The organism is Azospirillum oleiclasticum, assembly GCF_013423485.1.
GTDB lineage: Bacteria > Pseudomonadota > Alphaproteobacteria > Azospirillales > Azospirillaceae > Azospirillum > Azospirillum oleiclasticum.
The window spans coordinates 111,626-157,803 of the sequence record NZ_JABFFR010000032.1 but is presented as its reverse complement, the minus strand read 5'-3'; the positions used below and the strand labels follow the sequence as shown (position 1 = coordinate 157,803).

The 46,178-nt window shown below is 69.5% G+C and carries 52 protein-coding genes and 1 pseudogene (1 of these 53 cut by a window edge); 30 read left to right on the top strand and 23 right to left on the bottom strand.

Translation table 11 applies throughout. From position 1 onward, the window contains the following. Positions 1-546 (top strand): annotated as a pseudogene (locus tag HL658_RS27630) (hypothetical protein); the annotation flags it as partial. 55 nt (positions 547-601) lie between these two features. On the opposite strand, the gene aroB reads toward HL658_RS27630, so the two are convergent. Beyond that, positions 602-1,720: a 3-dehydroquinate synthase gene (aroB, locus tag HL658_RS27625; RefSeq protein WP_180285587.1), complete on the bottom strand. Its 1,119-nt coding sequence runs from the start codon at positions 1,718-1,720 to the stop codon at positions 602-604. Further along, a complete protein-coding gene (locus tag HL658_RS27620) occupies positions 1,720-2,331 on the bottom strand; it encodes a shikimate kinase (RefSeq protein ID WP_180285586.1) in 612 nt (203 codons plus the stop codon). Before HL658_RS27620 ends, aroB begins: the two co-directional genes overlap by 1 nt. A 271-nt stretch (positions 2,332-2,602) precedes the next feature. On the opposite strand from HL658_RS27620, the gene HL658_RS27615 reads away from it, so the two are divergent. From HL658_RS27615 to HL658_RS27580, 8 genes are all read left to right on the top strand, one after another. Next, positions 2,603-2,743, top strand: a complete 141-nt coding sequence (locus tag HL658_RS27615; protein ID WP_180285585.1) for a hypothetical protein — start codon at positions 2,603-2,605, stop codon at positions 2,741-2,743. 27 nt (positions 2,744-2,770) lie between these two features. Beyond that, on the top strand, positions 2,771-3,778 hold the full coding sequence (locus HL658_RS27610) for a site-specific tyrosine recombinase XerD (RefSeq protein WP_180285584.1): 1,008 nt from the start codon (positions 2,771-2,773) through the stop codon (positions 3,776-3,778). Continuing rightward, the gene (locus tag HL658_RS27605; RefSeq protein ID WP_180285583.1) at positions 3,775-4,299 is read left to right on the top strand and encodes a hypothetical protein; all 525 of its coding nucleotides are present in this window, start codon (positions 3,775-3,777) and stop codon (positions 4,297-4,299) included. Before HL658_RS27610 ends, HL658_RS27605 begins: the two co-directional genes overlap by 4 nt. Further along, on the top strand, positions 4,300-4,623 hold the full coding sequence (locus HL658_RS27600) for a hypothetical protein (protein ID WP_180285582.1): 324 nt from the start codon (positions 4,300-4,302) through the stop codon (positions 4,621-4,623). Positions 4,624-4,796: 173 nt separating this feature from the next. Further along, positions 4,797-6,401 carry a malate synthase A gene (aceB, locus tag HL658_RS27595; RefSeq protein WP_180285581.1) on the top strand — a complete coding sequence of 535 codons (1,605 nt, stop codon included), beginning with the start codon at positions 4,797-4,799 and terminating at the stop codon, positions 6,399-6,401. Between the two features lie 78 nt (positions 6,402-6,479). Further along, complete coding sequence (bluB, locus tag HL658_RS27590; RefSeq protein ID WP_180285580.1) at positions 6,480-7,154, top strand: 5,6-dimethylbenzimidazole synthase; 675 nt, start codon at positions 6,480-6,482, stop codon at positions 7,152-7,154. 131 nt (positions 7,155-7,285) lie between these two features. Next, positions 7,286-8,245 carry an acetyl-CoA carboxylase carboxyltransferase subunit alpha gene (locus tag HL658_RS27585; RefSeq protein WP_180285579.1) on the top strand — a complete coding sequence of 320 codons (960 nt, stop codon included), beginning with the start codon at positions 7,286-7,288 and terminating at the stop codon, positions 8,243-8,245. A 2-nt stretch (positions 8,246-8,247) separates the two neighbouring features. Next, positions 8,248-8,760 carry an MAPEG family protein gene (locus tag HL658_RS27580; protein WP_180285578.1) on the top strand — a complete coding sequence of 171 codons (513 nt, stop codon included), beginning with the start codon at positions 8,248-8,250 and terminating at the stop codon, positions 8,758-8,760. A 4-nt stretch (positions 8,761-8,764) separates the two neighbouring features. Here HL658_RS27580 and HL658_RS27575 read toward each other — a convergent pair whose 3' ends face one another. The 3 genes from HL658_RS27575 to argB are packed head-to-tail and all read right to left on the bottom strand — an operon-like array spanning position 8,765 to position 11,001. Next, positions 8,765-9,748 (bottom strand): magnesium transporter CorA family protein, encoded by a 984-nt coding sequence (locus tag HL658_RS27575; RefSeq protein ID WP_180285577.1) that lies wholly within the window; start codon positions 9,746-9,748, stop codon positions 8,765-8,767. A 16-nt stretch (positions 9,749-9,764) separates the two neighbouring features. Next, complete coding sequence (locus HL658_RS27570; RefSeq protein WP_180285576.1) at positions 9,765-10,067, bottom strand: hypothetical protein; 303 nt, start codon at positions 10,065-10,067, stop codon at positions 9,765-9,767. A gap of 34 nt (positions 10,068-10,101) precedes the next feature. Further along, on the bottom strand, positions 10,102-11,001 hold the full coding sequence (gene argB / locus HL658_RS27565; protein WP_343055371.1) for an acetylglutamate kinase: 900 nt from the start codon (positions 10,999-11,001) through the stop codon (positions 10,102-10,104). A gap of 174 nt (positions 11,002-11,175) precedes the next feature. Between argB and HL658_RS27560 the strand changes: the two genes are divergently transcribed. From HL658_RS27560 to puuE, 3 genes are all read left to right on the top strand, one after another. Next, positions 11,176-11,394, top strand: a complete 219-nt coding sequence (locus tag HL658_RS27560) for a hypothetical protein (protein WP_180285575.1) — start codon at positions 11,176-11,178, stop codon at positions 11,392-11,394. A 69-nt stretch (positions 11,395-11,463) separates the two neighbouring features. After that, a complete protein-coding gene (locus HL658_RS27555; RefSeq protein ID WP_180285574.1) occupies positions 11,464-12,057 on the top strand; it encodes a septation protein A in 594 nt (197 codons plus the stop codon). A 110-nt stretch (positions 12,058-12,167) separates the two neighbouring features. Next, entirely contained in the window at positions 12,168-13,109 is a 942-nt protein-coding gene (puuE, locus tag HL658_RS27550; protein WP_425485383.1) for an allantoinase PuuE, read from the top strand. A gap of 33 nt (positions 13,110-13,142) precedes the next feature. On the opposite strand, the gene HL658_RS27545 is transcribed toward puuE, so the two are convergent. After that, complete coding sequence (locus HL658_RS27545) at positions 13,143-14,141, bottom strand: diguanylate cyclase domain-containing protein (RefSeq protein ID WP_211109863.1); 999 nt, start codon at positions 14,139-14,141, stop codon at positions 13,143-13,145. Between the two features lie 206 nt (positions 14,142-14,347). Next, complete coding sequence (locus HL658_RS27540) at positions 14,348-16,519, bottom strand: ATP-binding protein (protein ID WP_180285573.1); 2,172 nt, start codon at positions 16,517-16,519, stop codon at positions 14,348-14,350. Positions 16,520-16,755: 236 nt separating this feature from the next. Here HL658_RS27540 and zapE point away from each other — a divergent pair, with 236 nt between their 5' ends. After that, the gene (zapE, locus tag HL658_RS27535) at positions 16,756-17,889 is read left to right on the top strand and encodes a cell division protein ZapE (RefSeq protein ID WP_180285572.1); all 1,134 of its coding nucleotides are present in this window, start codon (positions 16,756-16,758) and stop codon (positions 17,887-17,889) included. A 21-nt stretch (positions 17,890-17,910) separates the two neighbouring features. Here the strand turns inward: zapE and HL658_RS27530 are convergent, their stop codons facing one another. Next, positions 17,911-19,173 carry a sensor histidine kinase gene (locus HL658_RS27530; RefSeq protein ID WP_180285571.1) on the bottom strand — a complete coding sequence of 421 codons (1,263 nt, stop codon included), beginning with the start codon at positions 19,171-19,173 and terminating at the stop codon, positions 17,911-17,913. A 282-nt stretch (positions 19,174-19,455) separates the two neighbouring features. On the opposite strand from HL658_RS27530, the gene HL658_RS27525 reads away from it, so the two are divergent. Beyond that, positions 19,456-20,223: a sulfite exporter TauE/SafE family protein gene (locus tag HL658_RS27525; protein ID WP_196242379.1), complete on the top strand. Its 768-nt coding sequence runs from the start codon at positions 19,456-19,458 to the stop codon at positions 20,221-20,223. 9 nt (positions 20,224-20,232) lie between these two features. On the opposite strand, the gene HL658_RS27520 is transcribed toward HL658_RS27525, so the two are convergent. The 6 genes from HL658_RS27520 to HL658_RS27495 form a co-directional block, all read right to left on the bottom strand. After that, positions 20,233-21,129 carry a methyltransferase domain-containing protein gene (locus tag HL658_RS27520; RefSeq protein WP_180285570.1) on the bottom strand — a complete coding sequence of 299 codons (897 nt, stop codon included), beginning with the start codon at positions 21,127-21,129 and terminating at the stop codon, positions 20,233-20,235. 148 nt (positions 21,130-21,277) lie between these two features. Beyond that, positions 21,278-21,907, bottom strand: coding sequence for a hypothetical protein (locus HL658_RS27515; RefSeq protein ID WP_180285569.1), 630 nt, complete (start codon positions 21,905-21,907; stop codon positions 21,278-21,280). Positions 21,908-21,956: 49 nt separating this feature from the next. Continuing rightward, positions 21,957-22,562 (bottom strand): hypothetical protein, encoded by a 606-nt coding sequence (locus HL658_RS27510; RefSeq protein WP_180285568.1) that lies wholly within the window; start codon positions 22,560-22,562, stop codon positions 21,957-21,959. Between the two features lie 12 nt (positions 22,563-22,574). Continuing rightward, the gene (locus HL658_RS27505) at positions 22,575-24,083 is read right to left on the bottom strand and encodes a DUF4384 domain-containing protein (RefSeq protein WP_180285567.1); all 1,509 of its coding nucleotides are present in this window, start codon (positions 24,081-24,083) and stop codon (positions 22,575-22,577) included. 59 nt (positions 24,084-24,142) lie between these two features. Continuing rightward, complete coding sequence (locus HL658_RS27500) at positions 24,143-24,445, bottom strand: hypothetical protein (protein WP_180285566.1); 303 nt, start codon at positions 24,443-24,445, stop codon at positions 24,143-24,145. A gap of 174 nt (positions 24,446-24,619) precedes the next feature. Next, positions 24,620-24,982 (bottom strand): hypothetical protein, encoded by a 363-nt coding sequence (locus HL658_RS27495; protein ID WP_180285565.1) that lies wholly within the window; start codon positions 24,980-24,982, stop codon positions 24,620-24,622. 710 nt (positions 24,983-25,692) lie between these two features. Between HL658_RS27495 and HL658_RS27490 the strand changes: the two genes are divergently transcribed. Both HL658_RS27490 and HL658_RS27485 read left to right on the top strand, forming a co-directional pair. Beyond that, on the top strand, positions 25,693-26,424 hold the full coding sequence (locus HL658_RS27490) for an OmpA family protein (RefSeq protein ID WP_180285564.1): 732 nt from the start codon (positions 25,693-25,695) through the stop codon (positions 26,422-26,424). A gap of 178 nt (positions 26,425-26,602) precedes the next feature. Next, a complete protein-coding gene (locus HL658_RS27485; protein ID WP_246337941.1) occupies positions 26,603-26,881 on the top strand; it encodes a flagellar biosynthetic protein FliQ in 279 nt (92 codons plus the stop codon). Here HL658_RS27485 and HL658_RS27480 read toward each other — a convergent pair. Further along, positions 26,856-27,068 carry a hypothetical protein gene (locus HL658_RS27480; RefSeq protein ID WP_180285563.1) on the bottom strand — a complete coding sequence of 71 codons (213 nt, stop codon included), beginning with the start codon at positions 27,066-27,068 and terminating at the stop codon, positions 26,856-26,858. The two genes, HL658_RS27485 and HL658_RS27480, sit on opposite strands and share 26 nt — an antisense overlap. Before the next feature lie 162 nt (positions 27,069-27,230). On the opposite strand from HL658_RS27480, the gene HL658_RS27475 reads away from it, so the two are divergent. The 3 genes from HL658_RS27475 (at position 27,231) to HL658_RS27465 (ending at position 29,130) form a co-directional block, all read left to right on the top strand. Beyond that, positions 27,231-27,971 carry a ComF family protein gene (locus HL658_RS27475; protein ID WP_180285562.1) on the top strand — a complete coding sequence of 247 codons (741 nt, stop codon included), beginning with the start codon at positions 27,231-27,233 and terminating at the stop codon, positions 27,969-27,971. 77 nt (positions 27,972-28,048) lie between these two features. Next, entirely contained in the window at positions 28,049-28,312 is a 264-nt protein-coding gene (gene grxC, locus HL658_RS27470; protein ID WP_180285561.1) for a glutaredoxin 3, read from the top strand. Next, entirely contained in the window at positions 28,309-29,130 is an 822-nt protein-coding gene (locus HL658_RS27465; protein WP_180285560.1) for a carbon-nitrogen hydrolase family protein, read from the top strand. Before grxC ends, HL658_RS27465 begins: the two co-directional genes overlap by 4 nt. A 3-nt stretch (positions 29,131-29,133) precedes the next feature. Here the strand turns inward: HL658_RS27465 and HL658_RS27460 are convergent, their stop codons facing one another. Further along, positions 29,134-29,730: a class I SAM-dependent methyltransferase gene (locus HL658_RS27460; RefSeq protein WP_180285559.1), complete on the bottom strand. Its 597-nt coding sequence runs from the start codon at positions 29,728-29,730 to the stop codon at positions 29,134-29,136. A 129-nt stretch (positions 29,731-29,859) separates the two neighbouring features. On the opposite strand from HL658_RS27460, the gene HL658_RS27455 reads away from it, so the two are divergent. From HL658_RS27455 to HL658_RS27435, 5 genes are all read left to right on the top strand, one after another. Next, on the top strand, positions 29,860-30,282 hold the full coding sequence (locus HL658_RS27455) for a DUF1178 family protein (protein ID WP_180285558.1): 423 nt from the start codon (positions 29,860-29,862) through the stop codon (positions 30,280-30,282). A 218-nt stretch (positions 30,283-30,500) separates the two neighbouring features. Next, entirely contained in the window at positions 30,501-30,803 is a 303-nt protein-coding gene (locus HL658_RS27450) for a DUF485 domain-containing protein (RefSeq protein ID WP_180285557.1), read from the top strand. Continuing rightward, complete coding sequence (locus HL658_RS27445) at positions 30,803-32,518, top strand: cation acetate symporter (RefSeq protein ID WP_180285556.1); 1,716 nt, start codon at positions 30,803-30,805, stop codon at positions 32,516-32,518. Before HL658_RS27450 ends, HL658_RS27445 begins: the two co-directional genes overlap by 1 nt. Positions 32,519-32,657: 139 nt before the next feature. Continuing rightward, positions 32,658-34,466 (top strand): DUF294 nucleotidyltransferase-like domain-containing protein, encoded by a 1,809-nt coding sequence (locus HL658_RS27440; RefSeq protein WP_180285555.1) that lies wholly within the window; start codon positions 32,658-32,660, stop codon positions 34,464-34,466. A 23-nt stretch (positions 34,467-34,489) separates the two neighbouring features. After that, a complete protein-coding gene (locus HL658_RS27435; RefSeq protein WP_180285554.1) occupies positions 34,490-34,987 on the top strand; it encodes a 3'-5' exonuclease family protein in 498 nt (165 codons plus the stop codon). Here the strand turns inward: HL658_RS27435 and HL658_RS27430 are convergent. After that, a complete protein-coding gene (locus tag HL658_RS27430; protein ID WP_180285553.1) occupies positions 34,965-35,906 on the bottom strand; it encodes a sensor histidine kinase in 942 nt (313 codons plus the stop codon). The genes HL658_RS27435 and HL658_RS27430 overlap by 23 nt on opposite strands. Positions 35,907-36,168: 262 nt before the next feature. Between HL658_RS27430 and mtnA the strand changes: the two genes are divergently transcribed. Then, positions 36,169-37,275 (top strand): S-methyl-5-thioribose-1-phosphate isomerase, encoded by a 1,107-nt coding sequence (mtnA, locus tag HL658_RS27425; protein ID WP_180285552.1) that lies wholly within the window; start codon positions 36,169-36,171, stop codon positions 37,273-37,275. A 25-nt stretch (positions 37,276-37,300) separates the two neighbouring features. Here the strand turns inward: mtnA and HL658_RS27420 are convergent, their stop codons facing one another. Next, positions 37,301-37,927 carry a 3'-5' exonuclease gene (locus HL658_RS27420; protein ID WP_180285551.1) on the bottom strand — a complete coding sequence of 209 codons (627 nt, stop codon included), beginning with the start codon at positions 37,925-37,927 and terminating at the stop codon, positions 37,301-37,303. Positions 37,928-37,940: 13 nt separating this feature from the next. Further along, entirely contained in the window at positions 37,941-38,528 is a 588-nt protein-coding gene (locus HL658_RS27415) for an NUDIX domain-containing protein (protein ID WP_343055368.1), read from the bottom strand. Between the two features lie 235 nt (positions 38,529-38,763). Here HL658_RS27415 and HL658_RS27410 point away from each other — a divergent pair, with 235 nt between their 5' ends. Beyond that, positions 38,764-39,843, top strand: a complete 1,080-nt coding sequence (locus HL658_RS27410) for a class I SAM-dependent methyltransferase (protein ID WP_246337939.1) — start codon at positions 38,764-38,766, stop codon at positions 39,841-39,843. A gap of 35 nt (positions 39,844-39,878) precedes the next feature. On the opposite strand, the gene HL658_RS27405 is transcribed toward HL658_RS27410, so the two are convergent. Beyond that, positions 39,879-40,658 (bottom strand): oxepin-CoA hydrolase, alternative type, encoded by a 780-nt coding sequence (locus tag HL658_RS27405; protein ID WP_180285549.1) that lies wholly within the window; start codon positions 40,656-40,658, stop codon positions 39,879-39,881. 438 nt (positions 40,659-41,096) lie between these two features. Here HL658_RS27405 and HL658_RS27400 point away from each other — a divergent pair, with 438 nt between their 5' ends. Further along, positions 41,097-41,342 carry a hypothetical protein gene (locus HL658_RS27400; RefSeq protein ID WP_180285548.1) on the top strand — a complete coding sequence of 82 codons (246 nt, stop codon included), beginning with the start codon at positions 41,097-41,099 and terminating at the stop codon, positions 41,340-41,342. A gap of 37 nt (positions 41,343-41,379) precedes the next feature. Next, positions 41,380-41,751 (top strand): glyoxalase superfamily protein, encoded by a 372-nt coding sequence (locus HL658_RS27395; RefSeq protein WP_343055366.1) that lies wholly within the window; start codon positions 41,380-41,382, stop codon positions 41,749-41,751. Here HL658_RS27395 and HL658_RS27390 read toward each other — a convergent pair. Continuing rightward, positions 41,726-43,768 carry an ATP-binding protein gene (locus tag HL658_RS27390; protein ID WP_180285547.1) on the bottom strand — a complete coding sequence of 681 codons (2,043 nt, stop codon included), beginning with the start codon at positions 43,766-43,768 and terminating at the stop codon, positions 41,726-41,728. The two genes, HL658_RS27395 and HL658_RS27390, sit on opposite strands and share 26 nt — an antisense overlap. A gap of 122 nt (positions 43,769-43,890) precedes the next feature. On the opposite strand from HL658_RS27390, the gene HL658_RS27385 reads away from it, so the two are divergent. After that, complete coding sequence (locus HL658_RS27385) at positions 43,891-44,940, top strand: extracellular solute-binding protein (protein ID WP_180285546.1); 1,050 nt, start codon at positions 43,891-43,893, stop codon at positions 44,938-44,940. A gap of 95 nt (positions 44,941-45,035) precedes the next feature. After that, positions 45,036-45,497: a DUF411 domain-containing protein gene (locus tag HL658_RS27380; RefSeq protein ID WP_180285545.1), complete on the top strand. Its 462-nt coding sequence runs from the start codon at positions 45,036-45,038 to the stop codon at positions 45,495-45,497. Between the two features lie 7 nt (positions 45,498-45,504). Here HL658_RS27380 and HL658_RS27375 read toward each other — a convergent pair whose 3' ends face one another. Further along, positions 45,505-45,999: a hypothetical protein gene (locus HL658_RS27375; RefSeq protein ID WP_180285544.1), complete on the bottom strand. Its 495-nt coding sequence runs from the start codon at positions 45,997-45,999 to the stop codon at positions 45,505-45,507. A gap of 18 nt (positions 46,000-46,017) precedes the next feature. Then, positions 46,018-46,178, bottom strand: partial view of a serine/threonine-protein kinase gene (locus HL658_RS27370; RefSeq protein WP_180285543.1) — the 3' portion only. The gene runs 1,879 nt beyond the window's last position; the window shows 161 of its 2,040 coding nt (coding positions 1,880-2,040); its start codon lies beyond the right edge, outside the window — the gene reads right to left on this strand; its stop codon occupies positions 46,018-46,020.

The following is a 46,178-nucleotide window of genomic DNA, read 5'->3' as shown; positions in this document are numbered from 1 at the left end:
CGCGCCCGGCAGGCGCAGGCCCGCGCCGAAGCGGCCGCCGCCGCGCGCCGCGGCGGCACCGGGGCGGCCAACGGCGACCAATACCAGGGCGAGCCCTTCGGGAGCGGGCTGTCAGGCGTCGGCGTCTACCGATTCGCCAACGGCATCCGCTACGCCGGCGAATGGCGCAGCACGCAGATGCACGGCCTTGGCGTGATCCGCTTTCCCAATGGCGACTGGTACGAGGGCGAGTTCCGCGACGGCCGGCCTCAGGGCGTCGGTGTCTTCCACTTCGCCGACGGCATCCTCTACGCGGGCGAGCTGACCGGCGGCAAGGTCACGGGCGTCGGCCGGATGCGCTTTGCCAATGGCGACGTCTACGCCGGCACGCTGACCGACGGGCGGATGAACGGCGCCGGCCGCCTCGCCTACGGCACCGGGGCCAGTTTCGCCGGCACCTTCCGCGACGGGCAGGTCGATGGCCCCGGTGTTCGCAGCTTCGACCAGGGCAAGGACAAGCTGGTCATCCCCGGCATCTGGCGCGGCAGCTCCACCGTGCCGGAGTGAGCGGGCCCGGACCCGGCCTTCAAGACCCGGCCTTCAGGACCCGGCCGTCACCCCATCACCCGCGCACCGCCTCCACCAGCAGCTCCCGCACCACCGCGCTATCGACGTCGCGGCGGGTGAAGGCGTCGCCGATGCGGCGGGCGAGGATGAAGGTGATGCGCCCGTCCCGCACCTTCTTGTCCTTGGCCATGTGGCCGACCAGCTCGTCCACGTCCCAGTCCACGCCGGGCACGTCGGTGGGGCGGACGGGCAGGCCGACGGCGGCGAGGTGGGTGCTGGCGCGCGCCGCGTCCGCCGCCGGGCAGAGACCGAGCCGCACCGACAGCTCGAAGGCCAGCACCATGCCGATCGACACCGCCTCGCCATGCAGCAGCCGCGGGCCGAAGCCGGTGGCGGCCTCCAGCGCGTGGCCGAAGGTGTGGCCGAGGTTGAGCAGCGCGCGGTCGCCGCTCTCCCGCTCGTCCACCCCGACGATGTCGGCCTTGGCGCGGCAGCTCACCGTCACCGCCTCGCGCCGCGCCGCCCCGTCGCCGTCCACCACGCGGGCGCCGTTCTCCTCCAGCCAGTCGAAGAAGCCGGGCAGGCGGATCAGCCCGTATTTCACCACCTCCGCATAGCCGGCCAGCACCTCGCGGCGGGGCAGGGTGTCGAGCGCCGCGGTGTCGGCGATGACCAGTTTCGGCTGGTGGAAGGCGCCCACGAGGTTCTTGCCCTGGCGGGTGTTGATGCCGGTCTTGCCGCCGACCGAGCTGTCCACCTGGGCCAGCAGCGTGGTCGGCACCTGCACGAAGTCGATGCCGCGCAGCGCCACCGCGGCGGCGAAGCCGGTGATGTCGCCGATCACCCCGCCGCCCAGCGCCAGCAGCGCCGCCGACCGCTCGATCCCGCGGCCGAGGATGGCGTCCAGCAGCCGTTCCAGATGGGCGAAGTCCTTGGTCTTCTCACCCGCCGGCAGGACGATGGCCGGGCCGGTCGGGATGCCGGCGTCGGCCAGCGAGCGTTCCAGCGTGGCGAGATGCAGCCCGGCCACCGTCTCGTCCGTCACCACGATCGGCGCCCGGCCGCCGGTTGCGGCCTTCACCAGCGGCCCGGCCTGGGCGAGCAGCCCGTCGCCCACCAGGATGTCGTAGCCGCGCGACCCCAGCTCCACGCGCACCGTCTCGGCCCCACCCATCACAACCTCTCCCCGGCATGGGCCGCCGCCGGCACACGCGGCGTCAGGGCGATCCCGAAATGTGTCTCCAGCGCCGCGACCACCCGTTCGGCGGTCTGCTCCGGCGGCCGTTCGTCGCTGTCCACGATGATGTCCGCCTCGGCGTAGACCGGGTAGCGGAGGTCGATCAGCCGTTGCAGGATCTCCCGCGGGTCGCCCTGCTTCAGCAGCGGGCGGTTGCTGCGGCGCGCCGTGCGGTGCAGCAGCATCTCCAGATCGGCGCGCAGCCACACCGACACCGCGTGGGAGCGCACCACCAGGCGGGTTTCGGCGTCCATGAAGGCGCCGCCGCCGGTCGCCAGCACATGCACCGGCCGCTCGCCCAGCAGCCGCGCGATGATCCGCCGCTCGCCCTGGCGGAACGCCGTCTCCCCGTCGCGCTGGAAGATTTCCTCGATGCTGCAGCCGGCCGCGGCCTCGATCTCGGTGTCCGCGTCCACGAAGGGCAGGCCCAGCCGCGCCGCCAGCCGCCGGCCCACCGCGCTCTTGCCGGCCCCCATCAGCCCGACCAGCACCACCGTCCTCGGCAGCGGCGCCGGCGCGTGGGGGGGGTGGGCGTGGCGGTGGGACATCGTGGCCTCTGCTGTCGGTCTGCTCTAGGGGGCGCTCTGCTCTATGGTGTCGCAGGGCAGCGTTGTTGCGTCACGCCTCCGCCTGCGGCATAAGTGCCAGCTCACCGTGGGCGTCGGCCACGGGCCGCGCCGGTGGGATGACGAGCGTTGCTTAGCACGAATGCGTGCCTTGTCCCAACCCCCGCGGTCGCCGGCCGTGGTAACGGGGTCGCCGCGGGCGGCCCCGGTTCCCGTCGCCGAACCCGATCACGCCACACAGCCGTCGAGTGCCATGAGCCGGTCCCTGTCTGTCCTCATTGTCCTGATCCTGCTGGTGATCGGCGGCGGCATGGCCGTTCTCGCCACGTGGGACATGCCCGTTCCATCCAAGTCGGTGGAAAAGGTCCTGCCGGATGAGCGCTTCCCCCGCTGACGCCGGCCTGAACGGCCGGAGCGGGCGATGACCACCGCGGCGCGGCGTCGCGGCCGGCCGTGCAAGCCGCGGCCAGCCCCCATCTCCCCGCATGTCGATGCCTTCCTCGACATGCTGATGGCGGAGCGTGGGGCGGCGCTGAACACGCGGCAGGCCTATGAGCGCGACCTGACCGACATCGGCGGCTTCCTCGCCAAGGGTGGCGTGCCGCTGGAGCGCGCCTCGACCGACGACCTGCGCGGCTATCTGGAGCATCTTGCCGCTCCCGACGGGAAGACGGGCGCGCCGCCGGCCCCGCGCACCGTGGCCCGGCGCCTGTCGGCGCTGCGCCAGTTCTACCGCTTCCTGGTGTCGGAAGGGCGGCGCACCGACGATCCGGCGTCGGCCCTCGACAGCCCCAAGCAGGGCCGCCCGCTGCCCAAGATCCTCAGCGAGAAGGAGGTCGAGGTCCTCATCCGCGCCGCCCAGACCCGCGGCGGGCCGGAGGGGCTGCGGCTGATGGCGCTGCTGGAGACGCTCTACGCCACCGGCCTGCGCGTGTCGGAGCTGGTCGGCCTGCCGCTGACCGCCATCCTGCGCGACGGGCGCGGGCTGATGGTGCGCGGCAAGGGCGGGCGGGAGCGCATCGTGCCGCTGTCGGAGCCGGCGCGGCTGTCCATCACCGCCTATCTGCCGCTGCGCCGCCACTTCATGATCCCCGGGCGCGAGCAGAAGCAGCAGCTGTTCCTGTTCCCCTCCCGCAACTCCACCGACGGACACCTGACCCGCCAGCGCTTCGCCCAGCTCCTCAAGGAGCTGTCGGTGGAGGCCGGCATCGACCCGGAGAAGGTCAGCCCCCACGTGCTGCGCCACGCCTTCGCCACCCATCTGCTGGACCACGGTGCCGACCTGCGCGCCGTGCAGAAGATGCTGGGCCACGCCGACATCGCGACCACCCAGATCTACACCCATGTGGTCGGCGACCGCCTGCGCAAGGTGGTCGAGCAGCACCACCCGCTGGCGCGGCGGCCACCGGTGAAGGGCTCCGGCGGATGAGCGTGCTGGAGCTGATCGAGGCATTACCCGACGTGGGGCGCCTGGCCGACTGGCTGGGGCTGGTCGGCTTCGTCATCACCATCGGCGGTTTCGGATTGACGCTGCGCAATGTCGCGCGGGCCAAGGATGCGGCCCGGCAGGCCGCGCGCGCGGCGACCGAGGCGCGGGATGGAATCGCGCGCTTCAACCTACTCTCAGACGTGAGCCAGGCGATGGCGGTGCTGGACGAATGCAAACGTCTGCTCCGCGCACGCAGCTTCGTTCTTCTGCCGGATCGGTTCATCGAACTGCGGCGCGTGCTGGTCGGCGTGAAGCACACGCATTCCCGAATGACCGATGTGCAGTCTGTCGCGATTCAGGATATGATCAAGCTGCTGGCTCTGATGGAGGCACGGTTCGTCAGCCATGAGCACGATGGTTCCGACCCTTCGGGCGTGATTGAAACCCACAGGGCATTGGGCCAAATGGCCGACAACCTGCAAGTCATTCTGCTTGAACTGATGGCGGACCCGGGGAGCTGAATGGAAAACGAACGACAAATCGAGTTTGTTTCGGAGCTGCTTGTTGCGACAGGTCGGGGCGATCTGTCGTGGAAGAGTGCGTTTAAAAATAGCTTCTTTGTCTCATTTCCTGAGAATTCGATTGAAATCGGAAGAGCGAGGGATGATTTTTATTTGGCGCTCTCCGATGGGGGAGGTCAAGAAATCTACAGGTGGTCAGAATATAATATGAATACTGACGCTTATTCTAAATTGACCGAGTTGTATGATGTAGCCCGCAGGAAAGCTCTCGGTGTCGATGCCGCGGTCGATAGCATCATTTCTCGACTGCGGCGGGCTGGCTGAGCGCAGAACTGGACGGCAGCGTGGGAGCTTGGCGCCCGGTCATTGACCTGCGCTGATAGACCGCATGCACCGCGGCAAAGGGATGCAGGCGGGGTATCCGCCTTCGGGCCATCGGAGGGCTGTGCTATAGGCAATCGAAAGATGCCGCCAACGCACACCGACTGGGGGAACCCATGGCCACCACCATCGCCGGGCTGGACGTCACCGGCCCGATCACGCCCGCCTATGAGTCGATCCTGACGCCCGACGCGCTGGCCTTCCTGGCGGAGCTGGAGGGGCGGTTCGGGGAGGAGCGGCGGCGGCTGCTGGGGGTGAGGACCAAGCGGCAGGCGCTGATCGACGCCGGACTGAAACCCGATTTCCTGGAGGAGACGGCGGCGATCCGCGCCGCCGACTGGACGGTCGCGTCGCTGCCGCATGATCTGATCGACCGCCGGGTGGAGATCACCGGGCCGGTGGACCGCAAGATGGTGATCAACGCGCTGAACTCCGGCGCCAAGGTCTTCATGGCCGATTTCGAGGATTCCAACACCCCCACTTGGGCCAACCTGATCGAGGGGCAGATCAACCTGCGCGACGCGGTGCGGCGCAGCATCACCCACACTGATGCGGCCACCGGCAAGGCCTACGCGCTGAACGACGAGGTGGCCGTCCTCAAGGTGCGCCCGCGCGGCTGGCATATGGAGGAGAAGCACGTGACGATGGACGGGGAGCCGGTCTCGGCATCCCTGTTCGACTTCGCCCTCTACACCTTCCACAACGCGGCCGAGCTGCTGGCCCGGCACAGCGGCCCCTATTTCTACCTGCCGAAGATCGAAAGCCATTTCGAGGCGCGGCTGTGGAACGAGGTGTTCGCGGTCGCCGAGGATTACCTGAAGCTGCCGCACGGCTGCATCAAGGCGACCGTCCTGATCGAGACCATCCTCGCCGCCTTCGAGATGGACGAAATCCTGTACGAGCTGCGCGAGCGCTCGGCCGGGCTGAACTGCGGGCGCTGGGACTACATCTTCAGCTTCATCAAGAAGTTCCGCAACGATCCGGACGCGGTGATGCCCGACCGCGCCGAGATCACCATGGCGACGCCCTTCCTCCAGTCCTACAGCCTGTTGGCGGTGAAGACCTGCCACCGGCGCGGCGCTCCGGCGATCGGCGGCATGGCGGCCTTCATCCCGGTCCGGAACGACCCCGCCGCCAACGAGGCCGCCTTCTCCAAGGTGCGCGCCGACAAGGAGCGGGAGGCCTCCAACGGCCATGACGGCACCTGGGTGGCGCATCCCGCCCTCGTCCCGGTCGCCCGCGAGGTCTTCGACGCCTACATGCCCGGCCCCAACCAGATCGCCCGCAAGCGCGCCGACGTGTCGGCAACCGCGGCCGACCTGCTGGCGGTGCCCAAGGGGCCGCGCACCGAGGCGGGCCTGCGCCAGAACGTGGCGGTGGGCATCGGCTACATCGAGGCTTGGCTGCGCGGCATCGGCTGCGTGCCCCTGTTCAACCTGATGGAGGACGCGGCCACGGCCGAGATCAGCCGCGCCCAGGTCTGGCAGTGGGTGCACCACCGCGCCGCACTCGACGACGGCCGCACCGTCACCATGGCGCTGGTCGACACCGTCATCGACGGGGAGGTCGCGGCCTGGAAGGAGCGGGTGGGGGAGGAGGCCTTCGCCGCCGGCCGCTACGAGGACGCCGCCCGCCTGTTCCGCGCCCTGGTGGAGGACCGCGACTTCGCCGAATTCCTGACGCTGCCCGCCTACGACCGGCTGGTGGCCGAGGGGGCGTGAGCGCGGGGGTGATGCCGACGGCGACGGGGCGTCGCCTTCCGGCTTGACCGGAGCTCCCCCGCGGCGCGTTGTAGGATCATGAGCGCGATATCCTCCCACCCGACCGACCCCACCCCCGACGGGCCGGTCTTCGACGAGGCGTTCCGGGACCGGCTGGCGGCGCTGCTGCGCTGGCGGCGCGACGTGCGCTGGTTCCGGCGCGACCCGCTGCCGGACGGGCTGCTCGACCGGCTGCTCGACGCCGCCTGCCTCGCCCCATCGGTCGGCAACAGCCAGCCCTGGCGCTTCGTGCTGGTGGAGGATGCCGCCCGCCGCGCGGCGGTGCGGGCCAGCTTCGAATCCTGCAACGCCGAGGCGCTGGCCGGATACGACGGGGAGCAGGCGCGGCTCTACGCCGGGTTGAAGCTGGCCGGTCTGGACGACGCGCCGGTGCAGTTGGCCGTCTTCTGCAACGAGGGCACCGACACCGGCCACGGGCTCGGCCGCCGCACCATGCCGGAGACGCTGCGCTATTCCACCGTCGCCGCGGTGCAGACGCTGTGGCTGGCGGCGCGGGCGGAGGGGGTGGGGTTGGGCTGGGTGTCGATCCTTGATCCGGACGCGGTGACGCGGGATCTCGCGGTGCCCGCGGGCTGGTCGCTGGTCGCCTATCTCTGCCTCGGCTACCCGCGCCAGCCGTCCGACGAGCCGGAACTGGTGCGCACGGGATGGCAGGGCCGCGACCCCGCCGCGCGGGCCCTCCTGCGGCGCTGAGGGCGGACGAACCGCCGCCGCGCGCGTTTTCGCCTATGGCGCGGGCAGGGGAGGCGTGTTATCGAGCACGGTCCCGCGGGGTTGGACCATCCGGCCCGCGCATTCCGCTACCCGCCCGGCTTCCGTTCGCTATGCAGACCTTCCTGGAATTCGAAAAACCCATCGCCGAACTCGAAGGCAAGATCGAGGAGCTGCGACACCTGACCAACCCCGGCGAGGAGATCAACATCGCCGAGGAGGTGGGCAAGCTCCAGATCAAGGTCGACAAGCTGCTGCGCCAGACCTACGCCAAGCTGACGCCGGCGCAGAAGGTGCAGGTGGCGCGCCATCCCAACCGGCCGCATTGCCTGGATTACGTCCGCCATCTGGTGGAGGATTTCACGCCACTGGCCGGCGACCGCTACTTTGCCGAGGATCAGGCGGTGATCGGCGGCCTTGGCCGCTTCCGCGGCCGGTCGGTGGTGGTGATCGGCCAGGAGAAGGGCAACGACACGGACTCGCGTGTCCGCCACAATTTCGGCATGGCCAAGCCCGAGGGCTACCGCAAGGCGCAGCGCCTGATGCAGATGGCCGCGCGCTTCAAGCTGCCGGTGCTCTCGCTGGTCGATACCGCCGGTGCCTATCCCGGCGTCGGCGCCGAGGAGCGCGGGCAGGCGGAGGCCATCGCCCGCAGCATCGAGACCTGCCTGCGCATCGACGTGCCGCTGGTCTCGGCGATCATCGGCGAGGGCGGCTCGGGCGGCGCCATCGCCATCGCCAGCGCCGACCGGGTGCTGATGCTGGAACACGCCATCTATTCCGTCATCTCCCCGGAAGGCTGCGCCTCGATCCTGTGGCGCAACCCCGACATGGCGGGGGAGGCGGCCATCGCGCTGCGCCTGACCAGCCAGGACCTGAAGGAGTTGGGCGTCATCGACAAGGTGGTGAGCGAGCCGATCGGCGGCGCCCACCGCGACCCGTTGGAGACCTGCAAGGCGCTGGGCGACGCCATCGCCGAGTCGCTGGGCGAGCTGGAGGGGCTGGACGGCCCCGATCTGCGCCGCCTGCGCCGGCAGAAATTCCTCGACATGGGCCAGAAGGGGCTGTCCTGAGCATGGCGGCCGACCGCCGCCTCACCCTCGCGATCGCCGCCAACGGCGTCGCCGTGGCGGTGACGGTGGTGCTGATGGTGGCGCTGGCCCCGCTTTTCCCGCCGCCTGCCGTGGCCGACCTCGCCGGTCGGTTGGGGCTGGCGGCGCGGCTGTCGGTGTGGCCGGCGCTGGTGCTGCTGCTGGTGATCCTGGCGGTGATCGCCACCCGCGGCCTGTGCCGGCTGTTCAATCCCATCGACGATCCGGAGACGCGCGTCTACCGCGTCTGCCAGCGGGCGCTGTCCAACACGGTGGAACAGACGCTGCTCTTCCTGCCGGGGCTGACCGCGCTGTGCGCGCTGCTGCCCCTTCAATCGCTGGGCTTTCCGGCTCTGTTCACGCTGCTGTTCGTGGTCGGCCGGGTGCTGTTCTGGACCGGCTACATCCTCCATCCCTTCGCCCGCGCACCGGGCATGGCGATGACGCTGACCGTCAACATGGTGGTGGTGGGCTGGGCGGTGCTTTTGGCGCTGTGAGCGCCTACAGCCACCGCTTGTGCTTGAAGTACAGCATCGGCAGCACCGCCGACAGCAGCATCAGCAGCAACGCGTAGGGATAGCCGAAGCTCCAGTGCTTCTCCGGCATGTGCGCGAAGTTCATGCCGTAGAGGCTGGCGACCAGGGTCGGCGGGAACAGGGCGACCGACAGGACGCTGACGATCTTCACGATCTCGTTCTGCTCGGCGTTGATCCGACCCAGCGTGGTGTCGAGCAGCAGCCCGACCTTCTGGGTCAGGAACAGCGCGTATTCGTCGAGCCCGGTGACGTCCAGCAGGGCGGCGCGCGCCCAGCGTCGGCAGTCCTTGCCGAGGCCCGCCCCCTCGCCGCCAGCCAGGAATTCCAGCATCCGGCGCAGGCTGGTCAGGCTGACATGCGCCTTGCCCACCAGATGGCCGGCATGTCCGATGCGGCGCAATGTGCGGGTGTCGTCGCGGGATTCGCTGCGCGGGCGGAGCGTGTGGCCGTGCAGCGAGCGGGAGCCCATGGTGTCCAGCTCCAGCGCCACCCGGCGCAGCACGCCCGCGGTGCGCTCGACCATCGCCTCGACGACGCCCTCCATCACTGCGACGGGGGTGGCCGAGGCCAGCCCGTCGCGCGACACCTTGCGCCGGAAGGCCAGGAAGGGCTGCGGGTCGATGTGGTGGACGGTGACGAGGTGCGACGGCGTCAGCACGAAGCTGACCGGGATGATGCGGGGCGATTCGGTGTCCGCCCACACCAGCCCCATGACGGTCAGATGCACGCGGCCGGGCAGCACGCGGATGCGGCTGGACTCCTCGATCTCGGCCATCTGCTCGCGGGTGGGCAGGGGGAAGCCGACCAGCCGCTCGGCCCGGTGGCGCTCGTCCGGTGCCGGGTTGACGAGGTCGAGCCACGCGGCGCTGTCGGGCAGGGGGCCGAGCATCGTCTCGGCACCCTTGGACCAGACCAGCCGCCCGCCGTCGTTGACGAAGACATGCAGCATGGGCCGCCCCCGCCGGTCAGACGATCCGGCCGATGCGGCGGGGCTTGACGGGCTGCGGGCTCTTGGGGGCGTCGTCGCCGGGCGGGGCGTCCAGCTCGAGCCGGTCCCCCTCCTGGCGCAACGCTTCCTCCAGCTTGCGGCGGAAGGCACCGCCGTCGCGGCGGCGGTCGAGGAAGTCGCCGACCGCCGCCTTGGCGTTGTCGCGGTCATAGGGCACCTGCCCGAACACCGCCATCTTCGCCTGCTCGATCACCTTCGGATCGAGCCGCTGGCGCAGGGCCGCCATCTGGCGGATCAGCTCCTTGCGCGGGTCGGACATGGGGTCCCCCCTCCTGTCGGGCCGGCGGTGTGCCCTAGTCGCGGCCGATCAGCGTGCCGGCCCCGCCCTCGGTGAAGATTTCCAGCAGCAGAGCGTGCGGCACGCGGCCGTCCAGGATGACCGCCGCGTCCACCCCCTGCTCGACGGCGCCGATGCAGGTCTCGATCTTCGGGATCATCCCGCCGGACGCCGTGCCGTCCTTGATGCAGGCCTGGGCCTGCTCCAGCGTCAGGCGCGGGATCAGGGTCTTCTCCTTGTCCAGCACGCCGGCCACGTCGGTCAGCAGGAAGAAGCGGGTGGCGCCCAGCGCCCCGGCGATGGCGCCGGCCGCGGTGTCGGCGTTGATGTTGTAGGTGTCGCCGTTGCGGTCGAAGCCGATGGGGGCGATCACCGGGATGATGTCGGCCTGGACCAGGCTGTCGATGATCTGCGGGTTGACCTGGTAGGGCTCGCCGACGAATCCCAGGTCCAGCACCTTCTCGATGTTGCTGTCGGGGTCGCGCTGGGTGCGGGTGACCTTGCGGGCGGTCAGGAGCTGCGCGTCCTTGCCGGAGATGCCGACGGACCGGCCGCCGGCCGCGTTGATGGCGGCGACGATCTGCTTGTTGATGGAGCCGGACAGCACCATCTCGACGATCTCCACCGTCTCCCGGTCGGTGACGCGGAGGCCGTCGATGAAGCTGGACTGGATCTTCAGGCGGCTCAGCATCTGGCCGATCTGCGGCCCGCCGCCGTGCACCACCACCGGGTTGATGCCGACCTGCTTCAGCAGCACGATGTCGCGCGCGAACAGCTCGGCCAGCCCGGCGTCGCCCATGGCGTGTCCGCCGTACTTGATCACGAAGGTGCGGCCGGCGTAGCGGCGCATGTAGGGAAGCGCCTCGGACAGCGTCCGGGCCTTCCCCAGCCATTGGTCGCGGGTCGTGTTCTGCACGGCGTTCCCGTCCGGTCGGGGTGGTTGGGCTGGCCGTTTCTTTATCGGATGCGGCGTGCCCTGCCTAGGGGTTTTGCTGGGACCGCCCATCGTCGGTTGCGGGGTCGGCATGCGGGAACGCTTCAAGGTCCCCGCCGGTTTTCGGGGCGGTGACCGCCACCCCGGGGAGTGATCATGAACGACCGCCGCATGCCCGAACCGAAGAGCCCCTTCACCGAGGCGCTCCGCCGATCGCCGAAGGAGAACGCCGAAGACGCCGAACGCCTTTACGACAGCCCCGACCGCCGAACGGTGACCGAGGCGAACCGCAAGATCGGCCGCAAGCCGGACGAGCGCGAGGCGGAGGTGGGCGGCGATCCGGCGGTTTCGACCAACGTCCGCAAACCCTTTTGAGCACGTCCGGAAGGCGGGTGGACCAACGCGGCCCTTTAACCGCGGCACGGTTCGGGTTATGTCAGGTTCATGAACCCGCTCGCCCGCCTCATCATCGAAGCCGGCCCCCTGGCCGCCTTCTTCATCGCCAACTCGCAGGCCGGCATCATGACCGGCACCGCCGTGTTCATGGCCGCCACCACCGTCTCGGTGCTGGTGTCCTGGCATGTCGAGCGCAAGGTGCCGGTCATGCCGGTGGTTGGCGCCGGCTTCGTCATGCTGTTCGGCGGACTGACGCTGTGGCTGAACGACGACCTGTTCATCAAGCTGAAGCCGACGCTGGTCAACCTGCTGTTCGCCACCGTCCTGTTCACCGCCCACATCCTGCGCCGCAACGTGCTGAAGCATCTGCTGGGCGCGGTGATGGCGCTGACCGAGGAGGGGTGGCGCATCCTCGGGATCCGCTGGGCGTGGTTCTTCGTGGTGCTGGCGGTGCTGAACGAGGTGGTCTGGCGCAGCATGACCACCGACGCCTGGGTCAACTTCAAGGTGTTCGGCATCATGCCGCTGACCCTGCTGTTCAGCGCGCTGCAGACGCCCACCATCCTGCGCCACCAGATCCCGGAGGGGACGGCCGCCGGCACGAAGGCCTCCGACAAGGCGGACGAGGCGGCGCGGCCCTGACGCCGCCCTGACGCCACTGGCGCGCGCAGGATCCGGTTGAAGGGCGGGGTGCGCCCCGGTGTATCCTTGCGGCCTCCGGCGCTGGCCGGATCCGACGGAAGGACACCACGATGACGGACGCCACAATGATGGGCGGCACCCCCTATCCCCGCGACCTCGTCGGCTACGGCTCCCGCCCGCCGAAGGCCGACTGGCCGGGCGGGGCGCGCGTGGCCGTGCAGTTCGTGATCAATTACGAGGAGGGCGGGGAGAACTGCGTCCTGCACGGGGATCCCGCCTCCGAAGCCTTCCTGTCGGAGATCGTCGGCGCCCAGCCGATCGCCGGCATGCGGCACATGAACATGGAGTCGATCTACGAGTACGGCAGCCGCGCCGGCTTCTGGCGGCTGCACCGGCTGTTCTCCGAACGCGCCATGCCCGTCACCGTCTACGGCGTCGCCATGGCGCTGGAGCGCAACCCGGCGGCGGTGGAGGCGATGAAGGCCGCGGGGTGGGAGATCGCTACCCACGGCTGGCGCTGGATCGATTACCAGCACCTGCCCGAGGCGGTGGAGCGCGAGCACATGCTGCGCGCCATCGAGGTGCACACCCGCGTCACCGGGGAACGGCCGCTCGGCTGGTACCTCGGCCGCTGCTCGCCCAACACGCGGCGGCTGGTGGTGGAGGAGGGCGGCTTCCTCTACGACGCCGACAGCTACGCCGACGACCTGCCCTATTGGGACGACGCGCATGGCCGTCCCCAGCTCATCGTGCCCTACACGCTGGACGCCAACGACATGCGCTTCGCCACCAACCAGGGCTTCAACAGCGGCGACCAGTTCTTCACCTACCTGAAGGACAGCTTCGATACGCTGTACGAGGAGGGGGCGGAGACGCCGCGCATGATGTCGGTGGGGCTGCACTGCCGGCTGGTCGGCCGGCCCGGTCGTGCCGCGGCGCTGGCGCGCTTCCTGGACCATGTGCGCGCGCATGACCGGGTGTGGGTGGCGCGGCGCATCGACATCGCCCGCCACTGGATCGCCCGCCACCCCTATGCCGGCACCGCCCGCTGATCCTCGCCGGGGTGGACGTTCACGGGCCGGTGGTCACACGGCATCCGCCGCGGTGATCATGCAGCCGCGGCCCAGGGACTTCGCGATGCCGAGGTACCGCTGCACCTCGGCGATCAGCGCGTCCGGCGACGTTCCGGGGGAGGGAATCGCGGTGGCCACCCCCAGGTTCGCCGTCACGATACCGTCGGCATCAGGGCCGGCGCGCTCGATCCCGAGATTGCGGATCGCGAGCAGGATCGTCGCGGCGACCGAGGCCGCGCCGTCGGCATCGGTGTCGCGGAGCAGGCAGGCGAACAGCCCGCCACCGTACCGGGCCGCGAGGTCCTGGGACCGGTGGATCTGCCCCCGGATGGCGCCCGCCACCCGCTGCAGGCAGGTGTCGCCGGCGGCCTGCCCGTACGCGTCGTTGTACGCCCGGAAGGAATCGACATCGACCATGATCAGGGACAGGGGCCGCCCGTCGCGCGCGTCCTGATCCCACAGCGAGGCCAGCTCCCGATCGAAGGCGTCGCGGTTCGCGACTCCGGTCAGGCCGTCCATCGCCAGTGCCCGGCGCAGCGCGTCGATCTGCCGTTTCAGCGTGAGCTGGGTGTTGACGCGGGCGCGGGTGATCGCCGGGTTGATCGGCTTGTGGATGAAATCCACGGCACCCGCCTCGAAGCCCTTCACCTCGTCGTCGGGGTCGAGATTGCCGGTGGCGAAGATCACCGGGATGTTGCGCGTCCGGGGATCGGCCTTGAGGAGACGGCACACCCGATAGCCATCCATGTCCGGCAGTTCCACGTCGAGCAGGACGAGATCCGGAAGATGCTCCCGGCACATCGCCAGCGCGCTCTCGCCGTCGTGGGCCGAGTAGCAGGTGGCGTCGTTCTGGAGCGTCCGGCAGATGAAGCGGTTGAGAAGCTTCTGGTCATCGACCACCAGGATGCGGGCGTGATGACCGAAGTGGGGTTCGGGAGCGACCCCGGCCTCCGCAACACCCGAACTCTGGTCGGGCCCTGGGTGAGGACGTTGTCCGTCTTGCAGCATCATCGTGTTCACGTCGTCCCTTGCCGTCGCCCATGCGGTGCCGAACCGCCCTGGGTCGGCGGGGAGCAAGCGGCGTGCCGGATCCGGACCGGCGGCAGGGGGCCGTGGGACAAGCCTTCCATCGCCCGGCCGTCCGGTGGCGGACCCGCAGATCGATAGGGCGTTTGCAAACTGCATCGCATTCGGCGAAGCCGGGGCCGGCCGCCGCTTCACGCCGCCATGATGTCCTTGCGGATGATGCGGACCGCCGGGAGACGCATGGTCATGGTGGTGCCGACCCCGACCGTACTCTCGCAACCCAGCGAGCCGCCGTGCAGCTCCATCAGGTTCTTGGAGATGGACAGGCCGAGCCCGGTCCCGTCATAGCGCCGGCTGATGGAGGTGTCGGCCTGCCGGAAAGGCTGGAACAGGTGGGCCATGAAGTCCTCCGGGATGCCGATTCCGGTGTCCGACACCGCGATGGCGAGGCCGCCATCCTCCTCGATCCGGACGGACACGGTGATCCGGCCGCCGGACGGCGTGAACTTCACGGCGTTGGACAGCAGGTTGTTGATCACCTGCCGGAAGGCGCGGCGGTCCACCCACATCGGCGGCACCGGGCGCGGCGACGCCACCGTGAGGACGAGGCCGTTCTCCTCCGCCCGGTCGCGCAGCGCCATCAGGCACTGGTCGATGATCTGGTTGGGATCGATCCGCTCCTCGTTCAGCTCGTAGCGGCCGCTCTCGATCTTCGCCATGTCGAGCACCGCGTTGACGATCGCCAGCAGGTGCTGCCCGCTGTCGTGGATGTCGCGCGCGCAGGACTTCTGACGCTCGTTGAGCTTGCCGAAGAACTCGCTGTCGAGGATTTCCGAGAAACCGATGATGGCGTTGAGCGGCGTGCGCAGCTCGTGGCTCATGTTCGACAGGAACTCGCTCTTGGCGCGGTTGGCCATCTCCGCCTGGCTGCGCGAGGCGAGGAGCTCCGCCTCGTGCTGCTTGCGCCGGGTGATGTCGCGGATGACCCCGACGAACACCCGCTCCTCCTCCTCCGCCCCGTGGCTGCCGAGCCGCAGCTCGCTCACCGCCAGCGTCATCGGGAAGAAGCTGCCGTCGCGGCGCTGGGCCATCACCTCGCGGTCGGTCCCGCCGGCGCGCGGATCGCCGGCCGCCTGGGGGGCCGGCGACCAGCCGCCATGGTCGTGGCGGACGGCGCTGGGGATCAGCAGCCGGACCGACTGGCCGATCGCCTCCTCCCGCCGGTAGCCGAACAGCGACTCGGCGGCAGGGTTGAAGGTCTCGATCCGGCCGTGCACGTCGATGGTGACGACCGCGTCCACCATCGAATCGAGGATGCCCCGCACGCGCCGCGACAGCCGGTCCAGCCGGTCGCGGTCCTGTTCATGCCGGGTGTGCTGCTCGGTCATGTGCCAGGTCATCAGCATGATCGCCAGCGTCGCCGCCAGCGCCAGCGCGCCGTGCAGCATGGCCGTGCGCCACCAGCCGGCCAGCGCCTCCGTCAGCGAGGCGCTGGCGACCACCACCAGCGGCGCCTCCGACAGCCGGCGGAAGGCGGTGACCCGGCGGTCGCCGTCGATGGGGTCGGTCAGGGTGACCGTGTTGCGCAGGACGCCGGCGCGCAGGTCGCTCTGCACCTCCGGCCAATCGACCAGCGAGCGGATGCGGTTGGGCGGGGTGGACAGCAGGATCATGCCGTCGGCCGCCGCCAGCGTCACCGTTCCGCGGGTGCCGACGCTGTGCTCGGCCAGCCGCATGCCGAGCACCTGCAGGTCGATCAGGATGACGATGACCCCGTTGAAGGTGCCGTCGCGACGCCCCCAGCGCCGGCTGAGCGGCACCACCGGGGCGTCGGGCGAGAACTGGTTGACGATCGGCTGGCCGATGTAGAGCCCGATGTCCGTCCGGTCGCGGTGCAGCGTGAAATAGGAGCGGTCGGCGAAGGCGACCGACGCCGCCTCCTCGCGCCCGCTGTGGTTCAGGAGCTGGCCGTCGGGTCCCAGCACCAGGATGTTGGCGATCTGCGGGAAGCCGGCGCGCAGCATCCGCAGCGTCTCGTTGATGGCGCCCGGCGCGGTGTTCACCGCGGCCGGCAGGCGGTTGAGCTGGTGGGCGATGTCGGTGAACAGCCGATCGACGCCGAACAGCGTGTGCGCCGCCCGGTCCTCCAGCATCAGCGCCAGCTTCTCCACGTCCATCTCGACGCGGCCGAGGGCGGCGTTGCGCTGGAGCAGCAGGCTGTAGGCGATCAGCCCGTTGACGGCGAGCACGAAGATGACGCCCGAGGCGACCATCAGGAAGCGCACGGATCGGAACAGCCGCCGCAGCCGCGACACCGGCTGCTGCACGTCCATCGTCGAGTGGGTCGGAACGCGAGCCACCATCAACCTCACGCCGTGGTCCCGGCCGGTCCGGAGGCGCGACCCGCATCGGCCGCTTTCCCGGACGGTCTAGCCCGATCGTTGTATCATTTTGTAACGTGTTTGCCCCGGCTCATACAACTGCGACACTTGGCCCACGCGTCGGGCCCATGAGGCGCCGGCGACGTTGCTCCGGGGGCCGTCCTGCGATAGGTAGAGCCCACACGCCCGCTTCCGCCGCCCGGACCAGCCAGCCGCCCATGCCCGAAGGACCGCTTTCGCTCTATCGCGCCAAGCGCGGCACCGGCACGTTGCGTCCCGATCCGGACCAAGCCCTGGCCGCCGAGAAGCTGCAGAGCCTGTATCAGGCGCTGAGGAACTACCGCCCGCAGGCGCCGTCGGCGCGTGGCAGCTGGCGCGAGCGGCTGGGGCTGGCCCGCCGCCCCGACCCGGCCCCGCAGGGGCTCTACATGTATGGCGGGGTCGGGCGGGGAAAGTCCATGCTGATGGACCTGTTCTTCGAGACCGCCCCGGTCGAGCGCAAGCGCCGCGTCCATTTCCACGAGTTCATGCTGGAGGTGCACGAGCGCATCCACCAGCACCGGGAAGCCACCCGCGGCCAGGCCAAGGACGCCGACGACGCCATCCCCGAGCTGGCCCGCCGGCTGGCGGACGAGGCGTGGCTGCTCTGCTTCGACGAGTTCCACGTCACCAACATCGCCGACGCGATGATCCTGGGCCGGCTGTTCACCAGCCTGTTCGAGCTGGGGGTGGTGGTGGTGGCGACCAGCAACTGGCCGCCCGACCAGCTCTACAAGGACGGGCTGCAGCGCGACCTGTTCCTTCCCTTCATCGCGCTGTTGAAGGAGAAGCTGGACGTGCTGGCGCTGGAAGGGCCGGTGGACTACCGGCTCGACCGGCTGTCGGGCAAGCCGGTCTACCACTGGCCACTCGGTCCCGCCACCGACGAGCGCATGCGCGAGGTCTTCGCCGGGCTGACCGACGGCGTGCCCGCCTGCCCCACCCATCTGCTGGTGCACGGCCGCCGGGTGGACATCGAGCGGGCGGCCAAGGGCGTGGCCTGGGTGAATTTCTGGGATCTCTGCGGCAAGCCCTTCGGCGCCGCCGACTACATCGCGCTCGCCACCCATTACCACACGGTGCTGATCGACGAGATCCCGAAGATGAGCGACGAGCGGCGCAACGAGGCCAAGCGCTTCATGACGCTGATCGACGAGCTGTACGAGCACAAGGTCAACGTGGTCGCCGCCGCCGACGCCCCGCCCGAACGCCTCTACCCCGAAGGCACCCACGCCTTCGAGTTCGAGCGCACCGTCAGCCGCCTGATGGAGATGCAGAGCGAGGACTACCTGCGCCGCCAGCACCTGACGTGATGGTCTCCGGCGGACCGGCGATCAGCCGGCCGGCGGACCGGGGACCCGCGGCAGGGCGACGCTGATCGTGGTTCCGACACCGAGGCGGGACTCCGCGGTGATGGGGTGGCCGAGGCGGTCCGCCAGCGCCTTCACGATGAACAGTCCGAGGCCGAGGCCGCCGATGCCGTCCCCGGTTTCCACGCGGTAGAACTCCTCGAAGACGTCGGCCAGCGCGCTCTCCGGAATGCCACGGCCGGAATCGCGGACATCGATCCACAGCCAGTCGCCGGCGGTGCGGCACACGACCCGGATGTCACCCCGGTCGGTGTATTTGATGGCGTTGTCGATGAGGTTGTGGAGGATGCGCGACGCGATCAGCCGGTCCGTCCGCACCATCAGGCCGCCGCCGACCCCTTCCAGGTGCCAGCGCAGCCCCTTGGCTTCGGCGGCCAGCCGGAAGGTCGCCTCGGCGTGCGTCGCCAGATCATCCACCGGGACGTCTTCGAGCCGGACGGCGACCGTGCCGTCGTCCATCCGCACCAGGTCCTGAACGCCTTCCAGCAGGCGCCTCGCGACGCCCAAACAATGCTTCATCGTCGTCACGTAGGCCGCGTCGCGGCCGGTCACCTGGCGCGACAGGGCGTCGGTGGCGAGGGTCAGCGCATGGATCGGCTGGCGCAGGTCATGGTTCAGCGCCGCCAGAAGACGGGTGCGCGCCGCGTTCGCCCGCACCACCTCCATGGCCCGGGCCTGCGCGGCTTCGGCGGTTCCCTGCAATGATTCGAGAAGGCGGACGTTGGACAGCGCCAGGGCCGCCGAGCGGGCAACGGCCCGCAGCCGGGCGACGGCATCCGGATCGGGCGTGTGTCGCGTCGCCCAGTAGGCGCCGATGGCGGCGATCGGATCGGGCGCGCCGACGGGCACCATGACGAGGCTCTTCACGAAGGTGGGCCGGTAGGCGTCATGCGGAATGCGCGGGTCGGCGTAGATGTCCGGGATGACCGCGGCCTGGCCGGTCAGCATCGCCCAGCCCGAGATGCAGGTGTGCATGGGAAACCGCTGTCCCTTCCACAGCGGGCTGATCGCGTCCTCTTCGACGTAATGGCACAGGTCGCCGTCGCGCAGCACGATGGTGATGCCGTCGGCGCCCGTCATGCGGCGCACCACGTTGCGCAGGACGGCGATCACGGCCGGCAGGTCGCGGGCGAAGAACAGCCGTTCGTTCAGATCGACGATCGCCGCCAGCGGATCGTCATCACGCAGGGCGGACGGTCGCAGGGCATCGCTGTCGGCAGCGGACATCGGCCATGGTTTCCTGGGGTTCATCACACGGACACCGGCGTGCGTGAGGACCCGCACGAACGCATCACGCCGCGGATCATAACGCAGTACAACCGCCTCCGCATCCGCCAACTCCAGCGTGGCCGTTGGCTGGCAACCCGGGCATCGCGTCGGCGGGGAGATTCTCGGCGCGGGCCACCCGTGCCGGCGGCGCGCGACATGGCGTCGGTTTGACCCACATCATCGCCACCCGCGGCGGAACCGGGTAGAAGCAGGGCCGTACCCCCGCCCGGGAGCCTCGGTTTGGAACCCTCCTCCGTCCTGGCGTTCCTGCACGCCGGTCTTGCCCAGTGCGCCGTGGTCATCGACCGCGACGCCGGCACCTTGCTGGCCCTGCTCACCGCCGGGCTCGTGGGCGGGGGTACGCATTGCGCCGGCATGTGCGGCCCCTTTGTGCTGGCGCAGGTCACGGCGCGGCTGGAGCGGCTGCCGGTGGCGCGCATGAGCGAGCTGCGCCGGCTGACCGGCGCCGCCGTGCTTCCCTACCATCTCGGCCGCGCCACCAGCTACGCCGGCATCGGCGCCGTGGCGGCGCTGGTGGCCGGCCATCTCGGCGCGCTGCCCGGCCTGAAATGGCTGTCGGCGGCGCTGCTGGCCTTTGCCGCGCTGTTCTTCCTGGGTTTCGCGGTCAAGGGTCTCGCCGCCTGGCTGCCGGCGTCCGGCGGCGGCTTCGGCCGCTGGTGGGGCGACCGGGTGGCGGTGGCGGCCCGGCCGCTGTTCGGCAACCCGTCGGGCTGGCGCGGCTACGGGCTCGGCGTCGCGCTGGGCTTCATCCCCTGCGGCCTGCTCTACGGCGCGGTGGCGGTTGCGGCGGCCAGCGGCGATCCGCTGACCGGGGCGCTGGGCATGCTGGCCTTCGCCCTCGGCACCCTGCCCAGCCTGCTGGCGGTGGGGCTGGCCGGGCACCTTGCCGGTCTGGCCTGGCGGGGGGCGGTGCTGCGCGCGGCCCCCGTGATCATGACCGTGAACGCCGGGGTGCTCGCCTGGATGGCGTGGCGGCTGGCCGCCTGACCTCTCCTCTCAAACCCCGCAGGTGCCGCCGCCCTTCAGCGCGTCGGCCAGCCGGGCCTCGGCGCTGCCGGGCTTGAGCGGCTGCTGCTGGCTCTCGTGCGGGGACCAGCCGGCGAGATACAGCACCTGGAAGCTGGCGGCGATCCGCCCGTCGGGCTCGGCGTGGCGCTCGGCGTAGAGGGCGGCGGCGTGGAACAGCAGGTCGCGGCGCATCGGCACCTTGCGGCGGGCCAGAACGGCGTTGGTCTCCCCCATGCCGCGCAGGTCGCGCATCAACCCCAGCGCGTCGGCGTATGTGACGGTGATGGTCTCGCGGTCGACGACCGGCAGGGCGAAGCCGGCCCGCTGCATCAGCCCGCCGATGTCGCGCACCTCGGCGAAGGGGGACACCCGCGGCGACACGCCGCCGGACACCGCCATCTCCGCCTCGTAGAGGCAGCGGCGCAGCTCGGCCAGCGTCTCCCCGCCCAGCATGGCGGCGCAGAAGAAGCCGTCCGGCTTCAGCGCGCGCCGCACCTGCACCAGCGCCCCCGGCAGGTCGTTGACCCAGTGCAGCGACAGGTTGCTGACCGCGAGGTCGAAGCTGCCGTCGGCGAAGGGCAGGAACTCCTCGTCCGCCGTCACGGCGGGGGTACCGGCGAGCGCCGCGAAGGCCGGCGACAGGTCGCAGGAGACCAGCCGCTCGATGCCCTTGCGCCCGGCCAGCGCGCGGCGGATCGCGCCGTCGTGGCAGCCGAGGTCGAGTGCGGTGGGGAAGCCGCGCTTCACGTCCTCCAGCCGGTCGGCCAGACGTTCGGCGATCTCCTCGAAAAGGAAGGCGTGCGCCGCGAAGCGCGGGGCCGCGCGGTCGCGCCGGCGGCGGACCAGGGCGCGGTCGAAGACGGTCATCGTGTCGGTGTCGGTCATGCCCGCACTATATCCCGGCCGGCGCTCGCGACAACCGTCGGCGTCCAGGGCCGCGCCAGGGCGGGTCGGGATGCCCGGGCTCCGCCGAAGAATGGGATGCCAGTTTACTCTCAGTTCCGTACCGCAATGGATGGTTGGTGCGGCGTACTCAGTCGACGGAATGGTCGAAATCGGAGAACAGGCGGCAAAGGCCCTCCGCGTAGATGTATCGTGGCGGACAGCCATGCTTTCCCGGCGGGGTTATGTGGAGAACGCAGAATCCCGTATGGAATTCGACGCAACAGCGGCCGTTGCGGCGCCCGACGCAGGTGCACCCCAGCTCCAACTCGCCGTTGGCCACCAAGACGTCACCGGAAATCTGCGTGCGCCCGCAGCCGCCGATGATGGCGCTGGCGCCCGGCAGGACGGTGACGCTGTTCGCGGAGCTGTCGCCGCTCATCTCCAGATCGCCCTGGTTCGTCACGCCCTGGCGGATGGACGTCGAGCCGGGCCTGCTGTTGCCGCCGATCCGGGTGCTGGCGGAGCCGCTGGTGGCGGTCGTGTCGACCGGGCCGCCAATGTAGACGCTCGTCGGCGCATTCGGTTGCGGCGTGCCGATCTCGTTGGTGGCTCTGTTTCCGTTCCGTGCCGTCGCCGTCACGCCGCCATCGATGCGCACGGAGGACTGGTAATCACCGGTCGGCTGCGCACCCGCCGACTGCCCGACCACGATGAGCGCCACCGCGAGCACGAGACGCGCCAGCCATTCCCGGGAACCTTTGCACCAGCGCTCCGCCATCGCCCGTCTCCTGCCCGTCGCTGCGTGGTCCGCCTGCCGTTGGCCTTCCTCAGCGCGGAAGGATGATCGTTCGCCCGGTGTCGCGGTACAGCCCGCCGAGCTGGTCGAGGTGGCGCAGCGACTCGACACGGTCCAGCTCCCGCTCGGCGGCGGTGGCGGCTCTTGCACCCGGATGGGTGTAGTCGATGAACAGGACCACACCTTCGAGCCCGCCTTCGGACAGCTCCCGGATCAGCCGCTCTGTGCGGATGGCCGACTCGGTGCGGCGGAGCGCCCGTTCCGCGTCCGACGGACCAAGGGATGTCAGCGGGCCATCCGACGCCGGAACGGCCACTCTTTCCTCGACGACCACATGGATCGGCACCACCGTCGGCACTATGGTGGCGGCGGTCGACGCACCCTTTCCATGCCGGGTACCGGACGGCGGTGCGTCCCTGTCCTGGCAGGCACGGCCGGGGTCATCCGGTTTCGGTGTCTCCCACGGCACCGGCGCGGCGCGGCAGGGAAGCGAGCCGTCCGAGCCCAGGACGATGCGATCCGACGCTCCGCCCGCGGCGGCGGGAAGGACGGGGGTGGCGAGCAGCAGCCCTGCCAGTCCGGCCAAGCACAGTCGCCGCCATGAACCCGTGGTGTGTTGCCCGTGCGCGATGGTCATCGCGACCACTCCCTAGAAGGAGATCTTGCGGACGCTCGTGTTCAGGGAATCGACCGCCTGATGCTTGTATATGGGGTAGCCGAGCCCCCCCTGCCATTCCATGCGCAGAGGGGTCAGATCGGGCTGCTCCAAGGGCGTCGGGCGGTTGCGGCCGGTGTAGTCGGCCGTGGTCGCGATGCACGCCACCCCGTCGGAGGTGGCCCCGTCATACTTCAACTCGAAATGCTCGTCGGACGCGGGGATGCCCAGCGTTTGCCCGGGCAGCACATGGTTGTCCGGCTGGAACCGGTTGGGGAATATCCGTGCCACCTTGGTGGAGCCTTCGTTCGTGTACTGAAAATAGCAGTAGAGTCGTGCTGGGGCCTGCACGGTCACCGCCAAATGGACGTTGTCGCCGTGCTGCAACCGTTCATTGGTGATCCGAAGGGCCAGCCCGAAGGGGTCGCGACCGTCCTCGGCCGTCCTGCCGGGTGGTTTGGGCGGTGTGGTGGCCGGATCCCGCTCCTCCGCCTGTGCCTGGAGTATCGGTGCCGGCAGCAAATTCTCGTTGTAGAGGCTGTGGAACAGCGGGAAATCGATGCGCCCGTCACCCTGGAGACCGCGCCGGATCTTGGCCCCTGTGATGGCGCGTTGCAGCGCCTCGGACATCAGCCCATCCACCGGACCGTGGTAGTCGCCACCGGCTCGCAACGCCGTCTGGACAGCGCGGGTGCGCGCCTCGGGATCGAGCTCGTCGTAGAGCCTGCGCGCCGCCTGCATGGTCGCCGGGTTGGTCGATTCCATCTCCAGGCACCGATGGTACGGGACGTGGGTGTATTTTCCCAGGAGTTCGATCAGGCTGTATTCCAGCAAGGTGCGCACCGCCTGGCTGCGACCCTCCCTCTGGGTCGAACTCAGCGAAATCGAGAGTGCCGCCCCCATGCTCCCGTTGTGGATCAGACCGCGAGACGATTGCGACTCGCCGCTGGAGATGACGGTGATGGTGTTGCTGGTCGTCATGCCGGGGACGATGGTCTCGTCGGCCAGGTTGGCGAGCTGAAGATCGATGGTGATGTTTTCGAGCGACTGGTTCCGCCCCGCGGACAATGAGACCCAGGGGAGCGTCACGGCGCCGGAAGCACCGTCGGTGGCGACGCTGTTGTCGATCTGCGAGATCGACCCGCGGATATAGACATTTGGCCGGCGGGCCGTCGGCTGCAGGCCATAGGTCTGACGCAGCCTGGCGACCCGGCTGGTGGCCCCTTCGATGTGGCGGTATTCGAACCCGTTGCTGCGCGCGGTCATGTCGGAGATGGCGTTGATGATCATGTCATCGGTGCTGACCTTGACCGTCTGGGAGGGGTCCTGGATCAATTCGCTGGTGATCGGTATCATCTTGCGCCCGCCGTCCAGAAGAAGCTGGTCCATGCAGCTTTTGGCCTGGCTCAGGCTGGTGATGGTCCGGACGATCGGTGTCGTCGGCTGCGCCAGGGTTGGTGCCTTTCCCGGATCGGTGACGCATCCCGTAAGCGCGATCACCATCGAACAGGCCGCACACACCCGGATCCCACGCCGCGCCATCATCCCACCACCCTCGATCGTCACTGCGGGCACACCACGATGACGTCGCCGATCACGACGGTGGTGTTCGGCTGCACCTCCTCCATCTCCTCGATCAGCGAGTTCGGCAGTTGGCCGGGGCGGCGATGCGCCGGGGCGCCGATCCGGGTGGTGCCGTCGGTGCTGCACGGATTCACCGTGTCGCGTGGCAGAAGCGAGCCGCCGGAACGGCCGACATGCTGCATCGCGCGGGCCTCGGCCTCGTTCATCCGGGCCGCCGCCCCGGCCGGCATTCCGGTCGGATCCTGGGCATAGGACGGTCCCGCCGCGGTCGTGGCGGTCAAGCACAGCGCCCCCGCCAGAATCATCGACGCTGCGGATGCCGGACAACACAAGAACAGATGACGCATGGGCATTTTCCCATTGTGAACGCGATCGGCGACGGCCGGCGATCCGTCCGGCGAACACGGTGGAGTGGAGCGGCGAGGCGCGACCGGCCGCTCCCCCCTTCCGTTCGGTCAGTTGCCGCAGATCTTCGGCCCGATCGACGCGATGTGGTTCTCCGCGCAGGAGCCGCGGCCCGTCGCCTCGGCGGTCACGTCGCCGTTGACTTCGCTGCGCAACTGGACGTCGCCGGTCACCGATCCGCCGGTCACGGAGCTGATGGAGTTGGAGGCGCGGGAATTCTCACCGCTCGCCCGCGCCGTGACACCACCGCCGACCCGGGCCTGGGCATCGACCCGCCCGTTGACCACCGGCCCGTTCAGGGCCGCGGCGCCGGTGCGGTTCTCAAGATCGACGGCAACCCCGCCCTGTTGGGCCATCGCGATGGCCGGCACGGAAAGGAGGGCGACGAAGGCAACGATCGCTGACAGTCTCATGTCGAGTTCCTCGATGATGGTTAAGGCTCACTGGTTGTGCGTCATGGCCGTAAGTTTTCGATGGTGCTTCATTGCTGTGCGCAGGGGTGGGTGGCGGGTGGACATGCCTGCGAGCCCGTGCTCCTGGCGCCATTCACCTCGACCGATGCATCGCCGGCACCGGCGTGGCAGATGCACCCGACTTGGTTGGCCGAACGCTCCCCCCTGGCGACGGTGCGTCCCGTGCGGACGGTGACCCGGACATTTCCGGAGATCACCGGGGGAGGCGATGTCGTGAAAGCGGCGGAATCGCTGGAGGGGCATGGTGATCCGGTGCACGCGCTGGCTACGGCACCCATCCACGACACCGAGACGGCAAGCACTGCCGCAAGGGCGACCCCCGATGTGGGGCGTTTGGTTGATGGCTTGCGCAGATCGACCTCCCCGAGACGGAAAACTGCAGGACTTTCAGCCCTCTTCAATTGCATCCATCCGTTTCGTTGAGATTCTTTAGTATAAACAACCGAGAAAATTCAACCCTCAATCACATGTTTCTGTAAGGAGAGCCGAATTGTATTTGTGTACAAACGTTAAGCTCGTTCTTGTGACCGTGATCACAAAAATATCGCGTCAAAAGTGTCTCGACGGTATGCTGGGCGCGTGTGATTCCGGCTCCTGACGGACTCGTGAAACCGAGACGGCAGCCCGGTCGCTTGAGCGGAGGCATGGGGATGCACGAAACGATGAGTGGATCAAGCAGGCTGCGGATTTGCCGTCTCGTCGTGACCTGCGCCATCGCGGCTGGCGCCATCGCCGCCGGTCCATCGAGGGCACAGGCACAGTCCGGCGAGGTTTTCGGCGAAACCGTGTATTTCCAGAAGTCTCCGGGTGTGCAGGCGCTGGTGTCGGATTGGACGGGGGAAACGCAGACCATCCGGTGGTTCGGCAAGACCCCGGTGGCGGCGCTTGCGGAAAAGGAGCTCGTTGTTCGGGGCGGTTTGAACATCCTCCCCACCAATCCGTCCCAACCCGAGCCCCGTCCGGCCGTGCCGACGCCTCCCCATCCCGTCCGTCACGACTCCGTTCAGCGGCCCGCGCACGCCGGCTGTGGCAACAAGCCCGCGGCGGGCAAGAAGTACGGCTTCGCGATTGAATTCGAATTCGCAAAAAGCGATATCCGCCCGGACGGAGCGCGCATGCTCGATGATATCGGGCAGGCGCTGGCCGCGGCCCCGAATGTGCGCATGATCATCGCCGGACATACGGACTCGGTGGGCGGACCGGACTACAACTGTGCATTGTCGCGACTGCGTGCCGAAGCGACAAAGGCCTATCTGATCGACCGGTTCGGAATCGGTGGCGATCGTCTGGAGGTGCGTTGGTACGGAATGAGCGATCCGCTCCAGGGGCTTCCGGAATCCGATGGCCGCAACCGGCGTGTGGATTTCCAGAAGGTCAACTGACATTTTCTGGTGCTGACGAACTGCATTCGGCCATTCCTGCGATGGCGCCGGCACTCTCCGGCCGGCTGGGACAATCGAGAATGGTCATTGGATGACTCCCGCTCCGACGGCTCGAGTGTGTCATTCTCAAAGACAGCCTGCATGGAACCGCGGGCGAACCCGCGCGACGGAGGCCGGCATGATGGGAATTGACGAGGCGATCGGCGTCACCCACGAGGCGCTGATGGTGATCATGCATCTGACCATGCCGATCCTGCTGGTCACCACCGCCATCGGCATGGTGCTGACCATCTTCCAGTCGGTCACCCACATCAACGAGACGACGCTTCAGCAGGACCTGAAGATCTTCGTGACGCTGCTGATGCTGTTCATTGGCGCGCCGCTGCTCTACGACGCGCTGCGCGATTACACGCTGGTGGTCTTCGACCGCATCAATGCGATGGCTCCGCCGCCCTAGGAGCAGGGCGGGCCGCGCGGTCGTCGCACAGGGCGATCAGGTCGATGTGGATCCCATGCGCGGTCAGGGTCGCCTGCGCGTAGGTGGTGTACAGACGTTCCAGCACGGACAGTCCGGCCTCCGCACGGGCGGCGGCGGTGCCCTCCAGTTCGTCGATGGCGCGCCGAATGGAGTCGCGCTGCGGCATCGAACGTCTCCTGTCCTGAAATCGGACCCCGTATCGACCATGCCGGTTTCGGGTCCGCACCTTCCATGTGGGGCGGGTTGGCCGCTCCTGCAACGACGATCCGCGGCGGCCGATGCGTGGTGCGGTCTTCACCACAGGCGCCGGAGCGGGCACAGTGCCTGTATGCCGGTTCCGCCCACCCTCCGCCGCGCCGCGCTGACGGTGCTCGATGCTCTGCTGCCGCCGCGCTGCCTGTCCTGCGGGGAGCCGGTGGACCGGCAGGGGGGCCTGTGCGCCCGCTGCTGGAGCGGGCTGGTCTTCGTGGAGGCGCCCCACTGCGCCTGCTGCGGGCTGCCCTTTCCTTATCCGGTGGAGGGCGAGAACCGTTGCGGCGCCTGCCTGCGGGAAGCGCCGCCTTACGGCCGTGCCCGTTCGGTGCTGGTCTACGACGACGCCAGCCGGCCGCTGATCCTGGCCTTCAAGCACGCCGACCGGACACACGCCGCCGCCGCCTTCGGAACGTGGCTGGCGCGGGCGGGGGCCGGGGTGCTGGAGGGGGCGGATCTGCTGGTGCCGGTCCCGCTGCACCGTTGGCGCCTGTTCCGCCGCCGCTACAACCAGGCCGCCCTGTTGGCTCTGGCGGTCGGGCGGGCCGCCGGTTTGCGGGTGGTGCCGGACCTGCTGGTGCGGCGTCGGCAAACGCCGACCCAGGGCGGGCTGGACCGCGACGGGCGCCGGCGCAACGTCGCCGGGGCCTTCGCGCTCGGCCGTGGCCGGGCGGCGGCGGTTGCCGGCCGGCGTGTGGTGCTGGTGGATGATGTGCTGACCACCGGGGCCACCGTGTCGGAATGCGCGCGGGTGCTGCTGCGCGCCGGGGCCGCCGGGGTGGACGTGCTGACGCTCGCCCGCGTGGTGCGCGGGTGAGAGAGGCACGGTGCCGCGTCTGGCGTTCGCCGGTTGGGGCATCATATACTCGTGATCGAAACCGGAGAGGCCCAGCGATGCCCGACGTCGTGATCTACACCACGCCCTTCTGCCCCTACTGCGCCCGTGCCAAGCGCCTGCTCGACGGCAAGGGAGTCTCCTACGAGGAGATCGACCTGTACGTCCAGCCCGGCCGCCGCGACGAGATGGTGCAGCGCGCCGAGGGGCGGACGACGGTCCCGCAGGTCTTCATCGACGGCAAGCCCTATGGCGGCAGCGACGACATCCACGCGCTGGACCGTGCCGGCAAGCTGGACCCGCTGCTCGGCATCGGCGCGTGACCACGCTGCGCGCCGCCTGCGTCCAGGTCAACGCGGGGCCGGAGATCGGCCCCAACCTGGAGGCCGCCGGGACCCTGGTGCGGCGCGCCCGCGACGCCGGGGCCGAGCTGATCACCCTGCCCGAGAACGTATCGCTGATCGTGCAGGGCCGCGAGAATGTTCTGGCCCGCGTGAAGCCGGAAGCGGAGCACCCCGCCATTCCCGTCTTCGCCGGTCTGGCGCGGGAGACCGGGGCCTGGATCCTCGCCGGGTCGCTGGGCATCCTGCTGGAGGAGGGGCGGGTCGCCAACCGCAGCTATCTGTTCGGTGCCGACGGCTCGATCGTCGCCCGCTACGACAAGATCCACATGTTCGACGTCGACCTGAAGGGGGGCGAGCGTTACCGAGAATCCGCCACCTTCCGGCCCGGCGACCGCGCCGTCGTCGCCGACACGCCCTGGGCACGGGTCGGCATGACGGTCTGCTACGACCTGCGCTTCCCGCAGCTCTACCGGGCGCTCGCCAGGGCGGGGGCCGACATCCTGACGGTGCCGGCGGCCTTCACCGTACCGACCGGACGCGCCCACTGGCACGTGCTGCTGCGCGCCCGCGCCATCGAGACCGGCTGCTTCGTGCTGGCCCCGGCGCAGACCGGCACCCACGACCAGGGACGCCTGACCTACGGCCATTCCCTGATCGTCGCCCCCTGGGGCGAGGTGCTGGCCGACGGTGGGGAGGAGGTCGGTGTCGTGACAGCCGACCTCGACCTCGACCTTGTGGCGGAAGCGCGGGGCATGGTGCCGGCGCTGACCCACGACCGGGCGTTCGAGGGGCCGTGATCCTCACGCGGCCGGCAACGGCCGCGGCTCCGGGTCGCCGTCCAGGCCGGCGCCGGGGGCGAGGTCGTTGACGGCGCAGATGCGCTGCATGACCGCGGCCTTCGGGCTCGCCACCTCGCCATGCTCGTAGGCGACGACCTGCAGCCGGCCGCGCACCAGATCCAGCAGCTCGCCGTTGCGCAGCAGGAAGGCGGGTGACGACGGCCGGCCGAATCGGGCGTTGCCGAGCGCGAAGGTCTCGTACAGCAGCACCCCGCCGGGGGCGAGCGCGTCCAGCAATGCGGGCAGCAGCGGCCGGTACAGGTAGTTGGTCACCACGATCCCGGCGAAGCGGCGGTCCGGCGGCAGTGGCCAGGGCGCGCCGTTCTCCAGGTCGGCGCCCAGCAGCGTCACGTCCGGCGCACCCTCCATGTCGGCGACGCCGCGCAGGTCGAGATCGATCCCGGTGACCGGGTGCCCGCGCCGGGCGAACAGCCGCAGATGCCGCCCGGCCCCGCAGGCGACGTCGAGCACCGGCCCGCCGGCCGGAATCAGCGGCGCGAAGCGGTCCACCCAGCGGGACGGCGGGGACAGGGCGTGCGGACGGAGGGTGCTGGTCATGCGCTGTGCTCCGGAAACCACGGAAATCTTCGGTTCGATGCCGGGCCATTGACGGGCAATCCGGCGCCCGGTGCATTATATGGGTCTTTGCCGGCGGTCGACCGGTCGGAATGAGGGACCCCACGGGGTATGATCGTCTTCGAACTCAAGTGCTCGTCGGACCACCGATTCGAGGCGTGGTTCCGCGATGGTGCCGCCTATGACGCCCAGGTGCGGGACGGTGCGCTGGCCTGTCCGCTGTGCGGCGATCACGCCGTGTCCAAGGCGCCGATGGCCCCGCGCATCGCCAAGGCGCGCGAGGCGGCGCCGGACGACCGAGAGAGGCGGGCGCAGGCCGAGGTGCTGAAGCAACTCCGCGAGGTCCGCAAGGCGGTGGAAGACAACTGCGACTATGTCGGCGATCGTTTTGCCGAAGAAGCCCGCCGCATCCATTACGGCGAGACGGACGCGCGCGGTATTTATGGTGAGACCACGTCCCAAGAAGCCGAAGAGTTGCGCGAAGAGGGTGTGACATTTCAACGCATACCATGGCTGCCCAGGACCGGCTCATAACTTTCGCGTACGAAGAAAAGCCTCTGAAAATCCGCGTGTTCAGCCGCTTCGCTTCCGCTTGGGTGCGGTGCGGAACAACAATCTTGCGCCCCGTCAAGCTGGTATCGCGGTTTTGACCTGAATCAATGAGGTTGACCGCCCTACAGCGTACAAAGACATTGCCAAGCCGAGTGTCCAAAGACCGCAAAATTCACTCGGCACTCGCGAGGGGACGCGCTATGCAAGAAAATGCACAGAAAATTTTGAACAACCCCAAATTCCAGGAGCTGGTTGCCCGCCGGTCGTCGTTCGCGTGGACGCTTTCGGTGATCATGCTGGCGATCTACTTCGGGTTTATCCTGCTGGTGGCCTTCGGGAAGGGGTTCCTGGGCACGTCGATCGCCGGTGGCGTGATGACGTGGGGCATTCCGGTTGGCGTTGCCGTGATCGTGTCGGCCTTCGTGCTGACGGGCATCTACGTGAACCGCGCCAACGGCGAGTTCGACGAGCTGAACCGCCAGATCCTGGAGGAGTCGAAGTGATGCGTTCGCTGACCAACCGCATCGGCGCGACCGCTGCCGCCCTCATCGCCGGGTTCGTTCCCGTCGCCGCCTTCGCCGCCGCCGTCGAGGGCGCGGTGCAGAAGCAGGCGACGAACTACGAAGCCATCATCATGTTCTCGATCTTCGTGGCGGGCACGCTCGGGATCACCTACTGGGCGGCCAAGCAGACGAAGTCGGCGAAGGACTTCTACGCTGCCGGCGGCGGCATCACCGGGTTCCAGAACGGCCTCGCCATCGCGGGCGACTACATGTCGGCGGCCTCCTTCCTCGGCATCGCCGGCCTCGTCTACATGAACGGCTACGACGGTCTGATCTTCTCGGTGGGCTGGCTGGTCGGCTGGCCGATCATCCTGTTCCTGATCGCCGAGCGGCTGCGCAACCTCGGCAAATACACCTTTGCGGACGTCGCGTCCTACCGCTTCCAGCAAACCCCGATCCGCACGCTGGCGGCCTGCGGCTCGCTGGCCACCGTGACCTTCTACCTGATCGCCCAGATGGTCGGTGCCGGCAAGCTGATCCAGCTTCTGTTCGGCATGGAGTACCTGTGGGCGGTGGTGATCGTCGGCGTGCTGATGATCGCCTACGTCACCTTCGGCGGCATGCTCGCCACCACCTGGGTGCAGATCATCAAGGCGGTGCTGCTGCTGTCGGGCGCCACCTTCATGGCGGTCATGATCCTGGCCCAGTACGGCTTCAACCCCGAGAAGCTGTTCCAGCACGCGGTCAGCGTCCACGCCAAGAGCGGCGCCATCATGCAGCCGGGCGCCCTGATCTCCGATCCGGTCTCGGCGATCTCGCTGGGCATGGCGCTGATGTTCGGCACCGCCGGCCTGCCGCACATCCTGATGCGCTTCTTCACCGTCGCCGACGCCAAGGAAGCCCGCAAGTCGGTCTTCTACGCGACCGGTTTCATCGGCTACTTCTACATCCTGACCTTCATCATCGGCTTCGGCGCCATCGTGCTGATCCTGGCCCCCGACGCCAGCGGCGCCTTCCCCTTCTTGAAGGCGGCACCGGCTGCGGGCACGCTCGCCAGCCCGGCCAACATCATCGGCGGCTCCAACATGGCGGCCATCCACACCGCCAATGCGGTGGGCGGCAACCTGTTCTACGGCTTCATCTCGGCGGTCGCCTTCGCCACCATCCTGGCGGTGGTCGCGGGCCTGACGCTGGCCGGCGCCTCGGCGGTGTCGCACGACCTCTACGCCTCGGTCATCGCCAAGGGCCGCGTGTCGGAGCGTGACGAGATCCGGGTGTCGAAGATCGCCACCGTGGTCATCGGCATCGTCTCGATCTTCCTCGGCATCGCCTTCGAGAACCAGAACGTCGCCTTCATGGTCGGCCTCGCCTTCGTCATCGCCGCCTCGGCCAACTTCCCCATCCTGCTGATGAGCATGTTCTGGGGCAAGATGACCACCCGCGGCGCCGTCATCGGCGGCTGGCTCGGCCTGATCTCGTCGGTCACCATGCTGGTGCTCGGCCCGACCGTGTGGAAGGCCGTGCTGGGCAACCCGGCGGCGATCTTCCCCTACGACAACCCCGGCCTGTTCTCCATCGTGATCTCCTTCGTCGGCATCTGGTTCTTCTCGATCACCGACAACAGCCAGCAGGCGCAGAGCGAGCGGAAGTTGTTCGAGGCCCAGTACATCCGGTCGCAGACCGGCCTGGGTGCGGAAGGCGCGTCGGCCCACTAAGACAGATTACCGCACCCCGCTTCCGCGGCGTGGCGGGGGTGGTGTAGCCTTCCAGGCGCTCCGGGTTCCGGCCCGGGGCGTCTTTTCTTTTCGTGACCGCCGACAACGACCGCCCCCACAGACCGACGGGGATCCCGCCGTGATCGACCGCTTCTCCTTCGAGCTGCCCCCCTTCGACCGGCTGACGGCGGATGAGCGCCGACGGCTGCAGGCCTCGCTCGATCTGGCGCTCTTCCCGAAGGACCATGTGATCCTCGGCCGCGGTGCCGCGCTCGACGCACTGCACGTGATCGTCAAGGGGCAGGTCCACGAACGCCGCGGCGGCGAGCTGGTGGCGGTCCTGGGACCGGAGGAGTTCTTCGACCTCAAGGCGCTGTTCGGCGGCGGCCAGACCCACAGCTTCGTGGCGGCGGAGGACACCATCTGCCACCTCGTGCCGCTGGACGTGCTGGCCGATCTGGCGCGCGGCAATCCCGGTTTCGGCTCCGTCCTCCACGAGGATTTCGCCGACAAGATCAGGGCCCTCGCCAACGCCACCTCCAACCGCGAGATGTCGGCGCTGATGATGGCGCGCATCCGCCAGGCCTACCTGCACGCCCCCGTCCATGTGGCCGCGACCGACAGCCTGCGCGACGCCGCCGCGGCGATGAAGCGGGAGGACGCGACCAGCGTGCTGGTGCGCGATGGCGACCGCACCGGGCTGCTGACCGGGTCCGATCTGCGCAACCTCGTCATCCTCGATGGCCGGCCGGTCACCGATCCGGTGGGGCCGCTGGCGCGCTACGAGCTGCTGACGCTCGATCGCGACGATCTGCTGCTCAACGCGCTGGTGCTGATGACCAAGCACAACGTGCGCCGCATCGTCATCACCGAGCAGGGGGCGATCGTCGGTGTGCTGGAGCAGATCGACCTGCTGGGCGTCCTCTCCAACCACTCGCAGATCATCGCGCTGCAGGTGGAGCGGGCGACCGGCCCGGACGACCTGCGCAAGGCCAGCCACGACACCATCGGGCTGATCCGCTCGCTGCATGGCACCGGGGTGCGCGTCCCGCTGATCGCCGACCTCGTGACCGAGCTGAACCGCAAGATCTTCCGCAAGCTGTACGAGATGCTGGCGCCGCCGGAGCTGGTCGCCAACTCCTGCCTGCTGGTGATGGGCAGCGAGGGGCGCGGTGAGCAGCTTCTGAAGACCGACCAGGACAACGGTCTGATCCTGCGCGACGGGTTCGAATTCCCCGGTCTCCAGGAGCTGACGGCGTCCTTCACTCAGCATCTGGTCGATTTCGGCTATCCGCTCTGCCATGGCAAGGTGATGGTGTCGAACCCGGAATGGACGCGGCCGCTGTCCGCCTACAAGGATTCCCTGTTCCACTGGATCCACCGGCCGGACGAGCAGGCCCAGCTCAACCTTGCCATCTTCTACGACGCGGCGGCGGTGGCCGGCGACCCCGCGCTGCTCGAGGAGGCCCGCCGCTACCTGATGTCCAAGCTGCTGGACAACCAGGCCTTCTTCACGCAGTTCGCGCGCCCGACCCTGTCCTTCGAGACGCCCGGCGGCGGCGTCTTCGCCTCGCTGTTCGAGCGTCGCCGCAACGATCCCGTCGACATCAAGAAAGCCGGCATCTTCCCGCTGGTGCACGGCATCCGCGCGCTGGCGCTGGAGAAGCACCTGACGGAGTCCAACACCACCGCGCGCATCTGGGCACTGGCCGATCTGGGCGTGCTCGACCGGCCCTTCGCGCAGGAACTGGCGGACGCCTTCGCCTTCCTGTCCACCCTGCGGCTCAAGGCGCATGTCGATGTGGCCGGGCCGGGCACCCAGACCGACAACCTCGTCCGGCCGCAGGAGATGACCAAGCTCGACCGCGACCAGTTCGACGATTGCCTGGGCTTCGTGAAGAAGTTCAAGGAATTCATCGGCTACCACTTCCACCTGAACACGCATTGAGCGCAGCGGGGCAGACGAACGCGATGACCGACCGAGCGACGCAGCCGCCGGCGCCCGACGAAGCCGTCGTGGTGCAGATCGAGGCCAGCTCCTTCGACGCCGCGACGGCGGAGCTGCGGGCCATCGCCGCGCTCCGCATCCGCGGTCCGCGCATCCTGACCAGCTCCATGCTCTCCGTCCGCCTGAACCCCGGCGACGCGGTCGGGCCGGCGCTCGACCGGTTGCTGGCGTTGATCGAGGACCGCAAGGTGGTCGGCTACTATCTCGACTTCACCCTGGCCGTGCTCGACCGCCACCTGCGGCCGGTGCTTGGCACGGAGCTGCCGAACCGGCGGGTCGAGATCTCCAGCCTGTACTACGACCGCAAGTCGCGCCTTCCGTCCAAGAACGCGGTGGACCTGCGGCTCGACAGCATCCTGCGCGATCTGGAGCTTCCCGAACGCGACAGCGAAGGGGCGGAGGCGAACGCGCTCGCCGCCGCCATGGCCTATCTGCGGCTCAAGCCGGCGGATGGGGGCTGATCCGGCCACGTTCGTTGGCCGCGGGGACGGTCAGCGCGAAGTGGGTCCCGCTCTCGCGGTCGAGCCGGACCTTGGCGCCGGCCTGCTGGGCCAGCGCCTGCACCAGCACCAGCCCCAGCCCGCGCCGCCGCCGGTCGCCGGGGAAGGGCTGGTCGGGCGGCAGCCCGACCCCGTTGTCGCGCACCGACAGGGTCATTCCGGTCTCGTCGCGCGCCAGCCGCACCATGACCTCGCCGGCGTGATTGTCGGGAAAGGCGTGGTGCAGGGCGTTGGACACCAGCTCGCTGGCGATCAGGGCGAGCGGGGTGACCTGATCGACATCCAGATCCCAATCCTCCGCCTCCACCGTCAAGCGCACAGGCGACGGGCCGCCGGCGCGGGCGAGCTGGTCGCACAGCGCGCGCAGATACTGCGCGTAGTTGATGCGCGCCGGCTGGTCGGACCGATAGAGCAGGTCGTGCAGAAGGCTCATCGATTGTATGCGCCGCAGGCTCTCGTCGAAGCCGTGGCGCGACCGCTCGTCCAGCCGCGCCGATTGCAGGCGCAGCAGGCTGCAGATGACCTGAAGGTTGTTCTTCACCCGGTGCTGCACCTCCTTCAGCAGCACCTCGCGATCCGCGACGGCGGCCTCCAGCCGGGCGTTGGCGTCCTGGAGCTCGGTGGTGCGCTGGCGGACGCGCTCCTCCAGCAGGTCGTAGCTGTCGCGCAGGGCGTCCTCCGCCTCGCGCTCGCGCCGGCCCCGGTGCAGGGCCACCGCCCCGACGCCCAGCACGGCGGCCAGGGCCAGGATGCCGAGGATCGTATCCTGCATCATCGCCAGGGACACCAGGATCAGCGCCATCAGCGCGGCGAACGCGAGGCTGAAGGCGGACGGCAGGGGGCGAGGGCCGCCGCGGCCGGTCAGAACGGGATCGGGCATGACACACGAGGGGTAAGGGGGAGGGATCGTCCGGGGCGGGCCGCACGGGTCCTGTCATCGCTGGCCGACGGCATCGTCATTCCTCTCCACGACCGCACCCGATGCGGGCCGGTTCCCGTTGGAAAACAGCAACATGGTGCGGTGATGCGCGGTTCCCCGGCTGCGGAGGCCGGGCACCGGGGTTTGCGCCGCCGCCGCCATCCCTCTACTGTCCTCAATGTCGGTCTCGCACGCGCGACATCAATCGGGGAAGGGGTGTAGGATGAAGGTCGATGGTATCGCCTATCGGACGATATGGCTGGATGAGGACGGCTGGTCGGTCCGCATCATCGACCAGACGAAGCTGCCCCACCGATTCGTCGTTACCCGATTGACCTCGCTGGCGGAGGCGGCGCACGCCATCCGCGCCATGCTGGTGCGCGGCGCCCCGCTGATCGGCGCCACCGCGGCCTATGGCCTGGCGCTCGCGCTCCGCGCCGACCCCTCCGACGCCGGGCTGGAGACGGCGGCGGCCACGCTGATGGCGACGCGACCCACGGCGGTCAACCTGCGCTGGGGGATCGAGCGGGTGCGGGCGCGGGTGCAGCCGCTGGCCCCGGCGGAGCGGGCCGCGGCGGCCTACGACGAGGCGGCGGTGATCGCCGACGAGGACGCGGCGATCTGCCGGTCGATCGGCGAGCATGGCGCCGCCCTGATCCGCGCCGCGGCGGAGCGCAAGGGGCCGGGCGAGCCGGTCAACATCCTCACCCACTGCAACGCCGGCTGGCTGGCCACGGTCGATTGGGGAACGGCGCTGGCTCCGGTCTTCGTGGCGTTCGAGCAGGGCATCCCGCTGCATGTCTGGGTGGACGAGACGCGCCCCCGCAACCAGGGCGCCAGCCTGACCGCGTGGGAGCTGGTGAAGCACGGGGTGCCGCACACCGTGATCGCCGACAACGCCGGCGGCCACCTGATGCAGCACGGGCGGGTGGATCTGTGCATCGTCGGCACCGACCGCACGACCGCCGACGGCGACGTGTGCAACAAGATCGGCACCTACCTGAAGGCGCTGGCTGCGCACGACAACGGCGTGCCCTTCTATGTGGCGCTGCCGTCCCCGACCATCGACTGGCGCATCCACGACGGCGTGCGCGAGATCCCCATCGAGGAACGCGACGGGCGCGAGGTCAGCGAGCTGACCGGCCTCACCGGCGACGGCCGCATCGAGACGATCCGCGTGACGCCGGACGGCAGCCCGGTCGCCAATCCCGCCTTCGACGTGACGCCGGCCCGCTACGTTACAGCGCTGATCACCGAGCGCGGCGTCTGCGCGGCCAGCCCCGGCGGGTTGCTGGCGCTGTTCCCGGAACGGGCGGCGGTCGGGGTCTGATGCTGCCGGCGTCCGACGCCAGCGGTCACGGCAGCGCCGCCGCGCGACGGCGCCTTGCGGCCTGCCGGGTGCCGGCGCGGCAGGCGGAGTAGCCGTCGGGGGTCAGGCGCCCCGGCGCGATGCCGGTGACCGCCGGTATCTCCGCCACGCGGGCCGCCCCCAGCACCCCGGCGGCGGCGAGCGCGATGCGGCCGCAGGCCTCCGCGTCGCTCCCCGCCCGGTGATGGTCGAGCGCCAGCCCCAGATGGTCGGCCAGCGTATCGAGCCGGTGGCGGGACAGCTCCGGCCACGCGCGCCGGGCGACGATGACCGTGCAGAGATAGGCGCAGGACGGGTGGCCGAGGCCATGGTCCGCCAGCGTGTGGCGCAGCACGCTCAGGTCGAAGGCGGCGTTGTGCGCCAGCACCAGCGCTCCCTCCATGCGCGGCCCGAGTTCCCGCCACAGCTCGGCGAACGACGGCGCGTCCGCCACGTCCTCCGCCCGGATGCCGTGGATGGCGGTGTTCATGGGCAGGAAGCGCATCTCCCGCGGGCGGATCAGGTGCTCCTCCGTCGCCACCACCCGGCCGTCCTCGATCCACGCCACGCCCAGCGCGCAGGCGCTGTCGCGGCGTTCGTTGGCCGTCTCGAAATCGATCGCCAGAACCCGCAAGTCGATGCCCCCGCTACAGGATCAGCCGCGCGACGTCGGGGGGAAGCACCCCTTCGCGCGCCAGATGCCGGGTCTTCAGCAGCGCGGCCACGGTCATGGCGTCGGTCATGTCGCCGCGCATCGCCATTTCGAAGGCCACGGTGAAGGGAACGCGGCGGATCTCCAGCTCTTCCGTGTCCTCCGGCATGGCCGTGCCCTGCTCCAGCCCCCAGGCCAGGAACAGGTGCGCCACCTCGTCGGTGATGCTGTTGGACAGGTGCATGGTCTGGATGTGCCGCCAGTTGCGGGCGGTCAGGCCGGTCTCCTCCACCAGCTCGCGCTGGATCGACACCAGCGGGTCCTCGTCCGCCTTGCCGCCGCCTTCCGGTATCTCCCAGGAATAGATGCCGAGCGGGAAGCGGTACTGGCCGACCAGCGTGATGTGGCCGTCGTCGTGGATGGGAACCACGCCGGTGGCGATGCTCTTGATGCCGACGACGCCGTAGATCCCCGGCTTGCCCCGCGGGTTCAGCACGTCGTGCTCGACCACCCGGATCCAGGGGTTTTCGTAGATCGGCTTGCTGCCGAGCACCGTCCACGGATTGCCGTTCGCCTTGGGCACTGCGCGTGATCTCCGTTCGGGATTTGGCCAAGCATGGAGGTCAACTATAGAGAGCCGCGCGCTGCCCCGCAATGCGCCCCCGCGCCGCCGCCGCATGAAGGCGCCGCCTTGAGCGAAAATCGAACAAAACTTTGCGCAAATCGGCGAATACTGTGGCATAGGCGGAAAGTGTCACTCTGAAAGCTATTCTTGACTTGGGAGTGTTCTGTGATTAGCTCGCAAGGAAGGGGTGTTGTTGCACGAATTCGCAGAGGTGGACCGTGCGGCAACCCCGCTGGATTGGTGGCGGACCATGGATGGTGGCAACTGGGAGCGTTGGCTGGAGCCCGACTGGCGTGACCGTGTGTTCGCCTGGTGGGAGGGGTACGACATCCAGCGGCTGACGCGGGACGCGCGCCGCCGCCGGTCCGCGGCCCGTGCCCGCCCGATCACCTCCGATGTCGCGGAGCCGCTGGGCATCGCACGGTCGGCGGGTGCCTCCTTGTCCGGCATGAACGACCCGCTGGCCCACCTGCGCGCGCTGGAGACGGCGCAGCTCGACCGCTGCGGCGAGCCGGTGTGGTCGGTGGACCGCATGCGCGGCGCCCAGGCACTGTGGGGGGAGGATCTGACCGGGCCGCAGGGCGGGCCGTGGATGGTGGACGCGGTTCGCCCCTTCGGCCTGACCCCCGCCCGCAGCGTGCTCGACCTGTCCGCCGGGCTGGGCGGTCCGGCTCGCGCCATCGCCACCGCCTTCGACACCTGGGTCACCGGGCTGGAGCCGTCGCCGGTGCTGGCCCGCATGGCGATGGACCGGTCGCGGAGCCTCGGGCTGTCGAAGCGCGTCCCCGTCGCCCATTACGACCCGGAGCACCTGAACCAGGCCGGCAGCTTCGATCTGGTGCTGGGCGACCGCATCCTGCACCGGGTGCGCGACAAGGCCTGGTTCCTGGACCAGATCCAGGCCTGCACCAAGCCGCAGGGCGGCATCCTGTTCTACGACTATGTGGTCGAGGGCACCCCGCGGTCGTGGGAGCAGTGGAACGGCTGGCGCCTGGAGGAGCCGCAGGAGGTCTATCCCTGGAGCGCGCGGCGGGTCGGGGACGAGCTGGTGCAGCGCAACCTCGACCTCCGCATCGCCGAGGACGTGACCGCGATGCACCGGGCGCAGATCATGGACGGCATGCGTCGGCTCGCGGAATCCATCGAGACCGCCCGGCCCGACGGCGGCGTGCTGTCCGGCCTCGCCCGCGAGCTGGCGGTGTGGTGGGCGCGGCTGAAGGTGCTGGGCGCCGGCCTCGGCTTCTACCGCTTCGTCGCCTACCGGGCGGCGTGACGGCGGGGCCGGCGCCCGGTATCACCCCCCCGGAATCACCCGTGGAACTTCGGCGGGCGCTTGGCGAAGAAGGCGCTGATGCCCTCGTCGGCTTCGGCGTGGTGCAGCGATTCCACGAACAGGTCGCTTTCACGGGCGAGCTGGGTGGCGAAATTGCCGTAACCCATCTCGATCAGCTTCTTCAGTCGGCCCATGGCGGCCTGCGGCCCTTCCGCCAGCTTCTCCGCCCAGGCCTCGGCCTCCGCCAGCGCCTGGCCCGACGCGACGACCCGGTTGACGACGCCCAGGTCGTAGAGCCGCTTCGGCGTCACCGGGCCGCCGTCCAGCAGCAATTCGGTGACGAGCTGCTGGGGCAGGGCGCGGGCCAGCGACACCGAGGCGCCGCCGTCGGAGCTCAGCCCCACCTTGACGTATGCGGTCAGGAAGCGCGCGTCGTCCGCCGCCACGATCAGGTCGCAGGCCAGCGCCAGCGCGAAGCCGGCACCCGCTGCCGGGCCCTCCACCGCGGCGATGACCGGCTTGGGGCAGTCGCGCAGCGCGCGGATCCAGCCGTGGAAGCGTTCGATTCCGTTGCGCTGGACCGAGCGCGACCGGCCGACATGGTCGTAGAGGTTGGTGAGGTGGCCGCCCGAACTGAAGGCGCCGCCGGCCCCGGTCAGCACGATGGCGCCGACCTCGGCGTTGTGGGCGCCCTCGTCCAGCGCGTCGCGCGCCTGCGCCATCATATCGACGCCGAGGGCGTTGCGGCTGTCCGGATCGTTCATGGTCAGGACCAGGACCCGTCCCTTGCGTTCGACGGCGAGATGATTCGTCATGCCTTCCTCCCGTTGCGGCCACCGTTCCCAAGCGTGATAGCAGAACCCGGCGGAATTTTCTGCGCGCGCATTGTCCGGCCGGTGCCTTGCGGTGCGTCGCATCCCCGCAGGCGCGGCACTGAAATCAAACTGTACTAAAGTCGCAGAAAAATTTCTTAAACTCGGCAATGATGGCAAGAGTACCGCAACGGCGCCGGCTCCGCCGCCCGATGCGCCGCGGTGGATGGTTCCTGTCGCCCTGGGCGGCGCCAATGCTCCGCCGCCGGGTATAGTACAACCGGCCGGGGGATGGCCGCTCGTCTGACCGCCGGCCGGCAGTGTCTTGAGCTGTTGCCGATCGGCCACGCTGGTTAGCCGACTGTAACGTGATTGTTCTTTACCCGGCGCGGTCTCTGTTACTATCGTGGACGGAGCGCAACACAGACGGACGAGGCGGACATGAGCGGCTGGACCACCGTGCAGTTTCACCAGACGCCCGATCTCGACACGCGCAAGGCGATCATCCGCTGGGCGGAGGAGACGCTGCCGGGCAAGTTCATCCCGCTGCACCAGCGCGATGCGATGGGCCGCCGCAGCTTCGGCTTCGACTTCCAGCGGCCGGACGACGCGAACGCCTTCCGCCTGCGCTGGATGGCCGACGCCGCCGACACCCGCGCCCCCGCGGCGGAGAGCTGCGCCGCCTGACGCGCCGCCCGTCACCTTGCCGACCGGATACCCTGCCGTGCGCCTCCGCCGCGTCGTTCCGATGCTTCGCATCTTCTCGGTGGAGAAGGCGCTGGAATTCTACGTCGATTACCTCGGCTGTTCGGTGGATTGGGAGCACCGCTTCGCCGCGGGCATGCCGCTCTACATGCAGGTGTCGCGCGATGGTCTGGTCTTCCACCTGACCGAACACCACGGCGACGCCTGCCCCGGCTCCGCCGTGTTCATCGACATCGACGGGATCGATGCCCTCGCGGCTGAGCTGGCGGCCAGGCGCTACGCCTACCTGAACCCCGCGGTGGAGGACGCGCCGTGGGGGGCGCGGGTGCTGCGGCTGACCGACCCGTTCGGCAACCGCCTGCTGTTCAACGAGTACCGGCCGGAGGGGTGACCGCAAGGTCGGCCGTCCGTTCCGCGGCTTCGGCGGGAAGCGCCATCGGCATGCGGATGGCGAAGCGGGCGCCGGTCGGGGAGGCGACGAGGTCGATGCGCCCCTTCAGTGTCCGCCGCACGATGTTGAAGGCGATGTGCAGTCCCAGGCCGGTGTTGCCGCGCGAGCGGCGGGTGGTGAAGAAGGGTTCGAAGATGCGGCGCTGAAGCTCCTCCGGGATGCCGCGGCCGTCGTCGGACACCTCGATCCGCAGCGTCGAGCCGCGCTCCACCGCCGCTTCGACGTGGATGTGACCGGCCCGGCCGGGCTCGAAGGCGTGGTCGCAGGCGTTCATCACCAGGATGGTGATCACCTGCGACAGGGCGCCGGGGTAGCTGTCCACCTCCACGCCGAGAGGGCAGTCCAGCGCGCTGGCGTGGCCGAGCTTCTGACAAAGCGGGCTCAGGCTGGTCAGCGTCTGCTCCAGCGTGTCGCGCAGGTCGAAGGGGCGGCGCTGCTCGCTGGACTGGTCCGCGGCCACCTGCTTGAAGGCGTGCACCAGCCCGGCCGCACGGTCCATATTGGTCATCAGCAGCGATGACATCTCCGCGGCCCGGCCGAGGAACTCGTCGAACTCCGACCGGCGCAGCGTGCCGGCCTCGGCGGCGCGGCGCATGCCCCCCACCTCCTCCGCCAGCAGGCTGGCGGAGGTCAGGGCGATGCCGATGGGGGTGTTGATCTCGTGCGCCACGCCGGCCACCAGGGCGGCCAGCGCCGCCATCTTCTCGGCCTGGATGAGCTGCTCCTGCGCGTCGCGCAGGTCGGCCAGTGCCTGCTCCGCCTCCTCCCGCGCGTGGCGCTGCGCGTCCTCGCTGCGCTGAAGGGCGCGGGTGCGGTCGGCGAGTGCCGCGGTGTTGTCGCGGAACACGGCCAGCGCGTCGGCGATCTCGGTGAATTCGCGGTGGCGGGTGGCGGGCACCGGGGCCTGCAGGTCTCCGGCGGCGATGCGCCGGGTCGCCTCCGCCAACCGCGCCAGCGGCAGCACGATCACCCGCCCGACCGCCAGCCACACCAGAACCACCGGTCCCAGGAAGGTGGCGATGCCGACCAGCAGCAGCGAACGGCGGCCGGTGTCGATCTGCTCCGCCACCGCACGCTTGGCGGCCTCGCCCTCCGCCTCCAGCAGCCCGACCAGCCGGGTGACGGCGACGCCCAGCCGGGTGGCGATCTCGCGCGCCCGGGCGGACAGCCCGTCGATCTCCACCCGCGTGTCCAGCTGCGCATCGCGCGTCGGGAACACGCCCTCCGGCCCCGTCGCCAGCCGGTCAAGGTTGGTGAGATGACCGAGCGCGCGGGCCGACTCGCCCGGCATGGTCGCGAGGTGTCCGGCCATGCGGGCGCGGATGGCCGTGTAATCCGCCAGCGACTCGCGCAGCGCCGAGGGCTGGTCGATCTGCCCCGCCTCGAACAGCCGGAGCAGGGCACGGGCGGCGGTCGACTCGAAGTCCCGGGTGGCGCTGGCCCAGGGCATGGCCGCCGCCATGCGGCCGGCGGTGGCGTCGAGCTCCCCCTTGAGCCGGTTCAGCTCCGCGCGCAGCCGGCGGGCGCGGCCTTCCAGCTCGATGCGGCGCTCGGTCAGCCGGTTCAGCCGCGCCAGCGTCTCCTCGAGCTGCATCACCAGCGACTCGACCGGCTCGACCATTCCGGCCGCCAGCTTGCTGAGCCGCAGCGCCGCCAAGGCCTCGTGCAGGGCCTGCGCGTGTTGGGCCAATGCCACCGCGGCGTTCTGCCGTTGCAGGGGGTTGCGCGCGGCGTCCACCTCCGCCGCACCGGCGGCGTAGCGGTTGGCGGCGTCGGCGAGCTTGAGCGCCTGCGGCAGGGTCTGCGCCTGCTCGGCCGACACGGTCAGCAGCAGCGTCTCGATCCGGGCGTAGACGATCCAGCTCACCGCGGCCGCGACGACCGTCATGGCGGCCACGACACAGGCGGCTGCCAGCACGATGGCGCGCACGCTCAGCGCGCGTCGGGGGCGTGTCATGAGCCCATGTCCTGCGACCCCCCTGTCCCGTTTCTCGACCCGTCGCCGAACGATCTATGGTGGACGGCCGGAAGCACTCTATCATCCGGGCCAAGCGTGACCCAAACGCGGTGAGTGGGAGCATGATGGCGAGCTTGCGTTGCGTGTTCGCCGCGATAGCGGTGATCGTTCCGGGCGGCATCCTGTCACAGGCGGTGGCCGGAGACCTGCGTGTGCTGGCCTGGGAGGGGTATCTGGCCCCGCTGGTGGTCGAGCGCTTCGAGGCGGAGACCGGCCACCGGGTGACGGTCGATACCTTCCTGTCGGTCAGCGAGCAGAAACGGCGGCTGGCGGAGCGGCCCGGCACCTACGACATCGCCATGCCGCCCGACTACGAGGTGCCGGGCATGGCGGCGCGCGGCGAGCTGGAGGCGATCGAGGCGGAACGGCTGCCCGGCTACGCCAACATCCTGGATGGCTGGCGCTCGCCCCCCTACGACCGCCGCAACGCCTACAGCGTGCCGTTCCACTGGGGCACCACGTCGCTGGTGGTGGACACCGCGGTCTATGCGGGAACCGAACGTTCCATCCGACTGCTGTTCGATCCGCCGCCCGAGCTGAAGGACCGCACCGGCTTCCTGGTCGGGGCGGAAGAGACGCTGCGGCTGGCGCTGCTGTGGCTGGGCCTGCCGCAATGCACGTCGGACCGCGCGCAGCTCCAGCGCGCCATCGATCTGGTGCGCCCGATGATCCACAAGGAGCGCGTCTACAGCATCGCCGATTCCGTGGACGTGCTGTCCAGCGGACGCATCGGGATCGGCATCGCCTGGAACGGCGACGCGCTGCGCGCCCGCGAACGGCGCCCCAGCCTCCGCTACATCTACCCCGAAGAGGGGCTGATCATCTGGTCCGACGCGCTGGTGGTGCCGACGGGCGCCCCGAACCGGGATGTGGCCCTGCAATTCATCGACTTCATGCTGCGCCCCGGCATCGCCGCGCTGCAATCCAATTTCACCCGCTACGCCAACACGATCCGCGGCTCCGACGCGCTTCTCGACCCCGCCCTGATGGAGGCGCCGGAGGTGGTCATCCCCTCCGACGTGGCCATCCGCTTCTTCCGCTCCTGCGACAGCGGGCAACTGTCCGTCTATGCGGAGCTGTGGGACCCGTTGCTGCGGGATCTGGGGCGGTGAATGGAAGGCTGCCGAACTTTGACCAGGATCAAGGCGGCGGTCGTGGGCGTGCCTATGATCACCCTCCAGACACACCGCAACACGCGTGACCGACCATGAGCCTGACCCGCCGCACCTTCCTCGCCTCGCTCGCCGGATCCGTGGCGCTGGGCGCCGTCGCCGCCGGGCTGGCCCCGCTCGTCGGGCTGGCCGCGGGTTCCGACGTCACCGTCTGGGCGTCGCCCACCTGCGGCTGCTGCGGCGGCTGGGTCGAGCACATGCGCGGCGCCGGCTTCACCGTGACCGTGCGCATGATCGAGGATCTGACCCCGGTCAAGGCCGAAGCCGGCGTGCCCGACGAGCTCCAGTCCTGCCACACGGCGGTCGTCGGCGGTTATGTGGTGGAAGGCCATGTGCCGGCGGCCGACGTGCGCCGTCTGCTGGCCGAGCGTCCGGCCGGTCGTGGCCTGTCCGTCCCCGGCATGCCGCAGAGCGCCCCCGGCATGGACAACCCCGGCCAGCCCTACGAGGTCGTGCTGTTCGGCCGCGGCGAGCCAAAAGTGTACGCCCGGCACTGAACACGCTTCACATCTCCGCGCCGATCTCCCCGCCGCCGATCTCGTCGATCAGATCGTCGGCGACCTCCGGTCCCCATTCCTGGACCAGGGCGACCTTCTGCGCCTTCAGCACCTCGATGCGCTTCTCCGACCGGCCGACCTCGACCCCCGCCACCATCGGCGGGATGGCGTAGTAGAAGGCCCAGCCGATGGCCGCCGCCCCGTACATCACCAGCCAGGCGAGCGGGTCGAGGAACAGCTTGGCGGCGGCGCCGATGGTGTGGCCGTGTCTCCACAGGTCGATGGCGTAGGGCATGCAGCCGCAGAAGTTCAGGCCACCGACGGTGATGGGCGCCGGCTTCTCCGGGTCGCGGTCGGTGACGTAGGCGACGATGGTGGGGATCATCCCGACCCCGAACACGATGCTGGTGGGCAGCACCACCAGCGCCGCCGGCAGGATCAGCAGCAGGAACAGCCAGATGTTGCGGCCCTTGTTGCCGCGCCGCTTTCCCTTCGCCGCCATGGTCGGTCCCGTCTCCCGTCAGAGCGCGTAGAAAACGATGATGCCGGCCACCAGCACGGTGGACACGAGGCTGGACGCGATGGCCGCCACCTGCCGTCCGGAGCCCTGGATGATGCCTTCGCGATCGCGGATGGTGGCGCGCAGCCGTTCGATCTCGCCGCTGGCCTCGCGGTAGGCGA

Bases quoted from the DNA above. Each gene is read 5' to 3' on its own strand.
- HL658_RS27545 (WP_211109863.1), bottom strand. From the start codon at position 14,141: ATGATGCTGCAAGACGGACAACGTCCTCACCCAGGGCCCGACCAGAGT.
- HL658_RS27460 (WP_180285559.1), bottom strand. From the start codon at position 29,730: ATGACCAGCACCCTCCGTCCGCACGCCCTGTCCCCGCCGTCCCGCTGG.
- HL658_RS27505 (WP_180285567.1), bottom strand. From the start codon at position 24,083: ATGGTGATCGCGCTTACGGGATGCGTCACCGATCCGGGAAAGGCACCA.
- bluB (WP_180285580.1), top strand. From the start codon at position 6,480: ATGAGCGCGATATCCTCCCACCCGACCGACCCCACCCCCGACGGGCCG.
- HL658_RS27575 (WP_180285577.1), bottom strand. From the start codon at position 9,748: ATGCTGCATGTCTTCGTCAACGACGGCGGGCGGCTGGTCTGGTCCAAG.
- grxC (WP_180285561.1), top strand. From the start codon at position 28,049: ATGCCCGACGTCGTGATCTACACCACGCCCTTCTGCCCCTACTGCGCC.
- HL658_RS27430 (WP_180285553.1), bottom strand. From the start codon at position 35,906: ATGCCCGATCCCGTTCTGACCGGCCGCGGCGGCCCTCGCCCCCTGCCG.
- aceB (WP_180285581.1), top strand. From the start codon at position 4,797: ATGGCCACCACCATCGCCGGGCTGGACGTCACCGGCCCGATCACGCCC.
- HL658_RS27510 (WP_180285568.1), bottom strand. From the start codon at position 22,562: ATGACCATCGCGCACGGGCAACACACCACGGGTTCATGGCGGCGACTG.
- HL658_RS27605 (WP_180285583.1), top strand. From the start codon at position 3,775: ATGAGCGTGCTGGAGCTGATCGAGGCATTACCCGACGTGGGGCGCCTG.
- HL658_RS27610 (WP_180285584.1), top strand. From the start codon at position 2,771: ATGACCACCGCGGCGCGGCGTCGCGGCCGGCCGTGCAAGCCGCGGCCA.
- mtnA (WP_180285552.1), top strand. From the start codon at position 36,169: ATGAAGGTCGATGGTATCGCCTATCGGACGATATGGCTGGATGAGGAC.
- HL658_RS27600 (WP_180285582.1), top strand. From the start codon at position 4,300: ATGGAAAACGAACGACAAATCGAGTTTGTTTCGGAGCTGCTTGTTGCG.
- HL658_RS27560 (WP_180285575.1), top strand. From the start codon at position 11,176: ATGAACGACCGCCGCATGCCCGAACCGAAGAGCCCCTTCACCGAGGCG.
- HL658_RS27405 (WP_180285549.1), bottom strand. From the start codon at position 40,658: ATGACGAATCATCTCGCCGTCGAACGCAAGGGACGGGTCCTGGTCCTG.
- HL658_RS27485 (WP_246337941.1), top strand. From the start codon at position 26,603: ATGATGGGAATTGACGAGGCGATCGGCGTCACCCACGAGGCGCTGATG.
- HL658_RS27385 (WP_180285546.1), top strand. From the start codon at position 43,891: ATGATGGCGAGCTTGCGTTGCGTGTTCGCCGCGATAGCGGTGATCGTT.
- HL658_RS27445 (WP_180285556.1), top strand. From the start codon at position 30,803: ATGCGTTCGCTGACCAACCGCATCGGCGCGACCGCTGCCGCCCTCATC.
- HL658_RS27580 (WP_180285578.1), top strand. From the start codon at position 8,248: ATGGCGGCCGACCGCCGCCTCACCCTCGCGATCGCCGCCAACGGCGTC.
- HL658_RS27375 (WP_180285544.1), bottom strand. From the start codon at position 45,999: ATGGCGGCGAAGGGAAAGCGGCGCGGCAACAAGGGCCGCAACATCTGG.
- HL658_RS27570 (WP_180285576.1), bottom strand. From the start codon at position 10,067: ATGTCCGACCCGCGCAAGGAGCTGATCCGCCAGATGGCGGCCCTGCGC.
- HL658_RS27620 (WP_180285586.1), bottom strand. From the start codon at position 2,331: ATGTCCCACCGCCACGCCCACCCCCCCCACGCGCCGGCGCCGCTGCCG.
- puuE (WP_425485383.1), top strand. From the start codon at position 12,168: ATGACGGACGCCACAATGATGGGCGGCACCCCCTATCCCCGCGACCTC.
- HL658_RS27495 (WP_180285565.1), bottom strand. From the start codon at position 24,982: ATGAGACTGTCAGCGATCGTTGCCTTCGTCGCCCTCCTTTCCGTGCCG.
- HL658_RS27515 (WP_180285569.1), bottom strand. From the start codon at position 21,907: ATGGCGGAGCGCTGGTGCAAAGGTTCCCGGGAATGGCTGGCGCGTCTC.
- zapE (WP_180285572.1), top strand. From the start codon at position 16,756: ATGCCCGAAGGACCGCTTTCGCTCTATCGCGCCAAGCGCGGCACCGGC.
- HL658_RS27390 (WP_180285547.1), bottom strand. From the start codon at position 43,768: ATGACACGCCCCCGACGCGCGCTGAGCGTGCGCGCCATCGTGCTGGCA.
- HL658_RS27455 (WP_180285558.1), top strand. From the start codon at position 29,860: ATGATCGTCTTCGAACTCAAGTGCTCGTCGGACCACCGATTCGAGGCG.
- HL658_RS27585 (WP_180285579.1), top strand. From the start codon at position 7,286: ATGCAGACCTTCCTGGAATTCGAAAAACCCATCGCCGAACTCGAAGGC.
- HL658_RS27555 (WP_180285574.1), top strand. From the start codon at position 11,464: ATGAACCCGCTCGCCCGCCTCATCATCGAAGCCGGCCCCCTGGCCGCC.
- HL658_RS27520 (WP_180285570.1), bottom strand. From the start codon at position 21,129: ATGACCGACACCGACACGATGACCGTCTTCGACCGCGCCCTGGTCCGC.
- HL658_RS27435 (WP_180285554.1), top strand. From the start codon at position 34,490: ATGACCGACCGAGCGACGCAGCCGCCGGCGCCCGACGAAGCCGTCGTG.
- HL658_RS27615 (WP_180285585.1), top strand. From the start codon at position 2,603: ATGAGCCGGTCCCTGTCTGTCCTCATTGTCCTGATCCTGCTGGTGATC.
- aroB (WP_180285587.1), bottom strand. From the start codon at position 1,720: ATGGGTGGGGCCGAGACGGTGCGCGTGGAGCTGGGGTCGCGCGGCTAC.
- HL658_RS27475 (WP_180285562.1), top strand. From the start codon at position 27,231: ATGCCGGTTCCGCCCACCCTCCGCCGCGCCGCGCTGACGGTGCTCGAT.
- HL658_RS27400 (WP_180285548.1), top strand. From the start codon at position 41,097: ATGAGCGGCTGGACCACCGTGCAGTTTCACCAGACGCCCGATCTCGAC.
- HL658_RS27380 (WP_180285545.1), top strand. From the start codon at position 45,036: ATGAGCCTGACCCGCCGCACCTTCCTCGCCTCGCTCGCCGGATCCGTG.
- HL658_RS27530 (WP_180285571.1), bottom strand. From the start codon at position 19,173: ATGTCCGCTGCCGACAGCGATGCCCTGCGACCGTCCGCCCTGCGTGAT.
- HL658_RS27490 (WP_180285564.1), top strand. From the start codon at position 25,693: ATGCACGAAACGATGAGTGGATCAAGCAGGCTGCGGATTTGCCGTCTC.
- HL658_RS27480 (WP_180285563.1), bottom strand. From the start codon at position 27,068: ATGCCGCAGCGCGACTCCATTCGGCGCGCCATCGACGAACTGGAGGGC.
- HL658_RS27450 (WP_180285557.1), top strand. From the start codon at position 30,501: ATGCAAGAAAATGCACAGAAAATTTTGAACAACCCCAAATTCCAGGAG.
- HL658_RS27540 (WP_180285573.1), bottom strand. From the start codon at position 16,519: ATGGTGGCTCGCGTTCCGACCCACTCGACGATGGACGTGCAGCAGCCG.